At 59.0% G+C, this 57671-nt stretch carries 50 protein-coding genes (1 of these 50 running past the window's edge); 28 read left to right on the top strand and 22 right to left on the bottom strand.

What is annotated here, in order from left to right:
• The 5 genes from EKD03_RS08665 to EKD03_RS08645 form a co-directional block, all read left to right on the top strand.
• A protein-coding gene (locus tag EKD03_RS08665; protein ID WP_129629624.1) for a nucleotide sugar dehydrogenase crosses the window boundary here: on the top strand, positions 1–718 show its 3' portion. It extends 611 nt beyond the left edge of the window; only the last 718 of its 1329 coding nucleotides appear in the window; the start codon falls outside the window, past its left edge; it ends in the stop codon at positions 716–718.
• 225 nt (positions 719–943) lie between these two features.
• Positions 944–2020, top strand: a complete 1077-nt coding sequence (locus EKD03_RS08660; protein ID WP_129629622.1) for a type 2 periplasmic-binding domain-containing protein — start codon at positions 944–946, stop codon at positions 2018–2020.
• Positions 2021–2031: 11 nt separating this feature from the next.
• Positions 2032–3660: a VWA domain-containing protein gene (locus EKD03_RS08655; RefSeq protein ID WP_129629620.1), complete on the top strand. Its 1629-nt coding sequence runs from the start codon at positions 2032–2034 to the stop codon at positions 3658–3660.
• Positions 3661–3696: 36 nt separating this feature from the next.
• Positions 3697–4440, top strand: coding sequence for a hypothetical protein (locus EKD03_RS08650; protein ID WP_129629618.1), 744 nt, complete (start codon positions 3697–3699; stop codon positions 4438–4440).
• Positions 4441–4925: 485 nt separating this feature from the next.
• Positions 4926–5186: a type II toxin-antitoxin system Phd/YefM family antitoxin gene (locus EKD03_RS08645; protein WP_129629616.1), complete on the top strand. Its 261-nt coding sequence runs from the start codon at positions 4926–4928 to the stop codon at positions 5184–5186.
• A gap of 137 nt (positions 5187–5323) precedes the next feature.
• Here EKD03_RS08645 and EKD03_RS08640 read toward each other — a convergent pair whose 3' ends face one another.
• The 4 genes from EKD03_RS08640 to EKD03_RS08625 are packed head-to-tail and all read right to left on the bottom strand — an operon-like array spanning position 5324 to position 11450.
• On the bottom strand, positions 5324–8047 hold the full coding sequence (locus EKD03_RS08640) for a winged helix-turn-helix domain-containing protein (RefSeq protein WP_129629614.1): 2724 nt from the start codon (positions 8045–8047) through the stop codon (positions 5324–5326).
• Between the two features lie 21 nt (positions 8048–8068).
• Complete coding sequence (sfsA, locus tag EKD03_RS08635; protein WP_420808794.1) at positions 8069–8803, bottom strand: DNA/RNA nuclease SfsA; 735 nt, start codon at positions 8801–8803, stop codon at positions 8069–8071.
• 59 nt (positions 8804–8862) lie between these two features.
• Entirely contained in the window at positions 8863–9588 is a 726-nt protein-coding gene (locus EKD03_RS08630) for a PhnD/SsuA/transferrin family substrate-binding protein (RefSeq protein ID WP_129629610.1), read from the bottom strand.
• A gap of 41 nt (positions 9589–9629) precedes the next feature.
• Positions 9630–11450 (bottom strand): bifunctional metallophosphatase/5'-nucleotidase, encoded by a 1821-nt coding sequence (locus EKD03_RS08625; RefSeq protein WP_129629608.1) that lies wholly within the window; start codon positions 11448–11450, stop codon positions 9630–9632.
• Positions 11451–11681: 231 nt separating this feature from the next.
• Between EKD03_RS08625 and EKD03_RS08620 the strand changes: the two genes are divergently transcribed.
• Both EKD03_RS08620 and EKD03_RS08615 read left to right on the top strand, forming a co-directional pair.
• Positions 11682–12740, top strand: coding sequence for an L-threonylcarbamoyladenylate synthase (locus tag EKD03_RS08620; protein WP_129629606.1), 1059 nt, complete (start codon positions 11682–11684; stop codon positions 12738–12740).
• 247 nt (positions 12741–12987) lie between these two features.
• Positions 12988–14007, top strand: a complete 1020-nt coding sequence (locus EKD03_RS08615; RefSeq protein ID WP_238613447.1) for a class I SAM-dependent methyltransferase — start codon at positions 12988–12990, stop codon at positions 14005–14007.
• A gap of 191 nt (positions 14008–14198) precedes the next feature.
• Here EKD03_RS08615 and EKD03_RS08610 read toward each other — a convergent pair whose 3' ends face one another.
• From EKD03_RS08610 to EKD03_RS08585, 6 genes are all read right to left on the bottom strand, one after another.
• Positions 14199–14426, bottom strand: a complete 228-nt coding sequence (locus EKD03_RS08610; RefSeq protein WP_129629604.1) for a type II toxin-antitoxin system prevent-host-death family antitoxin — start codon at positions 14424–14426, stop codon at positions 14199–14201.
• 248 nt (positions 14427–14674) lie between these two features.
• On the bottom strand, positions 14675–16420 hold the full coding sequence (locus tag EKD03_RS08605; RefSeq protein ID WP_129629602.1) for a DUF3352 domain-containing protein: 1746 nt from the start codon (positions 16418–16420) through the stop codon (positions 14675–14677).
• 102 nt (positions 16421–16522) lie between these two features.
• Positions 16523–17788: an ABC transporter permease gene (locus EKD03_RS08600; RefSeq protein ID WP_129629600.1), complete on the bottom strand. Its 1266-nt coding sequence runs from the start codon at positions 17786–17788 to the stop codon at positions 16523–16525.
• 233 nt (positions 17789–18021) lie between these two features.
• The gene (locus EKD03_RS08595) at positions 18022–19275 is read right to left on the bottom strand and encodes an ABC transporter permease (RefSeq protein WP_129629598.1); all 1254 of its coding nucleotides are present in this window, start codon (positions 19273–19275) and stop codon (positions 18022–18024) included.
• 124 nt (positions 19276–19399) lie between these two features.
• On the bottom strand, positions 19400–20146 hold the full coding sequence (locus EKD03_RS08590; protein WP_129629596.1) for an ABC transporter ATP-binding protein: 747 nt from the start codon (positions 20144–20146) through the stop codon (positions 19400–19402).
• Positions 20143–21954, bottom strand: a complete 1812-nt coding sequence (locus tag EKD03_RS08585) for an efflux RND transporter periplasmic adaptor subunit (protein WP_129629594.1) — start codon at positions 21952–21954, stop codon at positions 20143–20145. The genes EKD03_RS08590 and EKD03_RS08585 overlap by 4 nt, the downstream gene beginning before the upstream one ends.
• Positions 21955–22296: 342 nt before the next feature.
• Here EKD03_RS08585 and EKD03_RS08580 point away from each other — a divergent pair, with 342 nt between their 5' ends.
• Entirely contained in the window at positions 22297–22977 is a 681-nt protein-coding gene (locus EKD03_RS08580; RefSeq protein ID WP_129629592.1) for a Crp/Fnr family transcriptional regulator, read from the top strand.
• 136 nt (positions 22978–23113) lie between these two features.
• On the opposite strand, the gene EKD03_RS08575 is transcribed toward EKD03_RS08580, so the two are convergent.
• The 9 genes from EKD03_RS08575 to EKD03_RS08535 all read right to left on the bottom strand — a co-directional run bounded on the left by EKD03_RS08575 (position 23114) and on the right by EKD03_RS08535 (position 34823).
• The gene (locus EKD03_RS08575) at positions 23114–24301 is read right to left on the bottom strand and encodes a hypothetical protein (RefSeq protein WP_129629590.1); all 1188 of its coding nucleotides are present in this window, start codon (positions 24299–24301) and stop codon (positions 23114–23116) included.
• 361 nt (positions 24302–24662) lie between these two features.
• The gene (gene hcp / locus EKD03_RS08570; RefSeq protein ID WP_129629588.1) at positions 24663–26333 is read right to left on the bottom strand and encodes a hydroxylamine reductase; all 1671 of its coding nucleotides are present in this window, start codon (positions 26331–26333) and stop codon (positions 24663–24665) included.
• Between the two features lie 106 nt (positions 26334–26439).
• Positions 26440–27087 carry a DUF4388 domain-containing protein gene (locus tag EKD03_RS08565; protein WP_129629587.1) on the bottom strand — a complete coding sequence of 216 codons (648 nt, stop codon included), beginning with the start codon at positions 27085–27087 and terminating at the stop codon, positions 26440–26442.
• A 143-nt stretch (positions 27088–27230) separates the two neighbouring features.
• A complete protein-coding gene (locus tag EKD03_RS08560; RefSeq protein WP_161569218.1) occupies positions 27231–28487 on the bottom strand; it encodes a biliverdin-producing heme oxygenase in 1257 nt (418 codons plus the stop codon).
• Between the two features lie 70 nt (positions 28488–28557).
• The gene (locus tag EKD03_RS08555; RefSeq protein ID WP_129629584.1) at positions 28558–29142 is read right to left on the bottom strand and encodes a GTP-binding protein; all 585 of its coding nucleotides are present in this window, start codon (positions 29140–29142) and stop codon (positions 28558–28560) included.
• A gap of 15 nt (positions 29143–29157) precedes the next feature.
• Positions 29158–29637, bottom strand: a complete 480-nt coding sequence (locus EKD03_RS08550; RefSeq protein ID WP_129629582.1) for a roadblock/LC7 domain-containing protein — start codon at positions 29635–29637, stop codon at positions 29158–29160.
• Between the two features lie 24 nt (positions 29638–29661).
• Positions 29662–30552, bottom strand: a complete 891-nt coding sequence (locus EKD03_RS08545) for a roadblock/LC7 domain-containing protein (protein ID WP_129629580.1) — start codon at positions 30550–30552, stop codon at positions 29662–29664.
• A gap of 20 nt (positions 30553–30572) precedes the next feature.
• A complete protein-coding gene (locus EKD03_RS08540; protein ID WP_129629578.1) occupies positions 30573–32660 on the bottom strand; it encodes a sensor histidine kinase in 2088 nt (695 codons plus the stop codon).
• Between the two features lie 21 nt (positions 32661–32681).
• Positions 32682–34823 (bottom strand): B12-binding domain-containing protein, encoded by a 2142-nt coding sequence (locus tag EKD03_RS08535; protein WP_129629576.1) that lies wholly within the window; start codon positions 34821–34823, stop codon positions 32682–32684.
• 389 nt (positions 34824–35212) lie between these two features.
• On the opposite strand from EKD03_RS08535, the gene EKD03_RS08530 reads away from it, so the two are divergent.
• The 15 genes from EKD03_RS08530 to EKD03_RS08460 all read left to right on the top strand — a co-directional run bounded on the left by EKD03_RS08530 (position 35213) and on the right by EKD03_RS08460 (position 45318).
• Complete coding sequence (locus EKD03_RS08530; protein WP_129629574.1) at positions 35213–36460, top strand: ATP-binding protein; 1248 nt, start codon at positions 35213–35215, stop codon at positions 36458–36460.
• An 8-nt stretch (positions 36461–36468) separates the two neighbouring features.
• Positions 36469–36864, top strand: a complete 396-nt coding sequence (locus EKD03_RS08525; RefSeq protein ID WP_129629572.1) for a response regulator — start codon at positions 36469–36471, stop codon at positions 36862–36864.
• Positions 36846–37556 carry a response regulator transcription factor gene (locus EKD03_RS08520; RefSeq protein WP_129629569.1) on the top strand — a complete coding sequence of 237 codons (711 nt, stop codon included), beginning with the start codon at positions 36846–36848 and terminating at the stop codon, positions 37554–37556. The genes EKD03_RS08525 and EKD03_RS08520 overlap by 19 nt, the downstream gene beginning before the upstream one ends.
• A gap of 189 nt (positions 37557–37745) precedes the next feature.
• On the top strand, positions 37746–37961 hold the full coding sequence (gvpA, locus tag EKD03_RS08515) for a gas vesicle structural protein GvpA (RefSeq protein WP_129629567.1): 216 nt from the start codon (positions 37746–37748) through the stop codon (positions 37959–37961).
• Positions 37962–38086: 125 nt separating this feature from the next.
• Entirely contained in the window at positions 38087–40033 is a 1947-nt protein-coding gene (locus tag EKD03_RS08510; protein WP_129629565.1) for a hypothetical protein, read from the top strand.
• A 115-nt stretch (positions 40034–40148) separates the two neighbouring features.
• Entirely contained in the window at positions 40149–41087 is a 939-nt protein-coding gene (gene gvpN / locus EKD03_RS08505) for a gas vesicle protein GvpN (protein ID WP_238613446.1), read from the top strand.
• A 33-nt stretch (positions 41088–41120) separates the two neighbouring features.
• Entirely contained in the window at positions 41121–41426 is a 306-nt protein-coding gene (locus EKD03_RS08500) for a hypothetical protein (protein ID WP_129629563.1), read from the top strand.
• A gap of 115 nt (positions 41427–41541) precedes the next feature.
• Complete coding sequence (locus EKD03_RS08495) at positions 41542–42309, top strand: GvpL/GvpF family gas vesicle protein (RefSeq protein WP_129629561.1); 768 nt, start codon at positions 41542–41544, stop codon at positions 42307–42309.
• Positions 42310–42313: 4 nt separating this feature from the next.
• Positions 42314–42559: a gas vesicle protein GvpG gene (locus EKD03_RS08490; RefSeq protein ID WP_129629559.1), complete on the top strand. Its 246-nt coding sequence runs from the start codon at positions 42314–42316 to the stop codon at positions 42557–42559.
• A 31-nt stretch (positions 42560–42590) separates the two neighbouring features.
• Positions 42591–42842, top strand: a complete 252-nt coding sequence (gene gvpO, locus EKD03_RS08485; RefSeq protein WP_129629557.1) for a gas vesicle protein GvpO — start codon at positions 42591–42593, stop codon at positions 42840–42842.
• Between the two features lie 17 nt (positions 42843–42859).
• Complete coding sequence (locus EKD03_RS08480) at positions 42860–43186, top strand: gas vesicle protein (RefSeq protein ID WP_129629555.1); 327 nt, start codon at positions 42860–42862, stop codon at positions 43184–43186.
• Between the two features lie 10 nt (positions 43187–43196).
• Complete coding sequence (locus EKD03_RS08475) at positions 43197–44018, top strand: GvpL/GvpF family gas vesicle protein (RefSeq protein WP_129629553.1); 822 nt, start codon at positions 43197–43199, stop codon at positions 44016–44018.
• Positions 44011–44229: a gas vesicle protein gene (locus EKD03_RS08470; RefSeq protein ID WP_129629551.1), complete on the top strand. Its 219-nt coding sequence runs from the start codon at positions 44011–44013 to the stop codon at positions 44227–44229. The genes EKD03_RS08475 and EKD03_RS08470 overlap by 8 nt, the downstream gene beginning before the upstream one ends.
• A gap of 6 nt (positions 44230–44235) precedes the next feature.
• Positions 44236–44919, top strand: coding sequence for a GvpL/GvpF family gas vesicle protein (locus EKD03_RS08465; protein WP_129629549.1), 684 nt, complete (start codon positions 44236–44238; stop codon positions 44917–44919).
• Positions 44920–44931: 12 nt separating this feature from the next.
• Positions 44932–45318 (top strand): gas vesicle protein K, encoded by a 387-nt coding sequence (locus EKD03_RS08460; RefSeq protein ID WP_202976782.1) that lies wholly within the window; start codon positions 44932–44934, stop codon positions 45316–45318.
• Here EKD03_RS08460 and purN read toward each other — a convergent pair.
• Together purN and purD are read right to left on the bottom strand one after the other, a co-directional pair.
• The gene (gene purN, locus EKD03_RS08455; RefSeq protein WP_129629547.1) at positions 45287–45946 is read right to left on the bottom strand and encodes a phosphoribosylglycinamide formyltransferase; all 660 of its coding nucleotides are present in this window, start codon (positions 45944–45946) and stop codon (positions 45287–45289) included. The two genes, EKD03_RS08460 and purN, sit on opposite strands and share 32 nt — an antisense overlap.
• 10 nt (positions 45947–45956) lie before the next feature.
• Complete coding sequence (gene purD, locus EKD03_RS08450; protein ID WP_129629545.1) at positions 45957–47204, bottom strand: phosphoribosylamine--glycine ligase; 1248 nt, start codon at positions 47202–47204, stop codon at positions 45957–45959.
• 226 nt (positions 47205–47430) lie between these two features.
• Here purD and EKD03_RS08445 point away from each other — a divergent pair, with 226 nt between their 5' ends.
• Positions 47431–48456 (top strand): gluconeogenesis factor YvcK family protein, encoded by a 1026-nt coding sequence (locus EKD03_RS08445; RefSeq protein ID WP_129629543.1) that lies wholly within the window; start codon positions 47431–47433, stop codon positions 48454–48456.
• Positions 48457–48537: 81 nt separating this feature from the next.
• A complete protein-coding gene (gene lon, locus EKD03_RS08440) occupies positions 48538–50958 on the top strand; it encodes an endopeptidase La (protein ID WP_129629541.1) in 2421 nt (806 codons plus the stop codon).
• 59 nt (positions 50959–51017) lie between these two features.
• Here lon and EKD03_RS08435 read toward each other — a convergent pair whose 3' ends face one another.
• Complete coding sequence (locus EKD03_RS08435; RefSeq protein ID WP_129629539.1) at positions 51018–51683, bottom strand: SH3 domain-containing protein; 666 nt, start codon at positions 51681–51683, stop codon at positions 51018–51020.
• Positions 51684–51784: 101 nt separating this feature from the next.
• Here EKD03_RS08435 and pyrC point away from each other — a divergent pair, with 101 nt between their 5' ends.
• The 3 genes from pyrC to EKD03_RS08420 all read left to right on the top strand — a co-directional run bounded on the left by pyrC (position 51785) and on the right by EKD03_RS08420 (position 57474).
• Positions 51785–52816: a dihydroorotase gene (gene pyrC, locus EKD03_RS08430; protein WP_129629537.1), complete on the top strand. Its 1032-nt coding sequence runs from the start codon at positions 51785–51787 to the stop codon at positions 52814–52816.
• 245 nt (positions 52817–53061) lie between these two features.
• Positions 53062–55698, top strand: coding sequence for a DUF3160 domain-containing protein (locus EKD03_RS08425; RefSeq protein ID WP_161569217.1), 2637 nt, complete (start codon positions 53062–53064; stop codon positions 55696–55698).
• A 174-nt stretch (positions 55699–55872) separates the two neighbouring features.
• Positions 55873–57474, top strand: coding sequence for a CapA family protein (locus EKD03_RS08420; protein WP_129629534.1), 1602 nt, complete (start codon positions 55873–55875; stop codon positions 57472–57474).
• The last annotated feature ends 197 nt before the right edge of the window (positions 57475–57671 follow it).

Raw genomic sequence — 57671 nt, 5'->3', positions numbered from 1 at the left:
GATCACCAATCGGGTTGTACCGGTCTCCTCGCCCGCCGCCGCCGAACTGACCAAGCTCTTCGAGAATATCTTCCGCGCCGTCAATATCGCCCTCGTGAACGAGTTGGCCCTGCTCTGCGACCGTATGGGCCTGAACGTGTGGGAAGTGATCGAGGCCGCCGCCACCAAGCCCTACGGCTTTATGAAGTTCACCCCTGGCCCTGGTCTGGGGGGCCATTGTATCCCGATTGACCCCTTCTACCTGACGTGGAAGGCCCGCGAGTATGATCTGACCACCCGCTTTATCGAACTGGCCGGGGAGATCAACACCCAGATGCCGCGCCACGTCCATGATCTGGTGGTGCGGGCACTCAATCGCCAACGCAAGGCGCTCAACGGCTCGCGGATCATCCTGTTGGGCGTGGCCTACAAACCCGATGTGGACGACTATCGCGAATCGCCCGCGCTCAAGGTGTTGGAACTGCTGGCCCAGGATGGAGCCGAGGTCATCCCGTGTGACCCGCACGTCACAACCTTTACGTCGCACCATGGCCAGCGTTACACCACCACCCCGTTGAGTGCCGATCTGCTACGCGAATGTGATTGCGCGGTGATCATTACCAACCACAGCGCTTTTGCCTACGAGGAGATTGTGCGTTTAGCCCCCGCCGTGGTGGATACGCGCAACGCGACGGCGCATTTGGCACCCGAATTACGGGCTAAGGTAGATCTGCTCTAGCACAAGCCGAATGTAGATGCTAAGATAGGCTTGTTGGGTAAACAGGTTGAGTGTTCCTAAACCGAGCCTCTTGTTGACGCAAAGGTGCAAGGACGCAAAGGTTGTGATAGGGAGTTATCTTAAAGACTTTGCGCCTTGGCGTCTTTGCGTCAAGACCGGGATGCTAGGAGCAGCCTTAATCCTCACGGGTGTTGTAATCCATTGCGGAATACGGCGAGGTTTTCCATGTTGCGTCTCTCACAGATGCTCTCTGCCAGTTACCTCCTGCTGGTTCTTCTGATCACCGGGCTAACGCTCTGGTTTGGCCCGCTCGGTTGGGCACCCTTGCAGATCCCGACGATTGGGCCGGGTGGGACGCCGGTGGTGGTGCGGGTGGCCTATAGTAGCGAGAAGGATCGCTGGCTCCAGGCGGCAGTGCAGCGCTATGCGGCGACGAAACCGCGCCTCGGCGGGCATCCCATTCAGGTCGAGTTGGTCGCCAATGCAACTGTCGAGATGTTCGAGACGGCCAAGCCGACCGTCTATTGGCCCGCCAGCCGCTTACAGATCGAGCAGGCGCGTCGCCAGCGGATGGCCTATTTCATCCTAACGCCCCAGCCGATGTTGCTTAGCCCGTTGGTCTTGTTGACGTGGAATGATCCTGATCGCACCAACCTGTTGAATGAGGTATTACTCAGCGATGATTTCTGGAACCAGATCCAGCCTTTGCTTGATGATGGTACCCTGCGCTTGGGCATCACCGATCCCCTCCGCAACGATAGCGGCCAGCAAGTCTTGGTGTTGCGGGCGGTAGGTTGCACCGAGGATGTGCAGACGTGTTTTACCTCACTTGCTGCGTCTATCTCCAATCCAAGTTCTAATCCTAGCCAGTTACTGACCAATATGCTGCTCCTGAGCCAGTATAACGTGATCGCCACACCTGAACATCTGGCGATAGAGGCGCTGAATACTCAGACGACGGATAAGGATGGCAATCAACTCCAGGTACTCTACCTACCTGAAACGATCCTGAGTGATCATCCGTATGCTATTCTGAGTGCCCCGTGGATCACTCGTGATCAGCAGCGCGCCGCCGAGCAGGTACGCGAGTTTCTCTATGCACCCGAAATCCAACAACTCGCGGCGCAGGAGTATGGCTTTCGCCCGGCCAATCTTCAGGCCCGCATCAACCCGAACGATGTCGCGAGTCCCTTCTATCGGTATGCGGCCCAGGGGCTGAATCTGAACCTGCTGCCTCAGGTTGAAACGCCCACGGGAGAGACGATCCAATCCCTCATTGCAGCGTGGCGGAATGCTGAATAAAGGACTTCCCTATGCGCCGTATCTCATTTCTGCTCCTGATCGTGATCGTAACAAGCCTGCTGTCCGCATGTGGCGACACCAACACCAGTGGCCCCTCGGCCAACGCCCTGCGCATCAGCATCGCCTACAGCCCGGAGAAGGAACCCTGGCTGCTTGAGCGCATCGCTGTCTTTAACGCTCAGAACCAGCGCGTTGGCGACCGCCCGATCTTTGTCGAGGGGGTTAACAAATCTTCGGGCGCGGCACGCACCGAGATCAGGAACGGTACGCTCCAAGTCACCGTCTGGAGTCCCTCGGCGAGTACTTGGCTTGAGGTGTTGCGCCAGGAGACGGGTAACCAGGGAATTGCGGTCTCCAATGAGCCGATGGTGCTGACCCCGGTAGTGATCGGGATGTGGCAACCAATGGCCGAGGCACTTGGTTGGCCGAATACGCCAATTGGGTGGCGCGATATGCTCGATCTGATCAATAACCCTGAAGGCTGGGGTGCGTATGGGCATCCTGAGTGGGGCCGCTTCTCGTGGGGCCATACCGACCCGGAGATCAGTACGACGGCCCTCAGTACCCTGATCGCTGAGTTCTATGCCGCTACCAACAAGCAGCAGGGGCTTAGCGCCGCCGATGTGCAGAGCGAAAGCTCCGAGCAGTTCATCCGCGACTTGGGCCAGGGCATCAAGCACTACGGCTACAACACCCTTGTCTTCAGTCAGAACATGAAGAAGTTCGGCATGAGTTACATCTCCGCCTTCCCCATGGAGGAGATCACGCTGATTGACTTCAACAAGGTCAATCCACCGCCCACGCCACTGGTGGCGATCTATCCGGAGGAGGGCACCTTCTGGCACGATAACCCCTTCATCGTGATGGCGACGGCGACCCCGGAGGAGCAGCAGGCGGCCAAGCTCTTCTACGACTTCCTGCTGAACGAAGAGAGCCAGCGCCTCGCGATGAACTACGGCTTCCGCCCAGCCAATGTGAGTGTCCCGCTGGCCGATCCGATTAGCCTCGCCTATGGCGTACAGCCCCAGGGCGTGCAGACCATCCTGGAGGTGCCCAAGGCGGATGTGATCGTGGCGGTGAAGAACTCTTGGGCGATCAACCGCAAGCGCGCCGATATCATCCTGGTGGTAGATATCTCTGGCTCGATGGAGGGCGATAAACTAGAGATGACCCGCGCCGGTTTGGAGAGCTTCCTGATGCGGATTCTGCCCGATGATCGGGTCGGGCTGATCACCTTCTCTAGCACTGCCACTGAGGTGGTCGCCCCGGCGGCGCTGAGTGAGAACCGCATCCAGTTGCAGCTTGCGATCAGTGAGATGACCGCCACTGGTAAGACCGCCGTCTTTGATGCGGTTGATCTGGCGCGTCAATCACTCGAAGCGCTCCCGTCTACGGGCGAAGATCGTATGAAGGCGATTGTGCTGCTCTCGGACGGTGCGGATAACGCCAGCAAGATCACGATTGATGAACTCCAACGCCATTTTGATGAGACCGGGGTGAGCATCTTCCCGGTGGCTTACGGTGCAGACGCGGATCGCAGCATCCTCGACGCGATTGCCGAGTTCTCGCGCACGATTGTCGTGGTGGGGGACACCGGGGATATTGCCCAGATCTTTGAGAACCTGAGTCGCTACTTCTGAGAACCCCTAGCTTCCCGGAAGCTCAATAACACGCCTATGAACAACCTCACCCTGGCCGCAACCCGGCCACTCAATCTCACGGTGTTGGTCGTGGCGCTGATCAGTGGCCTGAGCGTCAGCCTGTGGCTCTTGCCGGTCGGGTTGGTGATGTATGCCACGGCGGTTGTACTGGCTGCCCGCGACCCCAACCTGAGTGCGCGGGCGCAGCGGCCACCGCCACGGGCGGTGGCGCTCCCCAAGCTCACCAGCCCCACCTTTCGCACCATCGTCAATGAAATTGATCGCTCCCAGCGCGAGGTTGAGCGTACTCTCGAACGCGCTCCAGCACCGCTTGGCAAAGCGCTGCAACCAATGATCCTCCAAAGCCGTGAGTTGGTGCTCGAAGCCCACAACTTGGCCAGTAAGGGTCAGATCATCGAGCAGTACCTCGCTAGTTCCAACCCACGCCAACTCCAGGATCAGGTCAGCAACCTCGACATCCAGATCGCCAATACCAAAGACGCCTATACCATCCAGCAACTTCAGGAGGTGCGCACGTCGCTGCTCAAACGCCAACAGCATGCCGCCGACCTCCAAACCTATATTGGGCGAATCAATGCCCAATTAGCCAATATTGATGCCAGCCTCGATACCGTACTGGCCGAGATGGTACGCATCCTTACCGCCGATGCGGTCTCCGCAAGCTCAATGAGCGGCCAGGTGGCCGAGCGTCTCAGTGATATGCGCGCCGATATGAGTGCCTTCCAGCGTATGCTGGATAGTGCGATGACGGGGATCTAGGGGCGCGTCGCGACGCGCCCCTAAATTGCGCACCGCCAAACAATAGCTGAATCTTGATCACAATAGGCCAAAAATGGCCACCCCACTGTATCGCGTATGCAAACGATTACCTCGTTTGCATATGCTTTTTTGGTTGCTGGCTGGGTTTGAAAGGAGGAATGGTGCGACTCGCCAAATTAGTAAAAAAATGGTAATATAGGTCAGCTACAAGTATAGTCAATAGGTGAAAGTGAGTAGCCTCTTACTATAGAGACAAACCCACTCAGTTCCTACAAAATCCGTACATTCTACATCCCTTTTTGGACTATCGGAAAATGGGTGCCTGTGCTATACTTGACTCCCTGCTCTTTATTTTTTGTTACGTACATCACATAAAATAGAGGAAGGGTTTCTACAGGGCGACGCAGCAGCGTAGTCTGAGGCGCCTCCCACATCACGTTACCGTTGTTGGCGCAATTGGGCGCACAAATTAAAGGAGGCCGCACGTGGCTGAACAGAAGAAGTACACGTTGGATGTCGATCTGAAGCAGGGCGTTGTTCCGATCTCTAAAGCCGCATCATCCCTCGCCGCACTGATCAAGCGCTCGCGGGCGCAGCACCAGCCAATCATTGTCACCCAGAAGGGCTACCCGACAGGTGTCATTCTTGACGTAGAGCTTTTTAGTGCACTACGCAAGTTGGCGGATCAGATCGAGGGTTTTGATGATGATGAGGTTGAGGTTCTCGAAGAGGTTGTTGAGAACTAACGTCGATCTGCTCCTGAACCTTTTGTTGAGGGGGTGTTGGCGACAAAATCGCCAACACCCCCTCTCCCGTAGGGGCGAAGCATCGCCCTCCAAACTCGTTCGAGTTCCCCTGCTCTATGGAGGGCGATGCTTCGCCCCTACTCTAGCAACCCTAACTCGCGCGCCTTTTTGAGTGCCTGGGTTCGGCTGAGGACATCGAGTTTGCCGTAGATATTGTTGATGTGTTTCTTAACTGTACTGACCCCCACGACCATCCGCTCGGCAATCTCCTGGTTGGAGAGGCCCGCCGCCACGAGGTTGAGTACTTCTAGCTCGCGGGGGGTGAGCGCCTCGATGAGCTGAACGGGGTTGCTTGCCACCGGCGGGGCGGGCGGGCATGCGGCGAGGATACGGTCAAGATACGCAATCAGTGGGCGTTCTGGGGGCAGGTTGACTAGACTGAGGCGGAGGTCGTCGAGCAACGCCCGCATCGGCTGGCCCAGATCAGCAAAGGTGCGGAGGTAGCCTTCGGCTGCGCTGGCGCGTAATGTGCGCAGGAGGTGGGTGCGCGCAGCGGCTTGCTCGCCACTTGCCGCACTGACGAGGCTCTCTAGGGCACCGATCTCGATCAGCGAACTGTGGCGTCCCTGGATCTCGGCGAGGCTGCGTAGCCGCCCCAGTAGGTGGCGGGCTGGCTCTGGGTAGCCCTGCGCCAGCCGGAGGTGCGCGAGGGCTAGGTAATCAAGCTCCTCCAAATAACTGAGTGGATCATCAACCGCGAGCCGTCGGGCGTGATCCCAGGCACTCGCCTCGGCCAGATCACCCCGCATGAGTGCCAGACGTGCCTGTTCGGCCCCTAGCCAGTTGGCGAGGCGCGGCACGCCGGTGGTGCGGGCGAAGGCCAGCGCCTCGGCCATGGTGCTGCGGGCGGCTTCGGGGGTGCCGCGTGCCATCTGCACCCGCGCCAGACAGATCGGCCCCATCAGCAGGATCTCAACATTCGCCCCTTGCCGCCCTAGCCGTAACCCATCGGCCAAGAGCCGTTCGGCAGCGTCCAGGTCGTTCCACTCATAGTGGAGTTGGGCTAGGCCAATATAGGCGGTGCCTGCTACCGGCACCGGGCGCTCAGTTTGCTGCTCACTAGCCGGGTAGAGCCGCGCTCCATGTTCCAACGCCTCCTGGTAGGTGCGTGCAGCGCGGTGGAGTTGGCCGATCCGCGCCGCTAGTTCCCCCAGTTGGCGCAACGCGAAGATCGTGATGATCAGCAGGTTGGCCGCTTGTCCTGTCCGCGCCGCTTCGTTCAATGCCGCCTCCGCCGCCGCCATGTCGCCGCGCAGGTAGGCGGCACTCCCCAACATCAGCGCCACCACGCTGCGTACAATCACGCTATCGTCGGGGATTTCGGCCAGTGCGGCTTGCGCCAGCGCCACCGTCTGGGCGGTGTCGCGGCGCAACCCGGCCACCGTGGCACGTACCGCTAACACCTCGCTGCGCAGGTTGCGCGGGGTGAAGGGGGCGCTCAGGTGGGTGGGCGTGTCGGGATCGGCGGCCTCTACCATCTGGTTGACGCGGGCCAGTGGGATGTCAACCGCATCAAACTGTCCAGAGACCGCTAGTGCCCAGGCTTCGATCAGACAGAGACCGGGGCGGGAATGGGCGAGATCGCTGGGCAGTGCGCGGAGCCAACCGAGGACAGTCGCGACTTCACTGCGGAGCAGTAGCAGACGCCCTTCTTGCTCAATCAGGCGTGCCGCCTGCGCATACGCTTTGGCGGCCAGTAGGTGGCTGACCGCCTCGACCGGCATGGCGGCCCGTGCATACCAATCGGCGGCGCACTGGTGCAAGTGTTGGGCATACGCGGGATCATCGTGCAGGAGCCGTTCACGCAGGAACTCGGCAAACAGGGCGTGGTAGCGGTACCAACGCCGCTCCTGATCGAGAGGTTGGAGGAAGAGGCCGGCACGTTCAATGGCTTGGAGAATGTCGGCTGCCGGACGTTGCAGATCGGGCAGCAACGCCGCACATAGGTCGCTACACAGTGCATCAACCAAGCATGTTGCGAGGAGGAAGTGGCGATATTCGGCAGATTGACGCGCCAGCACCTCTTCGGCGAGGTAATCAACCAGATGGCGATGGCTGCCCCCAAAGGCGCGCATCAGGTGGTGGGCCGCTTCACCGGAGCGCAGCGAGAGCACCGCGAGTTGCAGCGCACCCGGCCAGCCCTCACTGCGTTCGCTGAGTGCGGCGACATCCTCGGCGGGCAGATTTAGGCCATGCGATTGCAGAAAGGCGTGAACCTCAGCGGCGGAGAAGCGCAGGTCGTTGGCATGCAACTCGGTCAGGTGGCCGTGGAGCCGCAGGCGTGCGAGGGGCAACGGCGGTTCACTGCGGCTCAGAATGAGCAGCCGGATGCTGGGTGGCAGATGTTCAATGAGGGTCGCTAGATGGGCGTGGATCGCGGGAGTCTCGATGACGTGATAGTCGTCGAGCACCAGCAGACATGGGTTGGCGAGATCGGCCAGTTCTTCTACCAGCGCCGCGATCACCACATCAAGCGCAGCCGGTTGGGGCGAGGCGAGCATCGAGCGGGCATGATCGGCGAAGCCAGGGAAGGTACGGGCAAGGGCGGCGAGCAGTGCGCCCCAGAAGCGTGTCGGATCATTATCGCGGGGATCGAGCGAGAGCCACGCGAAGGTAGAACCAGGGGGATGATCGCGCAGCCAACTGGTAGCGAGCGTCGTCTTACCGAAGCCGGGTGGAGCCACAATGAGGATGATGCGGGTCTTGGTGTTAGCAAGGCGGGCAAGCAGATTCGGGCGCTCAATGCAACTCGCAAAGAGGGGCGGCGGGTGCAGTTTAGTGGCAATGAGCGGAATCGTCATATGGCATTGGGAGCCGATACGCTACAAATCGCGGGGTACCGATTCGATAGTCGAAAAGACCGGGACGGCTGGACCCAATTCCATCCCTTCAGTAGTTAATGGGCAGAGATAGGCATAGATCTCGACCCCATTCGCCAGTGCGAAGCGTAGGGCGCGGCCAAAGGCGGGATCAACCTCATCATTGGGAACGAGGCTCCGCGCACGTTGGCGTTGAATGATAAAGACCATCGCGCAGCGCTGCCCATTACGGGCGATCATCGCAAACTGTTCGAGTTGCCGTCGTCCAACCTCGGTGGGTGCATCGGGGTAGCGCGCAACGCGCTGGCTCACCAGATTCACTGCCTTCACCTCTAGGTAACAGGTGCTCAGCCCTTCACCGAGGCGGAAATCAAAGCGATGCTCACCTACCATTACCTCACGCTGCACCTTGGTATAGCGTGCAAATTGTGGCAACGCCCCACTTGCCAAGGCGCGTGCGATCAGCCGGTGTGGCATGTGGGTATCCAACGAGACGAGATCATCCCCTTCGTAAATCCCAACGACCTGGAAGACCGTCTTGCGTCCGATCTCATCACGGGGAGCAAGTAACAGGCGTGCTTGGGGCACGAGCAGGTCATTGATCCGCCCCCGATCAGCCATATGTGCCCGCACATATTTGCCATTGATCTGTGCTTCGATCACCTGCTGGCTGGTACGGGCAACAAAGGTTGCCTCGACCAGCGAACCAGAGGCGATCAGTGGAACTCGAATCGACATAGCATTATTTGGTGGTTTTGGTGGTATTGCCATCAAAACCACCAACACATCATGAGGCATCAACCATTGACCAACGCTCGCATCTTTGCCAGTGCATCATCAGAGACTATCGCCCATGCGGGGATGCTGATCTCCTTCAGGATTGAAGCACCATCAGGATCGTTGTGCATCTCGGTGAGCGAGGGTAGGAGTGTCGCTAGATCCTGGTGCAGCACCGGGCGGGCGACGAACATATGGAACGCCGAACGCTCTTCGGTCTCGCCCAAGATTCGTACCATATCGCGGCCTTGTTGCGAAAGCTCTTCGTAGGCATCGCGGTAGACGATCCCAAACGGAGCCTCGCCATTCCACACGCTGCGCACCACACTCAGCCACGAGTCGCGGTGGAGGATGCCGGCGGGCTTAATGCCTTTCCCCTCCATACACTTCAGCCCTATTCGGGTGGGCAGTAGATTCTCCACACTGGCAACCATCGCCCCATTGATCGCACTGACGTCGGGTAGGTCGCCATCTGGCCCGGTGACAATCAACGCCTCATCGTAGGTATCAGCCGGACGCATCAACGGCTTCATGCCATGCTGATCGATCAAGTTGATCGCATCAGTTGGGTTGGCATAGACGAGGTCGGCATTCATCATCGCCTCGCGGAACTCGCTAAAATCGAGGCTCATCTCGAAGTGCAGACTCAGTTCATAGTGCGAGGTGAGGAACTGGACGAGCCGATACCAACCATCAGGATTACGAACGGTGTCGTGGGGGCAAACCATGAACTTGATGTTGGCCATGTCAGACTCCTTTGCTAGACATGAGATGCAGGGTTAGAATGTTATTCGACCTCAACAGCCGCATCATTCGGTTGCTCAATTCGGGTTCGGCGGCGCAATGCCCATCCACCTGCCAACGCACTCGCCCCCAGGCTTGCCAGTAGGCCAAGCGGCTGCACCATACCCGCGCTGGTGTTGGGGAGGGTCGCCGGGATGGGTAGTGGTGTCCCACTGGCCGGTGGTGGTGTGGGGGTTACGTTAGGTGCGGGGCTGCCAACGGCAAGCCCAACACTGATCCGGCCCTCAGCGATGGCATTAATCGGCGAGTTCGTGCTGATATACTCTTGGACCACATCGGCCAGGATCAGCCCGGTGTTGAGTTGGTTACTGCCCTGAGCGAAGGTGGTATAGCCGTCACCTCCTCCAAGCATAAAGTCATTCGTAACTACACGGAAGTAGGCGTTGCTATCCATGGGTGCCCCGGCATACGTAACACTGGTGACCCGGCTCCCAACAGGTAGCGCTGGGTTATAGGTGAAACTGAACCCGGCAATCTGCGGGAAGCGTCCGGCACCACTTTCGACTTGACTCACCCCGTTCTCCAGCGCGGCCCACACGTGCGCCCCGCTCAGATCAACCGTGGCCAGGGTATTGCCGAAGGGCAACACCTCAAGAACCTGCCCCATGCTGATCGCACCCGCCGGAATCGAGGCTCGAATGCCACCGCCATTGGTGATGGCGAGTTGTCCTCCTCGGTTGCGGGTCTTGATCAGCATCGCATCGGCGATCAGATTGCCCAGATTGGTCTCACGGGTACGCACATTGGTGCGCGCCCCATCGAGATCAACGCTACTCGATCCAATAACCGTAGCTCGCAACTGATTTAGCGGTTCGGCCAGCACCTGAATGCGCTCTTCAAAGCTGGGATCGGCCTCAATCGAAGGTACTACCTCGGTTGGATGGCCCTGCACATCTACAATCGTGCCGTCTTGGTTGAAGGCCAGCGTCAGATCACCGAGCCAACGCCCCCACTCCCAATCGGTGACGATCACCACTGGCTTACCGTCGGGTGCGGCGATCAGTTCGGGGTAGGGCGGGTTGCCACTGCTGCTCATCGGCCCCATCGGGGTGTGCGAGTGCCCGCCGATAATCAGGCTGATCCCTGTGACTTCACGCGCAATCTGGCGATCCACGTCAATCCCAACGTGAGTCAGCGCAATAATCGTAAAGACCCCCGCAGCCTGGAGGGCGGCTACCTGCTCCTTGGCGGCTACAATCGCCGAGGTAAACTGCACTTCAGATCCCGTGTTCGCAAGTTCGCCGGTATCTTCTGGGGTGAGTCCGAAGATGCCGATCTTCTTACCGCCCTTTTCCAGAATGATATGTGGCTTATAGAGCCCATCGAGGACTGAACCTGCGGGGACACGGATATTCGCACTCAGGACGGGGAAGGTTGCACGCTTGATAAAGTCGGCCAGAAGCGTCGTACCACGGTCAAACTCATGGTTGCCGATCGTCATGGCCTCGTAGCCCATGGCGTTATAGAACTCCAGATCGGCCATTCCATTGTACTGGTTGAAGAAGAGCGTCCCCTGGAAGACATCACCGGCGTCCACCAGAAGCATGGGCAAAGCCTCACTCGAACGCACCTGGTCTATCAGGGTCTTTCGGCGCGCCACGCCACCATGCTGTGGGGTACTCCCATTCATCACCGGCTCAATCCGGGCATGGTGATCATTGGTGTGCAGCACACGCATGCGCAGGGCTGCTGGCGCTTGGGCCAACGCAACACGATAGCTACCGTCGCTGTAGATCATCAGAAGCGCACCGGCACCAAGGCTCAGGCTCCGTTTCAAGAACTGCCGCCGTGAGATCTTCTCCATCGGGCTCTCTCCTCTGCTCTGTCTTCTCTTCAATGAGCATCCGTCTGAACCGTGTGAGATCGTGATATCAGGTACGAGGTATGGTATATCAGCCGCGATAAAAGCGCAAGAAACCTAGTAGGGGCGAAGCAGCGCCCTCCGTGTAGTCTGGAGAACACAAACTGAGTTGGAGGGCGCTGCTTCGCCCCTACCAGGTTCATTATAGACGACAATAGTGCACAATGGGCTATAATGCGCCCCATGATACCGACTCGTACTCTCCCGGCTGATGCCGCCAGTATTCAGGAGGCCGCGACCATCCTCGCCGCTGGTGGCCTCGTGGCCTTTCCAACCGAGACGGTCTATGGCGTAGGGGCCGACGCGCTCAACCCTGATGCGGTGGCGCGCATCTTTACCGCCAAGGGCCGCCCCGCCGAAGATCCGCTGATTGTTCACTTGGCCCAACTCTCCGATCTGCCACGGGTTACTAAGGGCTACCCCGCAGTTGTTGATCACCTCGCAGCCCACTGTTGGCCTGGCCCGCTCACGCTGGTGCTCCCGCGTGGCCCCGCTGTGCCCTACGGTGTTACTGCGGGGCGTGAGACGGTGGCGGTGCGTATCCCGGCGCACCCGGTGGCGCGGGCGTTGATCGCGGCGGCTGGCACGCCCGTGGCTGCGCCGAGTGCGAACCGTTTTGGCCATACCAGCCCCACCAGCGCTGCGCACGTCCTGGCCGATCTGCACGGGCGGATCGCGATGGTCTTGGATGGTGGCCCGGCCACACTGGGGGTCGAGTCGACCGTTCTCGATTTAAGCGGGCCAATCCCGACACTGCTACGCCCAGGCGGGGTGAGTCTGGAGACCTTGCGTGATCTGTTGGGTGAGGTCGCGGTGGGCGGTCGGGCGGCCCCCACTGGCGGCCAAGTTGCGCCTGGCTTACTGGATCGCCACTATGCCCCCGACAACGCCCTCCACCTCTGTATCGGCCCGGACACCGCGTGCCAGGCGTGGCTCCAGCAGGCTGCGCGCACCCAGATGGCTGCGGGTCGCCGGGTGGGGTTGCTCATCCCCGATGAGGACGTGGCGCTGTTTGCGGATCTGGCGGTAGATATTGAACCGCTCGGCCCCGCGAGTGATCCACTGGCGATTGCGGCACGCCTCTATGCCGCTCTGCGTGCCCTCGATGCGCGCCAACCCGATCTGATTCTCGCCCGTGATGTGGGAGAGGCTGGAATCGCCCGCGCCATCCGGGATCGCCTCACGCGCGCGGCTGCAACGGTTCACGATGGGAGTGAAGGGGTTGTCTTCTGACCAGTGTAGCGTAAGAGTTCACACTTCTCCTAGCATTCCGGTTTTGACGCAAAGACGCCAAGGCGCAAAGCCTGCAACAAAACCTTTGCGTCCTTGCGCCTTTGCGTCAATACGAGATTTCTTTTACCCCAAGTGTGAACAGTTACAGTGTAGCCTTTTTTTGACGCAAAGGTTGTGCTTGATTATGCTATTGAAGGCTTTGCGTCTTGGCGTCAAGACATGAATACTAGGAGCAGTGCGAAGCGGTATGTGCGACGGACAGAAATATACTATAGCGTTGCTCGCTGAACGTCTCGATCTGGCGCTGGCTGCGCGGGCCGATCTGATAGACGCCCCGCATCAGACCGCGTGGCGGCTCTTTGCCGGGTTTGTCGAGGGCTGCCCGGAACTGGTGCTCGATATCTACGCTACCACGGCGGTGATTCATAACTATGCCGATCCGCCTGCGACGGGTGAGCCGCTTGTTGCTACGGCGATTGCATGGCTCCGGGCGCGTTTGCCTTGGGTGACGGCGGTTGTGGTGAAGATTCGCCATGCCGCGACCCCAGAAGGACAGGCCGGGCGGTTGGTGTGGGGTGAACGGGCTACTCGGCGCATCCGCGAGTATGGTATCTGGTACGCGGTCGATCTGACGATGAACCGTGATGCCAGCTTCTACCTGGACACCCGTGGTTTACGTGGGTTGCTTCAGCGGGAAGCATGCGGCCAGACTCTGCTCAACACCTTCGCCTACACCGGCAGTTTGGGGGTGGCCGCACTCGCTGGTGGGGCGCGGCGAGTGGTGCAACTCGATCTCAACCGCCGCTTCCTCAATCTAGCCAAGGATTCCTACAGCCTCAATGGCTTGCCAGTGCAGCGTGCAGATTTTCTCAGCGGTGATTTCTGGGTCGTCGTGAATCGTCTGAAACGGGCGGATGAGCGCTTTGATTGGGTTATCCTCGATCCGCCGATTTTTTCGGCAACTGGCCGTGGGGTGGTCGATCTGGCCGGGAACTATACGCGCCTGATCAACAAACTCCGCCCGCTGTTACGTAGTGGTGGGCGGCTTGTGGCGATCAATAACGCGATCTTTCTGAGTGGTGAGGAGTACCTTGCCATGCTCGATACACTTTGCCAGGATGGCCATGTGCGTCTGCTCGAACGTATTGATGTCCCCGCTGATTGTACTGGCTACCCCACTACGCGCATGAACCCACCACTTCGCGACCCCACGCCCTTTAATCATGCCACGAAGATCGCGGTTTTAGAGGTTACGCACAAGGTATAGGGGCGCATCGTGATGCGCCCTATAGAACTCAAGCTACGCCTGTAGCGGGGATCCACGAAAAAGAGTGTTTTGATGGTGCGGTTGGCCGCAAAGCGGCCAACCGCACCATCAAAACTATGGATTTGGGGCGTAGCCCCAAGCAGAAATCCCCTTAGCTTGAGGGGTATGGGGCGCATCCCGATGCGCCACTACTACTCATCCGTTGATTCTTCAATCATGCTGAGATCCAGTGACTCCTTCGTTACATACTGGATCAGCTCGGTGTAGATTTCAATTCCCAACAGCACCCCACTCGGATAGCCCTTTTGAGTGATGACGATCGGCTGCTGATTGGAACGGGAGCGCTTGATCAGCGCGGCAAGAGCGGAGGCAGCACGGGAGATCGGCACCACACCATGCTCCAGATCGACGGGCTTCATAGAAGAACCTCGCTCCGACTAGGCAATGTGTAACACCGACTTAATGATAGCACAAATTATAGGGATGAAACATCATCTTTTAATCTGTAGTCAGGGCATGTGCAAAGTCACCTCCGGTGGGGGTTCGGGGGCGGCGAAGCCGCCCCCGAAGAACTTTTTTGGTGTGTTTTGGCAGCGAAGCCGCCAAAACACACCAAAAATTGAGGTTTGGGGCACAGCCCCAAGGACTTTGCACATGCCCTGATCAACTAGGGCGCCGAGATGGCCAAGAAGAGCCGCCCGAAGGCGACACCCTTATCGTTCATTCCCGGTACACCACCGGCGGTAATTGCCTTGAACGGCGCGAGACGATCCGTTGTCTCAGGATCACTGATCCCGCCGAACTCTTCGGCTACTGCGATGACCTCAGGCAGATTGACGAAGATCATTCCGCCATGCGGGTTGGGCAGCGCCTTTGCACTGGTCTGATAGGCCGTATTGCTACTCAGCGTGCTTGTCGGGGCAGCGGCAGATTCCAGTGCCCGCTCGCCAAACGCGATCACCAGATCATCGCCGACAAAACCGTAGCCGCCGATGGTCTCACCCTGCGGGCTGAAGGCGCTCCAACTAACCCCGCCAATCTCCGCATCGGTCAGGCCCAGCTCGCCGCCACTCATCGTATCAACCGCCTCGATGATGCGGTTCATGCCTTCCTCAGCCGCCGCACGATCACTCGGCTTGATCGCGAAGTAGCCGGTCACCGGCGAGGGCATCCCCATCAGATCTTCGCCTGGGAGCAGCACAATCGAACCTTCACCCTGGAACCAGTCGAGCAGATCGCGGTTGAGATCGAGGCCCAACTCTTCCTCGTACATTGCCACCTGATCGGCAATATCGGGGTCACCCTCAATGGCCTGACGGATCTGTTCCGCGTAGGTGGGCGGGATGCGGAAGCTGATGGCGACGAGGGCGTCACCACTCACGTTCGCAACACGGTCGGCGCTGACGGGCGTGGTGGCATCTTTGAGTTGATCGCGGGTGGCCTGGCTCAGTCCGTTGGGGTCAAAGACGCTCAACGCATCAAAGGCGACACCATCGGCCAAGACGCTGATCGAGAACCCAACCCCTTGCAGCGCCTTCATACTCTCAAGCTGATCGAGGAGTTGATTGGCACTTGCCTCCGGCATGTCAGCGACCAGTTGCTCGCTATTGGCCATGATACCATCGGCTATTGGCTGGCCATTCACGAAGATGAAGCCGATGCGATCCGGTGAGAGCGCGGCCAGCACCTGCTGGAAGCGCGGGTTGGCGGCGAGGGTCTCTTTGCCACTTGGATCACGGCTGATGACCGCGCTGATCAGATCGGTATTACTGGCAAAGATCACATGACCGCGCACGAGGGCGAACGCGGCACCAGGGGTGTCATCGCTCGCTTGGGTATAGATGGTGATGCCACCGACCTCAGTACTGGTGAACTGCTCACCCTTGCCCTCGCGAAACTGGCGCAGCTTGTCGAGGAATGCCTGGGCGGCCTTCTCATCGCGGGCTGCTATCAGGATGACCGCCTTGATATCCTGTTGCACATCGGGTGTCTCACCCATGCTCAGGGCTTCAAAGTTGAGGATTTGGTCAATCGGTATACCACTAATCGCGATGCCAACCTCGGTCCCAATCCAGGGCGCAATGTCATCCTTGAAGGTGACGCCCCACTCCTCCTTCATATTTTCGTTGAAGGCTGCTTCATTCTGGTAGTCCATCAACTCCGGGAAGGCTTGGCGCAGGCGATCAATGTTGGGCAGATCGTTCAAATTAGGAGTAATTGCAGCGTAGACCTGGGTGTCGCCAGCGACCAGTTGCGGGATACTGTTCGAGCGATTTCCGGTGAGTTGCAAGACCAGCGCGGTGGCTCCGACGGCGATCAGGAGGAGGGCGAGCAACCCACCTCCGATCAGGAATAGCATATTTTTCGGTTTGGGCGTGTCGGATGGAAGCGGGCTTACTGGTGGGAGATCCATCTCATGCTCCTCCTAGCATAGATTTGGCATCAGGTATGCCTCCTTATTGTACGTGTTTCTGGCCAAAAAGGTGGCAGAGTAGCGGTGCAATATCTTGCGCCGCTACTCGTTACGCAATGCCTTGATCGGATCGAGCCGGGCTGCCCGCATCGCCGGGAAGAGGCCAAAGAAGATCCCGATCCCCGCCGAAATGGATGTGGCCAGGATGATCGAACTGAGCGAGACGCTCGCCTTGACCGTCGGATCGTCGGAGAGGGTGTAGAGGATGTAGCTGCCGCCGAAGGAGAAGAGGTAGCCCAAACCTATGCCGAGAACCCCACCCGCAAGGCAGAGCACGACCGCCTCGATCAAGAATTGCCACATGATGTCGCGTCGCTTGGCCCCCACCGCCTTGCGTAGCCCGATCTCCTTGGTGCGTTGTGCCACACTCACCAGCATGATGTTCATGATCCCGATTCCGCCCACCAACAACGAGATCCCGCCGATGGTACCCAGGAATGCGCTGAAGCCTGCCGTGATCTGCTTGAACTGCTCCGAGGCTTGCTGCGGGTTGTTCACCCGGAAGTCGTTGGCTTGGTAGGTGAGCCGATGCTCCTGGCGCAAGATCTCGGTGACTTGCCGGATGGCTTCGTCTATCTCTGGGACGCTGCGCGCTTTGACGGTCATGCTCGATACATCCACCCGTGTGGTGACGTTGTTGCGGAAGAGCCGGTCGCGGGCGGTAAGGTAGGGGACATAGACCTGTTCGCTGGGGCTAGAGAAGCGTCCGAGTGCGCCGGCGAGGCCGCTCTGTTTGGTCGTACTCACTCCGATGATCTCGAACTGCACCCCGTTCAGGCTGATGCGCTCGCCCACCGCTTGGTAGATGTCGCCAAACAGGGTTGTGGCCACGCCATCGCCAATCACCGCCACGCGGGCATTCGCCAGATCTTCGGCATCGGTGAAGTAGCGCCCATCGCCCAACGCGGTGTCGCCGATCTGGAAGAAGTTGGGAGTCACGCCTTTAATGCCGAAGAGGTAGCGCGGCCCGCCTGCACTCACCGTGCCGCTGCGGTTCAGTTCGAGCGCCACGAACTCCACCGCCGGGGCTGCCCCCGGTCGCATGATCGCGGCCACATCATCAGAGCGTAGCTGCGGGCGCAGGGTTTCGTCCGTGTTGCGGCTGTCTACAGTCGGGTTGACATAAAAGACACCAACCCCGATCTTATTAAACTCGCGTTCAATAAAGAGTTGGTAGCCGTCGCCAATGGCGAGCATCCCCACTACCGCGCCCACCCCGATGATGATGCCGAGCATAGTGAGGAATGCGCGCAGTTTGTGGGTGAGCATGGCTTGCCAAGCCACCCGAAAGGCTTCGAGGAAGGACATAAGCGTACCTCAGCTTTATGTTGACGCAAAGGCGCAAAGGTTTTGATTGGGGGCTATCTTGAATGCTTTGCGCCTTGGCGTCTTTGCGTCAAAACCGGGATGCACAGTTGTTAGCTTTATGTTGACGCAAAGGCGCAAAGACGCAAAGGTTTTGATTGGGGGCTATCTTGAATGCTTTGCGCCTTGGCGTCTTTGCGTCAAAACCGGGAGGCGAGGAGAACGGTGAACAGTTGCTACTCAGTGCGCAGCGCCTCAATTGGGTTGAGCCGCGCCGCCGTCAGGGCCGGGAAGAAGCCGAAGGCGATGCCGATGCCAGCCGCGATGCCGCTGGCCAGCAGGACGTTACTCAGTTGTACGGTGGCCTGCGCCCCTTCGGCCTGGAAGAGATTGACCAGCACCCAGGTGCCGATCAGTGAGAAGCCATAGCCAAGTAAAATTCCGATCACGCTGCCGATTAGGCAGAGCACGACCGCCTCGATCAAGAATTGCATCAGGATGTCGCTGCGGCGCGCCCCGACCGCCTTGCGCAGCCCGATCTCCTTGGTGCGCTCGGTGACACTCACCAGCATGATGTTCATAATCCCGATGCCGCCCACCAGGAGCGAGATCCCGGCCACGATGCCCAGAAAGGCATTGAAGGCTCCGATCACCGCGCTGGCCTGTTGCGCAAACTGCTCCGGGTTGATGATCGTGAAGTCGTTCTCCTGGTAGGTGAGGCGGTGCTGTTCGCGAAGCACGTCGGTAATTTCGCGCACCGCCGCGTCAATCTGGTCGCGATCCACCGCCTTGACCGTCATGAACGAGACATTGATTAGATCGCTGGTCTGGTTGCGGAAGAGTCGCGTGATCCCGGTCTCGTAGGGGATAAAGATCGCTTCGGCGGGATCGCTGCCAACACTGACCTGGCCGGGTGGGTTGGCGAGCACCCCGACGATCTCAAACTGTACGCCATTGAGGCCGATGCGTTGGCCAAAGGCGACCTCCAACCCTCCGTACATGGTCTCGGCCACACTGCGCCCGATCACCGCCACCCGTGCGCGGGCCTCCTCGTCGGCAGCGTTGAGTATTCGTCCAGTGGCGAGATCCTGCGGGCTAATCGCAAAGAAGGAGGGACTCAGGGCGCGTACCGAGTAGGTGCCGCGCTGTCCGTTGGCCAACACCTGTACATTGTCGCTCCACTCAATTGAAACCGCCTGCACCGAGGGCGAGCGCCCCGGTTGCATGATCGCCCGCGCATCAGCACTGGTCAGGCTGGCCGTCTGGAGGACATCAATCCGGTTGGTGTCAATAAACGGAGCCACATAGACCGTCCCGATGCCGAGTTGGTCAAACTGGCTGTTCAAAAAGCCCTGGAACCCATTCCCAAGCGCCAGCATCCCGATCACCGCGCCGACCCCGATGACGATGCCGAGCATGGTCAGCGCCGCCCGCAGTTTGTTGGTCAACAGGGCTTGGAAGGAGATACGGAAAGATTCGATGATGTTCATGGCTCGTCTACTGTACCTGTTCACACTTGGGGTAAAAGACTTTAGGCTCACGCGAAGGCGCGAAGGTTTTGGTATAGGCTTTGCGCCTTCGCGTCTTTGCGTCAAATCCTTGATGCTAGGAGAACTACGAACCGTTAGCGTCGGCTAGAGTTGTGGCAGCCTCACTGCCCACCACAATGGTACGATCTACCACCGGATCATCTGCGGCCACCACCCCGTCACGCACGCTGATGATGCGCTGGGCATGCTGGGCCACGTCATGCTCGTGGGTGACGAGGATGACGGTGATGCCCTGTTCGCTATTCAGGCGTTGGAAGATACTCATGATCTCCTCGCCGGTGCGCGTGTCGAGCGCCCCAGTCGGTTCGTCGGCCATGATGATGCGCGGGTTGTTCACCAGTGCACGCGCAATCGCGACGCGCTGCTGCTGGCCGCCCGAAAGCTCGTTGGGTTTGTGGTGCATCCGCGAACCCATTCCCACGGCTTCGAGCGCCGCTTTGGCCCGTTCGTGGCGGCTGCCGCGATTGCCTCCATAGAGCATGGGCAGTTCTACATTGCGCAGCGCACTGGTGCGCTGGAGCAACATGTATTGTTGAAAGACGAAACCGATCTTCTCGTTGCGGATGGCGGCCAACTCGTTGTCATCGAGATCACCGACATCCACACCATCGAGCAGGTAGCTGCCGTTACTCGGCTGATCGAGGCAGCCGATGATATTCATCAGCGTACTCTTGCCACTGCCCGATGGCCCCATAATCGCTACCATCTCACCCTCGTGGATGGTGAGTGAGACCCCGCGTAGGGCGTGAACCTCGACATCGCCCATACGGTAGACCTTGGCCAGATCGCGGACTACAATCAGATCGCTCATCGCCCTTGCCCCATCGGGTTAAAGGTGCTGACTACATCCTGGAGCAGCACGGCTTCACCCGCACTCAGGCCACTCAGAATCTCGACGACCTCGCTATTGCTCAGGCCCAGCGTCACATCACGGCGAATGCTGGCTGGCTCGAAGCTGGCCGTGCCGCCACTCACCACCGCCTTGGGCTGCCCCGTCGGATCGAAGACCAGCACATAGCTCTGACCGTTCTCGCTACGCACGGCGCGCCGGGGCACCAGCAGCGCATCGTTCTTCTCGCTGGTGACAATCGCCACCACAGCGGTCATGCCGGGGCGTACCCCCGTGCTGTCGGCATCCAGATCAACCGTGACGGCATACGTGGTGGTGCCCTGGTCACTGCGGGTGGCTTGGGGGGCAATCGCACTGATGGTGCCGCCAATTTCGCTGCCGGGTAGCGCATCGAGGGTGATCCGCACGCGCTGACCGATCTGAATCTCGGCGATGTCGAGTTCATCAATCGGCACATCAATATGGAAGCTGCGCAGATCAACAATCGCAATCGTTGAAGAGGCATCAGCCGTCTCACCGATATTCATATCCACACTCGCCACCGTCGCCGCAAAGGGCGCACTCAGCGTTGCCAGATCGAGATTGCGTTGCGCCTGCTTAACGGCAATCTCGGCTCGCAGCACCGCCGTCTCACGAGTTGTCAGGTTCGCCTGGCTCGGATCGGCGGTCAGTTTCTCCAGGCTGGCCTGCGCAATGCTGATGCTCGACTGACTGGCGGCCAGCGTACTATTGCGGTTGGCCCCGATCAGTTGATCGAGTTGGGCCTGGGCGCGCTGCACTGCCGCCCGCGCATCGGCCAGTTCTTCCGTCTTGGCCCCGGCCAAGAGCTTATCGCGGCTACTGATCGCACTCTGAAGGCTGGCCTCATTGGTGCGGTTAGTGTTAATCTCATCGCGCACCGCCTGATCGTAGGCTACCTGCGCCGACTGCAAGGCCGCCTCAGCATCCTTGACGCTGCGCATGGCCTGGGTCTCCAGATCCTTACGATCCTGGGCCAGTTCACGCGGCTGTTGTTCGAGTTCGCGGTTCTCCCAATAGATCCGGCTATACTCGTCCTGTGCGTTACGCAGTGCATTAGCGCGGGTCTCCAGATCAATACGGGCACGCTCTTTGGTGGCAGCCAGGTTCACCCGCCCCTGATCGAGCGCACTCTGGGCACGCTGCACCTGCTCATTCGCGGCGTCCAGTTCATCACTGGCTGGCCCGGCCATCAGCCGGTCGAGGCGCGCCTGGGCACTGGCCAGATCGGCGCGGGCGGCGGCAATATCGGCACTACTCACACTACTCACCGTTTGCTGATACTGGCTGCGGGCCTGCGCCAGACGGGCGCGGGCTTCAGCCAGATCCGACTCGTTGGCTCCGGCGAGCAGATCCTCATACTCGGCCTGAGCTTGGCGCAGATCGGCATGCGCCTGATCGAGGCTCAGTTGCAGGCTGACACTATCTACCCGTGCCAATGGCGCATCCTTCGCCACCACATCGCCCGGCTTGACCAAAATCTCACTAATTGTCCCATTCTGACTAAAGCGCAGTTGGGCCTCGGCTGCCGGCTCAATATTCCCCGTTGCACTTACCGTCGAGGCAATCGTCCCACTCGCCACCTCCACCGTCTGCCAGCCTTCTGGCAGCGTCCCCGCCACTGGCGGTTTGGGACTCAACAAGAAGAACCCAGCCGCACACGCCCCCACTACCAGCAGAACCCCGCCAATAATGAAGATCAGGCGGCGTCCATTGCGTCTCTGTTTACGCTTCGTTTCGGCGCTTGCCATCGCCAATACTCCGTTCTATACCATCATCCCGTATGAGGATGCACGACTCGCCCTATGCGACGAATCAGGGCCGATTTGGGTTGCATCAACATACTGTATATCATAGAAGATCCGCCTTAAGGAGGATGTTACCGGGGTATGACCGGGCGGTAAGCATGTGTGACTCGTAACTATTCACACTTCCCCTCGCATTCCGGTTTTGACGCAAAGGCGCAAAGCCTTCAACAAAACCTTTGCGTCAACAAAAGGTTTCTTTTACCCCAAGTGTGAACAGTTACGTGACTCGTTCTTTGTGCGATTTCGCGCTATAATACCGAACACCTACCTATATGGATCATACACATGCATACCGACCTCTTGCGGCGCTGTCAATACTTCGCCGATCTCCCCGATCAGACGCTCACGGCTGCTTCGGCAGCGGCCCAACTACGGCGCGTACCCACTGGGGACTTCATCTTCCGCCAGGGTGAACCAGCCAGCCACTTCTACGTGCTTGCAGCGGGTAATGCGCGGCTCAGCCAGATCAGCCCAGAGGGGCGGCAGATCATTATGGGCCTGATCGGGCCACCGATTGAGATCGGCATCATCTCCGCCATCCAGGGCGCAGTCTATCCGCTCGATCTGCAAGCCACCCAGGATTGTCAGGCGTTGGCGTGGGAACACCACACGCTCCTACGCCTCTTTGAAGCCCACCCGATGCTGGCGCTACGCGCCTTGCGCATGGTCTCTGGGCGCTTTGTCGAGTTACAGGATCGTTACCGCGAACTCGCCACCGAGCGGGTGGAGCGCCGCCTTGCGCGAGCGCTGCTGCGTCTCGTCACCCAATCGGGTCGCCCCGATGGGGATGATGTGACGATTGCGCTGCCGCTGGCGCGCCAGGATCTGGCCGAGCTGACTGGCACGACGCTCTACACCGTTAGCCGCACCCTGAGCGTCTGGGAGAGCAGCGGGATCATCCGCAGTGGCCGCGAGCGGGTGACGCTCTGCGATCTGCCCCGGTTGAGTGAGATTGCTGAGGGGTGAGCGTGTCCGGTTTAGTGTCCGCAGATTACGCACCCGATGATATGTCCGCAGATTACGCAGATTACGCAGATTTTTTAGGGTAAAATAAAAAACAATCTGCGCAATCTGCGTCATCTGCGGATAACACGATGCGCCCCTACACCAACCGATTCTCCATGAGGCGGCGCTGAAAGGCGGCTGAACCCGCGTAGGGTGTTGTCACTCTGCGCAGCCGCGCAGTGAAGGCTGCCTGCTGCCCCTGATGCACGGCGAGTTCGCGCAGTTCGATCAGCAGCGCCACACCCTGATCGTAGCCACTCGCGGTACGTTTCGCCAACAATGCGACGATATTTGCCCAGATCGCCTCCTCGCGCTGGGCGAGATCGGCAAGCCGCGCCAGTCGCGCCTTCTCGATAGCCTCCTGCTGAAGTTTGATACGCAGTTGCTGCTGCTGTTGCGCAGCCGCCTGGAGTTCCCGAAACATACGGCGCGGCGCAGTCGAGACTGTGGGCTTGTTGACCCCACCAACCTCGCGCAGTCGGCGCAGTAGCTCAATGCCAACGCGGCTCTCACCGCGAGCCACGCGCAGCAGCAAGGCGTTACGCTCGGCTTCGGGGAGCAGACCTACCCAATCTTCGAGCGGCTCATTGTCGTTGGTTGTAGCGAGATTGGGACTAGCTTCAGCCGCTGCGGCGATTAGATCGCGGTCTATCGCAAAGAACTCAACAAACGCATTGAGTGCCGCGTCAAGCTGCTTCAACCCCGCTGGCACAGGTGGTTCAAGCAGGGAATCAGCATCTGCATTCTCATCTTCATATGTAGCAGCACCCTCATCCTCTTCATATTCATCATCATCCTGGTATCCTGCCTGATTTGCTGCACAGCACAACCAGAAGAGGTAGAGCATACGCATATCACCCCGCAGCATGGCATCACGCAGGGGTATGAGCGGATCGAGCAACCCTTCGCCTTCGATCCAGCCATAGCCCCCCTCCTCGCGGATTTCCAGATTGAGGATCAGATGATCGGATGTGGTCAGGAGATCGCCGACATAGCTCTCTTCGTCGCCGAGCAGGTACGGTTGAATCTGCGCGGCTTCGATGGCCGCCTTGGGGAAGCGCATAGCCAGTTGCTTTGAACCCCAATTGGCGATATAGAGTAGGATATCGAAATACTCATCAAGTACATCCATGGGATCGCTACGAAAACTACCATAGGAGTAGTTGAAGGCTGCCCGACTCGAACTGAGTACCACGCGGCTAGAGAGTTTACGGATCTCTGCCATCTGCGTGCTACTGAGAAGGCGATCTACCGTCTGGAATTCGTAGTATTGATACTCACTCATTGTGGGTGATCCTTTGTTGGGGTCGCTACGCCGCTACTAAGGATTTTACCCGATGATATGTCCACAGATGACGCAGATGACGCAGATGACGCAGATTTCTTAGGATAAAACAAAAAAATAATCTGCGCAATCTGCGCAATCTGCGGATAAACAACCCGCTACACCCCGGTAGAGTGTCCGCAGATGACGCAGATGACGCAGATTTCTTAGGATAAAACAAAAAATAATCTGCGCAATCTGCGCAATCTGCGGATAAACAACCCGCTACACCCCGGTAGAGTGTCCGCAGATGACGCAGATGACGCAGATTTCTTAGGATAAAACAAAAAATAATCTGCGCAATCTGCGGATAAACAACCCGCTACGCCCCCGCCATCATCGCGGCGACATCCTCTTCCGCGCTGCCGATGCCCTTGATCGCGAAGTTCTCGACCAGGAACGCCGCGACGTTCGGCGAGAGAAATGCGGGTAGGGTTGGGCCGAGCCGAATGCCCTTCACACCGAGGTGCAGCAGTGAGAGCAGCACGAGCACGGCCTTCTGCTCGTACCAGGCGATGTCATACGAGATCGGCAGTTCGTTGATGTGCTTGGCACCCACCGCGTTAGCCAACGCCTGGGCGACCACCACGAGTGAGTAGGAGTCGTTGCACTGGCCAGCGTCGAGAACACGCGGGAAGCCCCCGATGCTGCCGAGGTTGAGCTTGTTGTAGCGATACTTAGCACAGCCAGCGGTCAGAATAATCGTATCGTTGGGCAACTGCTCGGCAACTTCGGTGTAGTACTCGCGCTCCTTCTGCCGCCCGTCACACCCGGCCATCACCACGAAGCGCTTGATCGCCCCGCTCTGCACCGCTTCCAGTACCGCGCCTGCGTTGTCGAGCACCGCCTTGCGCGCAAAACCGACCATAATGCTGCCGGTCTCCAACTCCAACGGGGGCTGCGATTCGAGCGCCATCTCGATTAGCGGGCTGAAGTCCTTCTGGCCACCCGGCGCACGCTCCGCAATGTGCGCGAGACCACTAAAACCGACCATCCCGGTGGTGAAGATGCGCTCACGATAGCTGTCGCGGGGTGTCTGGATACAGTTGGTGGTCATCAGAATTGGCCCATTGAAGGCGGCGAAATCGCGCTGCTGATCCCACCAAGCACCGCCATAGTTTCCAGCCAAGTGTGGGAACGCCTTGAGTACCGGGTAGGCGTGGGCCGGCAACATCTCACCGTGGGTATAGACCAGCACGCCGCTGCCCTCGGTCTGGCGCAGCAGATCGTGGAGGTCGAGCAGATCGTGGCCACTGACGAGGATGCCCGGCGCACCCGCACGCACTCCGAGGTTCACACTGGTTGGTTCGGGGTCGCCAAAACGCCCGGTGTTGGCCGCATCGAGCAGCGCCATCGCTTGCACGCCCAATTCACCACAGCGCATGGAGAGCTGAATGAGATCATTCAACCCCAAATCATCATTGAGCGTAGCGGCCAAACCCTGGTGTACGAAGGCGAGCAGGTTAGGATCGCCATGATCGAGCACATAGGCATGATCGCAGTAGGCGGCCAAGCCCTTCAGCCCATAGGTGAGCAGCTCGCGCATAGACTGAATATCGGGGTCGGAGTGCTGATTGAGCGTGGAGGAGACTTGCGCACCGAGCGCCACATAGGCTTCGATGTCGCCATCGGCGGGCTGGGCGGCGGCGGCGGGCAGCGGATTCTTACACTCAAGGCCAGCGGCGTGGCGAGCGGTATGAACCCAGCTACGCAGCGCCTCGCGGCGGACAAAAGTCTCTCTGGTCAGTTGGTAGATGCGCTCAGCATCAAAATTGACATTGGTGAGCGTGGCGAAGAGCGCCTGGGCCATAAAGAGGTCGGTTGCGGGATCGGTAACACCACTCGCTTGGCCGTGCACCGCAACGGCGGCAAGCCCCTTGAGGGCATAGAGCAGGTAATCTTGCAGATGAGCGACTCGCTCATCCTTCCCGCAGGTTCCGCGCACGAGGCATCCGGTATTCTTCGTCGTCTCTTGGCACTGGTAACAAAACATGATCGCGCTACTCCCCTTCAGAATATGGTCTACTCTGAATTCAGGATAGCGCGATCAAAAGGAGAGATCGTTGCGCTAGAGCAAAGAGGAAGGGCGCACTGCGCCCCTATACCGGCAACGCTGTCCCAATAATCCGCTCAAGCTGCGCACCCGCCTCGCCCAGCCCCTCGCCGGGGCGCACCGCCGCCAACAGGATGTGGCCCGCTGCACTCCGGGTGAGCAACAACCGTTGACCCGGCCCGATATAGGCTGCCATCCCCGACGTATTCCCCAACGCGACCCCAATCACCGCGAGGCTTGTCGCAACTAACGGTGCCGAGACCGGCATCCCCGACATAATCGAAGCCCCATCCGAACGTACCAGCGCCCCCCCGGAGAGTGCTGGACAATCGGCGAGAATCTGGTCGAGCCGCAGATCAGCGGGAGCATGCGGCGGCGGTGCCAACTCCCCCTCGTCGCGGCGGCGTGCTGCTTCGAGCAAGAGAGTCTCGGCTTCGGCCTCCATCGTCATTGGTGCCTCCTCGGCGCCCCCAGAGACGGTGAACATGCCGTCGGCCCATTGGGCCACCCGGAAGATCGCCTCCTCGTCGGTATGCTCGTTACAGCGGGCACCCACCACCAGACCTTCAATGATCCAGATCCGGGCGGTACCATTGCCACGGCTCGCCGTAATGGTCACCGTCCGCTGCTCCTGACAAAGCGTCTGGATCAGCGCGGCTGGGCTGATAAGTGCAAAGCTGCCTTGGAGAAACATCCTGCTCCCCTTCTACTGCTACATGGGTCTGGCAATCTGGATCTCGTTATGTGTCTACGTAGTAGGGTGTGCAGGTGACACGATGATCTGCGCAGATCCAGATTGAGTGCCCTGCCCCTGCTCCCTAATACGTGCTCTCGCTTCTACAGCCGTCGCGCCATCTCAATCGTCTCGTGGGCGGCATTGATCCAGACCTCAGGGAAACGTGTGGAGTCAGTCATCCAACTCATAAATGCCTCAAGCGCATGTGGGACACCGTTCCGGTCATCGGCGACGGCTGAAGCGATCAGCCCACCACAGTTGGGCATGACGGTGCGCCACTCCTGGCCCACACGGGCATAGAAGGCATTATCGAGCGCAACCAGATTGGCATCGTTAATACTCGCCCGCCGCTCTTCGGCTAAGACCCGCGCTGTCTCGGAGAGTTTCAGGTAGCGCTCCTGATTGTATGGCCGGGCCTGGGTCAGATCTTCGGTCATAAGGATCAAGTGGCATTCCATGAACCACTGTGGCATCCCACGCCGTGCCATCAGCCGCGTCAGCCAGCGTACCTGTTGGTTGATACTCTCCTGCCCCTCATCAAGCAACGACGCAATCCAGCAGCCATCACTCCACGAGAAACGCCGCCCCTTGAGTCCGTAACGCAACTCCATAAATGGGAAGAGCTTATCAATCCGCCGATGCGAGCGGAAGACCGCCTTGATCTCTTCCATATCGTTGGTGATTGGGTGATTCCCGCCCAACGGATTGATCAGCATGACCAACTCACTGATCGGGTTGTCATTGATCGGGTAGATCTGGCCGATCATCTGCTCAATGCCATCGAGCGTCTCGTAGGCCGCTTCAAGCACCTGCTGACGTACCTCAGGCGTAAACTGGAGCGCATCCATCTGAGCGGCGAACTGTGGCCAACGGGTCTGCCCCCACGCATTAAAACTGTTGAAAAAACTCAGCCCAGCGCCTTCGCGTAGTTGCACCGACCAACCCACCTTTGTCGCAAAGGCGTCGCCACCCATGTACCATGTGGCCAGCGCATAGGCGGTTCCGAGCAGCGAGCGCGGCATCTGGAGCGAACGCATCCGAATATGCTCGGCCAGTACCTCCGCACTCAACTCAAGTGCCGGAATCTCACGCGCATGCATGGCCACAAACGACATGTCATGGCGGATCATCGCCTGCTTGCGCAGATCGGCTGCCCACAGCGCTTGTACCACCGGATCGCCCGATTGGGCAATCGCATACTCGAAGCTATCGTAGACAACCGTCAGACCACGCAGTAGGGCGGCGTAGCTTACTGGGTCAACCTTCTCAGTTGTAAAGAAGGTCAACTCACCAATCCGCACATTCTGGTCGTAACTAGAGGCTTGAAGGCTCTCGATGATCGGGGTCGCCTGTTGCATAGGGCACCTCTCCCGGTATCTCTCTAGGGGCATGTGGCCCCAAGACTATCGTATAGATAACCCATCGGATCTAGATCGTGCGTCGTACCTGGGCTACCACCGCGTTCATGGCTGCTTTGAGCGTATCGAATACCCCACTCCCCCGCAGTGCCGATGCCTCAAAACAAGGCCGATTCAGCACGTCAAGTTGGCGTCGCAACTCCGCTGCCGACATCACATGCGGCATGTCGCGCTTGTTGAGCTGCACAATGATCGGGAAGGTGTTAATATCGTACCCCAGTTCAATCAGGTGCTGCTCCATGGTGAACCAAGACTCCTGGTTTTCGGCCAAGCGCCCGGCCTGCGAGTCAACCACAAAGACGATCCCATCAGTCCCTTGCAGAATCAGCCGACGACTGGCTGCATAATAGACCTGACCCGGTACGGTGTAGAGCTTAAATTTGGGTTTGAGGTTATTCACCTTCCCCATCTCAAGTTGAAGAAAATCGAAGAGCAGCGTGCGCTCCTGTTGAGTCTTGAGTGAGATCAGCCGCCCCCGCAAATTGGCTGGGGTTCGTGCGTGAATATACTGAAGATTGGTCGTCTTGCCACTCAACGCGGCACCGTAGTAGACGATCTTGAGATTGAGTTCGCCAATAGCCCAGTTGATAAACATGGCAGCCTCGCAGTTTTACCAGATGTTGTCGAGCTGCGCGGCAAACGAGCGCTCGAAATCTTCGGAGATCGCGTCGGGAGGTGGTACCATTGCCGCACTCCCCACGATTGCGAGGATGCGATCATTGGCCCGTTTAATCGCTAAGCGCGACCAGCCTAGCGGTACATCCCGCGAGGTCGAGACAAGTAGAATGAGGGCCTCACCAACCCGCGAGATCAGAATAGTCTGGTCTTCATGCTCCTGTACGATCAGGTTGCAGGCCCGCTTGCCTCCCAGCAAACGTCCTACCTCTAGGGTTGCCATCATATCACCGGCGGCGAGTGCTGCGACACTCCCCACATCGGTCTCATTCTCGGCATCCCAACTCACAATATCCAGACCGCTCAGATCGCCCAGGAAGGCGAAGCGCACATCAGCCTGCTGTCCAAATTGCGCCAAGAGCTGACGTAGCTCCTGGAGTTGTGCGGCGGAGAGAACAAGCTGCGAACGTGCCATTACGTCCTCCTAGAGAGACTCTCGTTAGGACTTACGAGTGTCAATGAGATCACTACCGAATATGCGATCAAACTCATTGTTGAGTGACTCCGTCAATTCAGCCGCGATCACGTCACCGACATTACCTTCAACGATGCGCATATGACTAAGCTGATCAGCACTGCGCTTCAATTGTAACCAAACATAGCCAAGTTTTGGGCTGACAAACTCTTTGTCAAAGATGAGTGCCAGTAGGCGATAATTTCCGGCATTGGTGGCATAGAGATCAAAATGCTCACCCTCAAGCACACTCAGATGGCGTGTATTCGGATCATGCAGCGCCCGTCCGAGTTCAAATGAATTTCCAAAACTGCCTGCGATCAACGACGATACCGCATCTAACTCCAACTTCGACGGGTCGCCGCGTTGGGTGATCAGGTTGCCGATATAGTCGGTATACAGCACCAACTGGGCTTTGGTCTGCCAGCGCAAGACATCCAACAAGACCTGGACATCGCTTATCGTGGCGGCGGGTCGGCCCTGGTGCTCAGGGTCATCAATCAAGTGCAAGCCGAGTGCCTTGCTGACTGCGAACACGAACGCATCAGAACTCTCTGGGACGACCGCCAGGGTGTAGCCGCGCCACCGGACATCCTGAAGCAATTGCTCCGGGGTCTCGGCTGGGTGGAAGAAGAGCGCCCGCAGATGCGTACTCCGCGTGCGCAACCGTGTCACCAAGTTGAGTGATTCATCTGAGAGCGGGGCAACCAGTAAATGGAACTGGCGTCGCCCAGCATGGAACTGGGCCACAGGTACCGTCCGCGCCACGGTCACCGTGATCGTGACTCCCTGTTGGCTGGCAATACGCAGCAGCGCCTCAGACCAGGCGCTGCTATGGGCAGTATCGGTTTCAAACATCAGAATGCTGTAGCGCATAACGCTCAACCTTACGGCGCTCAGCCCGTGCTGCTCTCGATAGTTGGTAACTGGAAGGTGAAGGTACAGCCCTGTTCGGGTTCACCCTCGGCCCAGATGCTTCCATCGTGTTGCTCAATAACCGCCTTGGCGATCGTGAGTCCGAGGCCACGGCCTGAAACTCCCATATGCTCGGTGGTTGCAGCCCGGTAAAATGGATCAAAGATTTGGGCCAGCTCGTCGGGCCGCAAACCGGGGCCGCTGTCTTTAATTTGAACGATAACCATCTTGCCCTCTTGCTTCGCTGAAACACGAATATGAGCACCTGATGGGCTATATTTGATCGCATTGTCAATCAGTGCTGAGATGGCCCGGCCCAGACCCTCCTCCGAACCATACACTCTGGGGAGCTTGGCTTGAATATCGGTCTCAACCTCTTGGCCGCGCCGTCCAAACTCGGCATATTGGGTGCCTACCGCAGCCTCAATCAGTAAATCGAGCCGCAACATCACCCGGTTATCGCCGGTCTGGAGCCGAATTTGCCCAAGTGAGAGCAGATCGTTGACCAACATGGTCAGTTCACTGTTCAGGCGTACCACTTGGCCAATCAGCCGCGATTGTTGTTCGTTTAGTTCACCGGCTGCGGGTACTCGCGTGATCAATTCGCGTAACTCGCGCAACGGTACCCGAATAATATTTGAGAAGTTTGCCAAAAAGCTCTCGTTACGCTCACTCTCTGGAACGATAGCTGCTGCTGGTGCTGCCACCACCACAGGCTCTGGTCGCTCCGCTTTGCTCTGTGGGCGTAACACAAACGCCCATAACCCTTGCGAAAAGCCAATCACCGAAGCGCTGGCTTGTCTCCCATTCGGTAGTTCGATCTCCTGTGCCTCGACCGCATCCTCCATCAACGCTTCGGCTAAGAGCGATGAGAGACACGCGGCGCCACTAGCGATCAGCGGCTGCCCTTTGGTGTTGTGATCAATCCCTAACAGTTCCGCCATCGCCGGGGTATAGTCGGTCACTTGACCACGCCCATCCACCAGCATGATCGCGTCATCAAGGTGGGTAAGTAACGAACCCAGTTCACGGACAATATGGCTGCCATCACGGGTGCTTGTCGAACGGTTGGCGGTTGCCGTTGCCAGTGTTCGTGCCGTCTTACTCCCGTTCTCATTGCTGCGGCTGGCTGTGCTGCTGGCTATCTCGCTCATATTGAGCGCGATGAGGCTTGCGATCCCACTCAGGAGCGCCTGACCTGGTGTCGGTATCGGGCGCGGGCTGGCAACCAGCAACAATCCCCCTACGCGCTCATTGCGCAGCAACGGGACTGCCGTCAGAACGTTGTTGCCCATCCAACTGGCGATCCCCTGCAACCCACTGTGGGGTGCTGAGGTCGCGGTTCCTACGCGCCCCCGATGAATGACATTGGCGATCATACCGGGGGTTTGAACCGTGCATGGAGCCGGAATCGGCCCTCCTTCGCTCGCTAACGGTATGAACTGATGCTGATCTCCGTCAAGATGCCCCAGTATTGCGCGTTGGATTCCCATCTCCTGAAAGAGTTGGCGCACCTCTTGGATACTCAGCAGTGCCTCTGCCCCACTGCGATTAGCCATTGCCACGGCCAAATGGAGCCAGCGACTCTCATTCGGCATGAGCGCATGGCGATCCGTTTCAGTGAGTTGGAGTTCTCCGATCAATGTCGCGGCGAGGCGTGCGACATAGGCTCGCTGTACCTCGGCTTCGACCAGATCACGCATCGAATATTCGTGGTCACTGAGCTGTGCCAGCACCAGCGCCGCACGATCAACATACTCCGGGTCGGTGATGATCTGGGTGCGGTAGTGCCCCGATTCAGCCCAGGTCAGCAGGGCACTGGCACCCTGCTGACCTGCAATCACCAGAAATGGCGCACTCCCGAAACCTTCCGCTAGTACGATGGCGTCGGTAGGTGTATGCTTCCCAACCGATAGTCTTCCGCCAATGAAGCAGCCCGCCCGCATATCTGGCGGGCGGCTGCGCATGAGCATCACGGCAAGATCACGCACCTGATCCAATTCGAGCAGACAGCCTTTTGGACCCAATCCCAGCAGCGCAGGCAGGGAGAAGTTTTCAGCGCTGGACATGAGTTACTCCATCGGCTGCGATCAGGCGTTCTGGTTCATCTGTTCAGCGACAATGCGGGCGATTTGGCGTATATCGCCCTGGAAGTAGAAGCCATTCTGTACCCGATTGCGCAGATCGTCACGATCCCAGAAGGCGAAGCCGCCATACATGAAGAACGGTCGCGGGGCTGGCAGTTGGGCGATGATCTGGCTGGCGGCGATCAGGCCATTGGCGGCGGCAACTGTGGCTGCCGAGAGCGCCAAGACCTGTGGGTTGAGTTGGGCGACCATCTCTTCGATGGTCGAGTTGGGCACATTCTGCCCCAGGTAGATCACATGGAATCCGCCCCAACGCAGGAAGAGGCTGATCATGATCGCCCCGATCTCGTGCAACTCTCCCTGGGCACATGCCACAATTGCGGTTGGCCCATTGATGTGATCGGTTGATGTGTTGAAGAGACTGAGCAACTTGCTCTGCACGAAGCGGCTACTAAAGTGCTCGGAGGCTACACTGACTTCGCCACGGTGCCAGCCGTTCCCGATCTCAACCTGCACCGGTGTGAGCAACTCATTACAGATCTGCTCTGGTGAGTAGATCCCAACCGCCTCACTCCAGACCTGTTCGGCTGCCTGCTGGTCGTAGGCGACCAAGGCACTAAAGAGGCGCTGGCGCAATACTGGCCAACTGCGCACACTCGGCCCCTCGGCGGGTGGTGCGGCTGCCGGGCCTGTGCCCCCCGGCCCACTGCGGCCAGGTGCCTTCATCCATGTCGGTAGCCCGAAGGTTGTGGACTGGTTGTGCTGCGGTGCCAGAATTGATGGACGGGGCGGCAAGGTGGGTGCCGATGGCATAATCGGCATGGGCGGAGCCGCTGGGCTTCCTGGTGTCGCTGGGCTGGTCGGGAAGACCCCACTCGCCGGCTGGCTGGGGAAGCTCGGTTGGCTGGGCTGCGTGTAGGCCGGAGCCGCCGGTGGTGTGTAGGCCGGAGCCGCAGGCGGCGTGTAGGCTGGTGCCGCCGGTGGCGTATAGGCCGGTGCCGCCGGTGGCGTGTAGGCCGGTGCCGCAGGCGGCGTGTAGGCCGGTGCCGCCGCTGATGCTGGTGCTATCGCGGCTGATGGGTTTGCCTCGATCACCTGCTCCAGCATGGCCGCAATCCCTACCGTTGCGGTGGTGGTCAGCGACTTCTCTGGATCATATTCAGGCTGACCGACCAACAATACCCCCCACGGTGAACCACTCACAAAGAGCGGAATCGCCGACATGGAGTTGGCATTGTTGAAGAGCGCCTGCTCAGGATCACTTGGCTGGAGCCGATTCAGGATCAGGCTACCTTTGGTAAATGCTTGACCAGCGGCACCCGTATTGATCGGCTGGTTTGGGGGGCGCTGGGCATTCCCCCAGGCAACCGGAACCAGCGTGGTGCCCTCCGCACGGTAGAGAACCTCGCCCAAGGTTCCGCAGTAGCGTCGCAACACCTTCATCGCCTCTGGCCCCATCGTGTCGAGGCCAAACGAAGGAATCGAGAGCAGCGCGTGGATGTCGGGCATGTCAATCAGACAGCCCAGCAGCTCGAGCCGATGCGCCTCCGGGTGGGTCACGAGGCTGTAGGACAAGTGTCCCCAGCGCGCCTGGTTCGCCATCGCGTCACGCTCGGCGGTGACGGTGGCACCCTTCCCGCTCGCGAGGCTCAAGAGCAGGCTGGCCCGGCTTACCACGCGCTCATCAGTCGTTAGTACGCCATCGAACAGATACCGCCGCGCTCCTCCATCTGCCCGATCCTGGCTCGCATGCGCGATCAGCGCCCCCCAGAACCCTGGGCTATCTACGACCAAGAACCACTCCTGGCTCATTGGTGCGCCCGGTGGTACCGAAACGAATGTCACTCCAGGGATGTCCGGTGGTGCCACATCCGCCTCGCCATAGACCGTCACACTTTGGCAATACGGAGCTAACTGCGCGATCCGTCCCTGGTGCATCCGAAAGAGCGAGAAGCGCAGCGTCCCCAGCATGACCTGTGCACTGCGACCCTGCTCTTGTGCCATCAATTCCATCTGCCGACCAATGACGATCAGCTCATCAGCCTGACGACGCCAATGCTGTTCGGCGGGGATGTGGCTTACCAGCTTGGCGAGAGAAGGGCCTACGGCGCTTCGCGGTGTGACGGCGTTTGTCGGTTGGGTCATTGCCATCTCCTCAGGCACTCACTACCTGCACTTGACGCATTGTATGATGAAGCGGGGGATCGTACCATCCCTACTGGATGCCCCTACACCAGATCTATCGTGTGATTCGCTCTGGGCTGGGTTCCGTCAGGCACGAACTGTGGCGGCACTGATCGGGGACGTAGTCGTTGGGTTCGCTGATCACAGCGGACTCTTGGGAACGAGGTACTGATCCCAGAGGGTATTATTGCTGCTTTCTATTACACACGAAGATTGTCATTATCGGTGTTAGTGCTACGCAAGACTTCCGTTAGGGTTGCGTTAGGGCCGGTTATATGCTATGTTGATCGGTACTATTTGTGGCACCGAGACGCGCCAATCTCGCTGCCGCCTATCGTAGAGAGTCAGCGATGACAAGCCAGAATCTACCCATATCACCACCACTTGTCGAGCGCACATGGCACCCAACCTTGGAGTCGCTCTTCCATTGCTGGCAACATTTTTTCTTCTCCCACCGTAACCCCGCAACCTTGGATCTCGATCTTCTAAAGGTGCTCACTGAGGCGACTCAGGCTGATTATGCTGCGTTCATGCAGTATGATCCTGAACGCAGCATGCTGTCTGTGTCCGCAGAACTGGGCGTTCCTCCACCAACCCCACTGTCGCCGACAATCCATGTCGGGGCGGGTGTCGCTGGCTGGGTTGCCCAGCAGTGTCGTCCGATCCTATTCCCGCACAATCCCGACTTACCTGCGTCGCTTGTTGCCGAGATCGAACAACATGCGTTGCGTTCGGTGCTCTGTGTGCCGATGGTAATCGGTGATCAGGTGCATGGGGTGCTCTACCTCGCTCGTACCGCAGCTATCCAGCACGATTTTACCTGCGACGACCTCTGGTTTGTCTCACTGATCGCTGAGCGTCAGACGGCGGCACTCTTACTCATGGAGGATGATATCGAGCGCCGTCGCTTGGAGGCCCAACTAGCCCAGTCGGCGAAGATTGCCTCGTTGGGCGTGATGGCGGGTGGGATCGCCCACGAGATCCGTAATCCGTTGGCGATCATCGCCGCGAGTGCCCAGTTGCTCGAAGATCATCCTGATGACCCCGACCTACGCCAACAGTGTGTCCAAAAAATTGTCACGTCGGCCCAACGCGCCTCATTAATTATTGAACAATTGCTCAAATTTTCCCATCCACCCCAAGAACGATTCCGTCCACTCAATATCCATGCCACGCTCGAAGATACGTTTAATCTGTTGAGTCACCAAATGCTGGTCTCACAGGTGACTTTGAGACGTGACTTTTCACCGGATGTTCCACGTCTCTATGGCAATCCAGAACTGCTTCAGCAGGTCTTTACCAATCTCATCCTGAATGCTTGTAACGCGATGCCCCAAGGTGGGCAACTGACGGTTACTACGCGCTTGAGCGGAGATCATGTCGAACTGCGCTTTTGCGATACTGGCCATGGCATTACCAAAGAACATGCCGCTAAGATCTTTGACCCCTTCTTTACGACACGAACCGTTGGTAAGGGAACAGGGCTTGGTCTTTCGATCAGTTATAGCATTATTCAGCAGCATCAGGGCACACTTGAGGTTGTAAGCGAGCCAGACAAAGGTGCTACCTTTGTCATTCGACTACCGGTGAGCGATTAAGAGGGATTATGCATATTCTCATCATTGATGATGAACCAGATCTCTGTTGGGCGCTTGAGCGTATGTTGAAGGCCGATGGTGTGACTGTGACTGCGGTGGGTTCGGGGGCTGCCGCACTCGATTTTGTCGTGCAGTATGACGTTACCATAGCCTTCATTGATGCGATTTTGCCCGATAGTCATGGGATTCATCTTGCCCAGCAGATCCATGCGCTCAGCCCACAGACCCGCATGGTAATGATGTCGGGTTACTATTATGAAGAGGACTGGTGTCGTAGCCACGTGCCGCTTGTTGGGTTTTTAGCCAAACCCTTCTTGCGTACCGATGTTCAAGCGATGCTCCAGCACGTGTTTGCCGATGAGACTCAACAGCAGGAGGCTTGGGTATGGCATACATCCTGCTAGTTGATGATGAGGATGATCTGCTTTGGGTGGTTGGGCGATCACTCTATGATGATGGGCATACGGTGCGTATGGCCCATGATGGCGATGAGGCACTGGACATGGCCCAGCGCCAACGCCCCGATCTGATCGTTCTTGATGTGGCGATGCCTAAAATGGATGGCTTTGCGTTGTGCCATACCTTGCATACCCGCAGTAATCTGGCCGATGTGCCGATCCTCTTTCTTACCGGACGTAATACGATTGAAGATCGTCTGCGTGGCTTTGAAGAGGGTGCCGATGACTATCTGACCAAGCCATTCGATCTGCGTGAATTGAAGGCTCGGATTAAGGTGTTGTTGCGCCGTAGCCCCAATAATCCCCACCTCAGTTCTCGTACTGCGGTGCTACGGGCAGGCAATCTGACTCTCGATCTGCACACATGCCAAGCTGAAGTCGCTGGCGCTCCGGTCCAACTTACGCCTGCCGAGTTTGATCTGCTTGGCTACCTCATGCGCCACCCCAACGAGGTCTGCTCAAGTGAACGTCTGCTGCGTGAAGTCTGGAATTATACCCCTGAGACAGCCGAGCCAGGTTTGGTTCGCTGGCATGTGATGAATCTGCGTGCGAAGATCGAACCCGATCCGCGCCACCCGGTTCATATCTGTACCGTTCCGCGCCATGGCTATATCCTGCGTACCGAACAGGTGGCCTAAATCTTGGCACTACAGACAGGATTTGGGCCATTGGAATGCCCTCGCCCTGTCTTCATTTTTATCTTTTCCTAACGTAAACCTAACAGAACGCTTGCACAGCCCTAACAGCTAGGGTGCCTATTTTGCGGTCTAATAACCTTGGGTAGCGCACCCAACAGTTCCCGCTATACGTTTACGAGGAGGTTTGGTATGGCAGTCGAGAAGGTCAACGCATCTAGCAGCCTGGCCGAAGTCGTGGATCGCATCCTAGACAAAGGTATCGTTATTGACGCTTGGGTCCGCGTGTCCTTGGTGGGCATCGAGCTGCTCGCGGTTGAGGCCCGCATCGTCATCGCCGGTGTAGATACGTATCTCAAGTATGCTGAGGCCGTCGGTCTAACCGCATCGTCCTCTGCCGCCGCTTAGTGCGCTCGGTGGTGTGCCAATTGAAGTTGCGCGCTCACTTCCATTGGCACATCGCCACTTGAGACCATCAAGATGTTCGTGTGTAGTCTCTGGATCATCTGCTATCTCGTCAAAGGAGACGTGCGGTGAGAGCTTCTCGTTCCCGTTCCGCCGAAGTGCGTAAGGCTGCCGAGCAACAACTCGAAGCCTACCGATCCTCCCGGCAGCAGGCTGTCGCTGAACAGCGGCAACTTCTTGAGCGCCAGGCCGCTGAGTTGCAGGCGACGGTGGCGGATACCCTCGCCGACGTCAGTGCCGATTTGGCTGCCCAGGCCCAGGCCCAACGTGATCAGCTTCAGGCTGGCCGTACCGCGTTGCGTGATGATGTGGCGACAATGCTCCGTACCAATACCGAGACACTGGTTGCGCAGGCTCAGTCCAAGCGTGAAGAACTTCATGCCAATATGGCTGCGCTGCGTGCCGATGTGATGGGGATGCGGGCTGATGTGGCGGCCCTCCGCCAGAGCAATAGCGCTGAGTTGGCTACCCAAGCCCAAGCCCAGCGTGAATCTTTGTATGCCGATTGTATGGCCTTGCGCGATGGGGTGACAACCTTGCGCCGAGCTAATAGTGATGATGTGGCGGCGATGGCGCGTGCGCAGCGTGAGGCGCTTGATGCGCGTATGGCTGCGTTGCGTGCCGATGTGGCGGCGATGCGCCGTAGCAATAGTGATGATCTTTCTGCCCAGGCTCAGTCCAAGCGTGCAGAACTTCATGCCAATATGGCTGCGCTACGTGCCGATGTGCGCATGATGCTGCAAACTGAACGGGCGACCTTAAACGCCCAGACGCAAGCTAAACGTGAAGAACTTCAGGCTACGATGATTGCCCTGCGTGCCGATGTGGCCCAGTTACGTGCCGATGTAGCCCAGTTGCGCCGTACCAATAGCGCGGATCTGGACGCTCAGGCGCAGGCTCAGCGTACTCAGCTTGAGGCTGAGATGGCTGCGTTGCATGATGATGTCTCCTCAATGATCACGACGATCAGTCGTGAACGTCACGCAAGTGCCACCGCCGCCCAGTCCCAGCGGGTGACTGAGTTGCACGCTCGGCGTCAGGATGTGATGGGCTACCTGGCAACCTTGCAAGCCCAGCGCGCTGAAATGGCGGCGGCTCAGGCGGCTGAGTTGTATCGCCAACGCCAGGAGCGTATTCGTGGTATGGCCGCGATCCTCTCCTACCCACCCACGCCCCAGCCAACGGCACCGGCGGTTGCATCCAATTCGCTGGCACCAGATCCAACCCCAGCCGAATCCGCCCCTGCGGAGCCTGATTCAGTTGCACTACCTGCGTCCGCTCTGGTTGTTTCTGAGGTAGCTGAGCCGCTCCCTGAGGTTGAACCTATCGTCGTCGAGACGGTTCAGGCTACACCAGCCGAGGCTCAACCTGATCTCGACGAGGATATTGTTGCTGATGTGCAGGCCAAACGTGCCGCGATCTTGAAGGTGCTTGAACAGGGGATGCATGATGATGCCCAGCAGCAGCAACTGCATGGCTTAGTCTCCGCCTTGGTGACCCAGGTTCAGCCCTTTTTGGCGAAGGCAACCGCGCATCTTGACCAGATCACTATTGATGAGCGCACACACTATGGTGAGGTGGTGAGCGAACTTCAACATGATGTCGAGATGCTGACGCATGAGTTGGAGGCGGTGCCCTGGCCTTCCGTCCCGGCGCAGCGCGAGATCTTCTTGCTGATGATCGAGGATGTTCGGCGTCAGATGCTGCCACTCTATCAGGCAATGAGTGCGGCGGTGCTCACCCTGCATGGCGATACCGTCCCCAAGTCGCCGCGTGCGGCTGAGGAATCCGCTGATCTGCCACTCACCCGTACCTACCGTGATAATCTGACCACGATCCACGGTATTGGCCCGGCACTCCAACAGCGCTTAGAACGCGCCGGGATCTCGACCTACATCCAACTTGCGCTGAGTACCCCTGAGGATCTGCGTAAGGCGCTTGGTGATGCCGGACGGCTGGCCAATGTTGAAGATTGGATCGTTCAGGCGCGTAGCCTTGCCGGTATGTCCGATTAAATCGCATCTCTACATCGGGTAACTACCAGGAGGCAGGGATGGTGGAGTTCATCATCCTTGCCTCCTTCCGAGAATTGGAATGGTTGTTTGCCTGTCGTGATCAGTGAGGAACCCCATGACCGCCCCAGCACGTACTATGACTGAGCAGAGCCGCGCTACGATTGCTCTGCGCCCCAGTGCCGGTTTTGTTGCCACCCAAGCGACCCAGGATCTGACAGAGCGTGCGGTCATCTACCTGCAAGCCGGTTATCCGATCCACTTTCGTGGCCCGGCTGGGACTGGCAAGACAACCCTGGCGCTCCATGTTGCTGCCCAGATCGGCCGCCCGGTCATGCTGATTGTCGGTGATGAGGAGTTTTCGGCCTCAGACCTGATCGGTGGCCAGCATGGCTATCGCTACCGACGGGTGGTGGATCGCTTCATCCACTCGGTGGTGAAGTACGAGGAGAATGCGGTTCAGCAGTGGGTAGATAATCGCCTCACAACCGCCTGTCGTGAGGGGTATACCCTGATCTATGATGAGTTTACCCGCTCACGCCCAGAGGCGAATAATGTGTTGCTCACGGTGCTTGAGGAGCGTATGCTGGTTCTGCCTACCGCGAGCCGCGATGAATCCTATATTCGGGTACATCCAGAGTTCCGTGCGATCTTCACGAGTAACCCCCAGGAGTATGCTGGGGTGCATGAGACTCAGGACGCCCTGAATGATCGCCTGATCACGATAGATCTCGATTTTTATGATCTCGAAACTGAGGCGATGATCGTTGCCACCGCCTCCGGTATTGATCCCGACGACTCGCTCCGGGTTGTGAGCCTGATTCATGCCTACCGGGAGACGGGCGCCTTCACTCAGATGCCGACGATGCGGGCTGGTATGATGATTGCGCGTATTATGGCGCTTCAAGGAATGCGCCCGACGACCCAAGATCCGCGCTTTGTCGCGGTCTGCCTCGATATTCTCGAATCGAAGCGCACCTTTGCCAGCCGTGATCAGGATCTGCGCCTACAGCATCGGCGTCTCTTGATGGAACTGATCACGACCCATTGTGTGTGATTTCTATTTGCCTACTTCGCCAAAGGAATACAGATGGCTCGTAAATCATCAATGCGTTCGATCCCTGAGGGGGCGGCTCTGCGCAACCGCCCACCGGGGCACACCAAGGCTTCACCGACCGGTGAGCGCACCCGCCTAGAGGGTGAACGCGCCCGCCTCCAGCAGGAAGTGACCGCTTGGCAGCGCAATTTGGATCGTGCTCAGTCTCGTCTTCATCTTGTCGAAGAGCAGTTGGCTGCATTGAATGGTGAGCTACGCCCTGCTGCGCCCAAGGAAAAGGACGCCGATGCCGGAACCGGCACAACTGCTGGCTTCTCTACATTTACTTTTGAGTATTAGTCTGGTATTTGTGATGGGGTTTGGGGCGGCTTCGCCGCCCCAAGATATTTTTTTGTCGTACTGTTGGCGGAGAAGCTGCCAACAGTACGACAAAACAGCTTGATGGAGCAATGGTATGATTGATAGTGATCAGCCTACTGGAAAATATCTCTATGCGATCATTCGCTGCTCCGAGACGCAGGTGATTGCAGCACGTGGTATCCACGAGGATGGCCCACAAGTCTATACCATCCCCTACCGCGATTTGGCGGCGGTGGTGAGCGACTCGCCCTGTGAGGAGTATGAGAGTTCGCGCCGCAATATGCTTACCCATACGCGGGTGCTTGAAGCGGTGATGCAGCACTATACGGTGCTGCCGATCAGCTTCGGGATTGTGGCCCCCGATGTCGAGACGATCCGCGATCAACTCCTGGTGCGTGGCTATGACGATTTCACCACCCAGATCAATGATCTCGATGGCCGGATCGAGTTGGGCCTCAAGGTCTTCTGGACCGATGAGCAGTTCTTCCGCGAGATTGCCGATCAAGAACCGGCGATCCGCGCTCTGCGTGATAGTATCGTTGGCAAACCTGCCGAACGTACCTACTACGAGCGGATTCGCTTGGGTGAGATGGTTGAAGCCGCGATTGCGCAACGCCGTGATGCGGATAGCGAACAGATTCTCGCGGCGTTGCGCCCTCTGGCCCACGCGCTACTTACGCAGCCTATCCTCACAGATCGCATGGTGGTCAATGCGGCCTTTCTGCTCAATCGCGAGGATGAGGCCCGCTTTGATGCCGCCATCCACGACCTTGATGCCCAATTTGGCTCGCGGATGCTCTTTAAGTCGGTTGGCCCGGTGCCACCCTATAATTTCGTTAATCTGACGGTTAGTTGGAGCTAATTCTATGGGCCTTCTTAGTATCTTGACCTTTCCGATCACTGCCCCGCTAGAGGGGGTGCTCTGGGTGGCTGAACAGATCACCGAGCAGGCCGAGGATGAACTCTATAATCCGCAGCGTATCCGCCAGAAGCTCGCCGACTTTGAGTTACGTCTGGATATGGGTGAGATTACCGAGGAGCAGTATCTTGCGGTCGAAGAGGAACTGCTGGCGCGCTTGCGTGTCGCCCGTGAGCGCCAACGCCAGAGCTAATTACTTCCGGTAGTGATAGGAATATGTCCCTATGAATGCAGTAGAAGTTATCAAGATCGCCCGTGATACCCTCGCAGCGATGACGGGCTTGCCGGTTGATACGGTGTCGCAGTGTAAACGCGATGGTGACGGTTGGATGATCGAGGTGGAGATGGTTGAGATGCGGCGCATTCCCAATAGTAGCGATGTGCTGGCAACCTATCAGATCCGTTTTGACTCGAATGGTGATATGCTGGGTTATGAGCGTACCCATCGCTACTATCGTGCCCAGGTCAAAGATTAGTTAGGAAGTACGAACCCATGGGATCATATGGTCTTCAGCATTCAACCCAATCAACCAACCTTGCCGACATCCTCGAACGGGTGCTCGACAAGGGGATTGTGATTGCCGGTGATATTTCTATTTCGCTGGTGGGGGTTGAGTTACTGAGTATCAAGGTGCGTTTGTTGATTGCCTCGGTGGATAAGGCTGCCGAGATGGGTATCAATTGGTGGCAGAATGATCCGCAGCTCACGACTCGCGCTCAGAACCTTGAGCAGGAGAATAAGCTGTTGAGTGAACGTCTGGCGCGGCTAGAGCAGCGTTTGGCCCCACCGATTGAGGTTGATGCAGATACAGGGAGTTAGGTGATAGGTTATGGAGACACTCGTCCAAGAGTCTACGGCGCTCGTCTATTATGTTTATGGCGTGATTGCCGAGCAGGAGTTGACGCTTCCTGATCTCCCGGCGGTTGAGCCAGGAGCGCCGGTACTCTGTGTGCGCGAGGGGGATCTGGGGGCGGTGGTGACGCCATTGCCCGTGGATCGCTTTGACCCAGAATTGTTGGAGGAACGCCTGGCTGATCTGACGTGGCTCGAACCCCGCGTCCGCGCTCACCAAGAGGTGCTCGCTGCTATCGCTGGCCCGGTTGCTCCTTTGCGCTTCGGTACGATCTTCCGTGATGAGGCCGGTGTCCGCACGATGTTGCGCACCAATGCCCCGATGTTACGGGCTGCCCTGGAACGCTTACGCGGTCGGCGTGAGTGGGGGGTCAAGATCTATGCCGAACCCAAGCAGGTGGCCGAATATGTGCGTACCAACAACGATCAGGTTGCCAACCTGATTATGCAACGCAACCGGATGTCGAGCGGTGCCGCCTATATGCTCCAGAAGAAGCTCGATGCGCTGATTCTTCAGGAGTCGCGTCAGTTGGCGAATATCTGTGTCTGTGAGAGTCAGGCCCGCCTCGCGGGGCAAGCGTCCGCTACCGCCGGTGGCCCGGTCTCACAAAGTGCTGGTGATGGCATGGAACTGATCTTTAGTGGTGCCTATCTGGTGGATGAGGCGACGTTTGATCAGTTCTTAGCCGAAGTTGAGGCTCTGGTGGCGCACTATAGCAGCTTCCGCTTTGAATTGACTGGCCCCTGGCCAGCCTACAGCTTTGCTGCTGCGCCCCAACAGGAGTCGGATCATGTCTGATTTTCTTTCCCCGGATCGGGAGTTGACTCTGCTGGATCTCCTAGATCGTATTCTCGATAAGGGTGTGGTGATCCAAGGAGATATTATGCTCTCGGTGGCCGATGTGGATCTGGTCTATCTGGGGTTGCGCGTGATCCTCACTTCGGTAGATAATATCGAGCTTATGCGTGGCGCTCATCTCAATCCTCCCACTACGCCGCGTCTGGAGTGACGCACGATGCTCTATCTCTACGCGATTGTTGATCGCCCCGGCGAGATGCCATTGCCGAGGGTTGGCTTGGCCGATCAGCCGATCTTCTTCTACCAGGATGGCGAGATTGGTGCGGTGGTGAGTCGGGTTGATCCCCAACAGGTGACGACCGAGGCGTCCCATATCTGGCGCCACGAGTCGGTGGTTGAGGCGCTCGCTGAGGCGGGTGGGACGCTCCCAGTGCGCTTTGGGACGTTCCTGGCCGATGAGGCTGCGGTATTGGCGATGCTGGCTGAACGGCGTGCCTCGTTCGTGGCCGGCCTAGCGCAGGTGCGGGGCCGGGTTGAACTTAGTCTGCGCGCGATCTGGACTGATCTGCCGCCGCCACCTGCCGTGGTTGAGGAGCGCCCGCGCAGTGGCCGCGACTATATCGAGCGGCGGATGGTGGAGGAACGGGCCGCCGCGCTGCGCCGCTTACGTGCCGAGCAGATCGCCGATGATCTCTATGCGCACCTTGACCAGTATGCGGTGGCGAGTGTCCGCAAGGTGCTACCCACCGAGCGCATGGTGCTGAGCGCGGCCTATCTGGTGGCGCGTGAGGATGTGCCCCGCTTCCAGGCTGGAGTGGCCGAGATTGGCCGTGATCGCCCCGATATTCGCCTGCTCTGTACTGGCCCCTGGCCTGCCTACAACTTTGTGTCACCAGCCTGATCCCTGGGAGTAATGATGATTACTGATGCCCCCGATGCTCTTGATGACCTGGCACGCATCCAGAATAAGATGCTCAACCGCCCTGAAGATATTGAAGTCTTTGCGGCTGAGTTGGAACGTACCTGCGCAGGCTTGCCCAAACGGATCAACGCCAACCCTGAAGAGGTCGAGCAGGGTCTGGCCAAACTGGTTCTGACCCTGATCGAACTGCTGCGGCGCTTGATGGAGCGTCAGGCACTCCACCGCATCGAGCGTGGTACGGTGAGCGATGCCGAGATCGAGCGCCTCGGCGAGACCTTTATGCGCCTTGAGGAGCGCATCCTGGAGTTGAAGGTGGTCTTCGGCCTAGAAAACGAAGATCTGAACCTCAACCTTGGGCCGCTGGGGAACTTGATGTAGCCAACTCGCGCACCACCTGAACGATGAGTTGCCGCTCGGCGATCTTGATGCGCTCGTGCAGGCTGCTCTCGTCATCATCGGGCAGGATGGGCACCTCGGCTTGGGCTAGGATCGGCCCATCATCCACGCGGGGCGTGACGCGATGCACCGTACAGCCGGTGATGCTCAACCCCAAGCGGAGTGCGTCGGGAACCACATGCGCCCCGCGCAGCGCCGGGATGTGTAACCCCGTGCTGGTCAGCACCGTCTCGCCGCCATCAGCCGGTAGCAGCGCCGGATGCTGATTGATCACCTGATCGGGGAAGTGCTGCAAGAAGATCGGCGAGAGAATCCGCATAAACCCGGCCAGCACCACCAAATCGGGCTGAAAGGCGGTGACTACCGTCGCCAGGCGTTCCTCCCAGGCGGCGCGAACCGCTCGGCGGGCGGTTCCGGCGGGTGCCGAGGGCAGTGGGACGTGGGCAGCCGCCACACCGCGCTTGAGGGCGCGCTGAAGCCCATAGGCATCAGCGCGGTCACTCACCACGAGGTTGACATGGACACTGCCTAGTTCACCAGCATCTTGGGCATCAAAGAGGGCTTGCAGGTTACTGCCTGACCCGCTAATCAAAACGGCAATACTATCCATGGGCGACGGTTCAGCCTTCCTTGCCAATATCGCTACGGTAGTGCTTACCGTCGAATCGAATGTCTGCGGCACATTCGTAGGCCCGTTCGCGGGCTTGGCGCAGGGTACTACCTATCCCGGTGACGCCGATCACTCGCCCACCTGCGGTGCAGAGGCCATTGGGGCCAAGTGCAGTTCCGGCGTGGAAGACGATCACTGTATCATCATCCACCGCCTCGACACCCCGGATGACATCGCCCTTACGCGGGCGCTCCGGGTAGCCAGCGGCGCAGAGCACCACACACACCGCGTAACCCTTATGGCAGCGCAACTTCTCAATCTGAAGGTTGCCGGTTGCACAGCCATAGAGTGCTTCGAGCAGATCGCCCTCGATGAGTGGCAAAAGTGCCTGGGTTTCGGGGTCGCCAAAACGGGCGTTATACTCCAGCACCCGTGGCCCCGTTTCGGTGAGCATTAATCCGGCATAGAGCACCCCACGGAAGGGGGTGCCGCGTGCTGCCAAGGTGTTGATCGTTGGCTGAAGACAGGTTTTGATGATCATATCAAGCTGATCGGGGCTGACATCATCAACTGGGGCTATCACACCCATCCCGCCCGTATTCGGGCCGGTATCACCATCCCCGACGCGCTTATGATCGCGGGCGGGCGGCAACACCATCAGGCGGCTCCCGTCACACAGCGCCAGCAATGAGATCTCGCGCCCAACCAGGCGCTCCTCAAGCAACAACGCCTGTTCCGGTATGTCGTGGTGGAGTTGCTCAATTGCGGCAAGTGTCGCCTCAACCGTATCGGGCACGACCACACCCTTACCTTGAGCCAAGCCATCCACCTTGACTACCCAAGCTGATCCGCTCGTGCGCACAAACTCGGCAGCTTCACTCGGCGTGTTGAAGACATGGGTTGCTGCGGTGGGGACACCGGCCTCCGCCATGATCTCCTTCGCAAACGCCTTGCTGCTCTCGATCCGGGTGGCGGCGGCGGTTGGCCCAAAGACGGGGATGCCTGCCGCAATGAAGCGATCCGCGATACCCTCAGAGAGCGGGTTTTCCGGGCCAACCACGACCAGATCGATCCTCTCGCGTTGGGCAACATCAATCAGGATGTCAAAATCGTGCAGTGGGAAGGGGACATTATGCCCGTGGCGGGCGGTGCCGGTATTGCCAGGGACACACAACAACTTGCCGAGTTGCGGTGATTGGGCGATCTTCCAGGCCAGCGCATGCTCACGACCACCAGAACCGATTAGCAGAACATTCATCGTTACTTTGTTCTATTTGCGGATGCTCGTTGCCAGAAGTATAGCATATCTTGCTGATTGCTCATGGTATCATAGCGCCCACATACCAGGGCATGGGCAAAGTCACCTCCGGTGGAGGCTCGGAGGCGGCGAAGCCGCCAAAACACACCAAAAATTGAGGTTTGGGGCACAGCCCCAAGGACTTTGCACATGCCCTGTGCCACATACGCGATATATTGAGTAATCTATGGCTGCTCTACCAACTGCGCTAACCCTTACCGCCATCGGTGGTGGTGGTGGGACTGCTCAAATCCTGCTGGGGGCTGCGCCCTTCTTTCCGCAACGGCGGGCGATTGTGGCGGTTACCGACACCGGGCGCAGTACCGGTGTGGCGCGTTCGCTAGGGAAGATCCCGGCTCCCGGCGATCTACGGGCTACGATCTCCGCACTCGCCACTGATCCAGCGGCGCTCTGGCCGCGCTTACTCGAACTGCGCTTCCATTCTGCCGAGCATCCCGCCCTCAACGGCATGGCCTTTGGCAACCTCTTCATCACTGCCCTCACCCAACTCCACGGTGACTTTGCCCAGGCAGTACAGCAGGTCGCCGATCTGGTGCAGCCCAGCGCTACCGTCCTGCCCGTCGCGGTGGCCGATGTGCAACTGTGTGCCGAACTTGCCGATGGCACTCTCCGCCATGGCGAACTGGATGTGCGTGGCCTGCATAAACCCTCCATTACGCGCCTCTTCCTCGATCCACCCGCACCGGCCTCGGCGGTGGCGCTGGAGGCCATTCAGCATGCCGATCTGGTCACGATTGGGCCGGGGAGTTTCTTTACCTCCATTCTGGCCACGCTGCAATTTGAGGGCATGATCGCGGCGTTGCGCACCACACCAGCGCGTGTCGTGTATATCTGTAATTCCACTACCCAATCGGGCCAAACCGAAGGGATGTCTGCCTATGACCATGTGGCGCGTCTGCATGAGATCCTCGGTGTGGGGCATCTGGATGCGGCGCTGATCAATCATAGCCCGCAGCCCCCCACCGATTTGGTGGCGCGCTTGGCTGCTGATGGGCTTCAGATCCTTAGCCCCACAACTGCCGAAATAGCTGCGATAGCTGCTCTGGGTGTCACCCCACTGGTGGACGATTTTAGCGAACCGCCCGGTGCGGTGCGCCAACTCTGGAATAAACAGGACACTCTGCGCTACAATGCGGCTCACGTAGGCGCAACGCTCTTTGAATATGTACGCACCAGCACGACCACTATCTAACTAATCAATGTGCTATAATTCCAGCAGATAGTGGTTACAGCCATAGTCTTGTCTATGGCATTCAACCTGGGGAGATCGCACGTGCTCGAAGAGACATCCGCGCTCTTTCATTTTCCTCCGATCAACGCGCATGAAATTCCCGATAGCGATGTCGCTGATCGGGTGCTGATCGTTTTGCCCCTCACTGACACCGTGCTCTTTCCGCATATGTTCGTTTCGGTCTTTCTGACCGATCCGGTGGCGAGTCGGGCGGTGGAGCAGGCTATGGCTGATGATCGTACCGTGTTAGCGATCTTACAGCGCGATCTCGATTTTGATGGACCCCGCCTGCGCGATCTGTATAGCATTGGCGTTGAAGCGACCATCCAACGTTCGCGCAAGATGCCCGATGGTAGTACCTCGGTGGTGATTGCCGGTCGGCGACGCATGCGGATTGTCGATCCGCTGGATGAGTCGCCTCTGCTGCGTGTGCGCGCCGAGCCATTGCTGATTGATGAACAGCGTACCCTGTCGGTTGAGGCGATGATGCGTGCGGCTCTCTCCCTCTACGAGAAGGTGACCAAACTTTCGCGTACCCTCCCCGATGATGCCTATGTGACGGCGATGAATGTGGATACGCCGGGTGGTTTGGCCGATCTGATTGCCACGACGTTGCCGATCAATAGCACCAACCGTCAGCAGATTTTAGAGACGATAGATCCCGAAGAGCGTCTGCATCGGGTGGTGAAGTTGCTCACGCAGGAACTTGACCTCTTGGAACTGGAGAATCGCATCCAGAGCCAGGTGCAGAAGGAGGTTGATCGCAGCCAGCGCGAGATCTTCTTACGTGAGCAGTTGAAGATCATCCAACGTGAGTTGGGCCAGGATGATCCGGCTCACCGCGAGATCCATGCCTTGCGTAGCCGATTGACTGCCGCAGGCATCCCTGAATATGCTCGCAATCGGGTTGATGATGAATTGGCACGCCTCGAAGCGATGCCGACTATGTCCCCGGAATATTCGATCCTGCGTACCTACCTGGATTGGATGGCGAGTCTGCCGTGGGCCAATTTGAGCGACGATAATACCGATCTGCGTGAGGCGGCCAAGATTCTCGACCGTAACCACTTTGGCTTGGAGAAGGTCAAGGAGCGGATTATCGAGTTTATTGCCGTGCGCCAACTGGTTGGTGTGGAGCAGAAGGCACCGATCCTCTGTTTTGTTGGCCCACCGGGGGTGGGGAAGACGAGCCTGGGGCAGAGTATTGCGGAAGTGTTGGGGCGGCGCTTTGTGCGTTTGGCGCTCGGTGGTGTCCACGATGAGGCCGAGATCCGTGGACATCGGCGTACCTATATTGGTGCTATGCCGGGGCGGATTCTTCAGCGCATCAAAGATGCGGGAACGCTCAACCCGGTCTTTATGCTTGATGAGGTGGATAAGTTGGGGGCTGATTTCCGTGGTGATCCCTCCTCCGCGCTGCTGGAGGTGCTCGATCCCGAACAGAATCATGCCTTTAGCGATCACTATCTCGATCTCTCGTTTGATTTGAGCCGCACGCTCTTCATTGCGACGGCTAATGTGGCCCACGACATCCCCGATCCGCTGTTGGATCGTATGGAGGTGATCGATCTCCCCGGCTATACCGAGGAGGAGAAACTCCAGATCGCCTACCGCTTCCTGATTCCTAAGCAGATGCAGGCGAATGGCTTGGCGGGGCGTACCATCCGCTTCTCCGATTCGGCCTTGCGTGCGATCATCCGGGGCTATACCTATGAGGCCGGGGTGCGCAATCTTGAGCGTGAGATTGGCGCGATCTGCCGTAAGATTGCGCGCCAAGTGGCTGAAAAGCGTCCACCGCTCCAGTTGGTGACGACCCGTGTTGCCGAACGGATGCTTGGGCCACCGCGCTTCGAGATTAGTGTGGCCGAAGAACAGGATCAGGTGGGTGTGGCGACGGGGATGGTCTATACCGGCAATGGTGGCGATACCATGCCTATCGAGTGCTCCTTGATGGAGGGGAAGGGCGCACTGATGCTCACCGGCCAACTCGGTGACATTATGCAAGAATCGGCCCAGGCGGCGCTCTCCTACATCCGCGCTCACGCCACCGAGTTGGGGATTGATGGCAAGCGCTTCGAGAAGGTGGATATCCACATCCACGTCCCCGAAGGGGCCACGCCGAAAGACGGGCCATCGGCGGGGATCACGATTGCGACCGCGCTCGTCTCGGCGCTGACCGGGCGCGCCGTGCGGCGTGATATGGCCATGACGGGTGAGATGACACTGCGGGGGCGCGTGTTGCCCATTGGTGGGGTCAAGGAGAAGGTGTTGGGAGCCTATCGCTCTGGAGTGCGGCAGGTCATTTTGCCGCGCAAAAACCAGCGCGATCTGGTTGAAATTCCTAATGCCGTGCGCCAGAAATTAACCTTCACCTTTGTGGGCCAGATCGAGGAGGTGCTCGATCTGGTCTTAGGGCCACCACCACCCAAGCTAACCCCTAAACGGCGGGTGGTGAAGTCCTAAAGATGGTATGTTGGTGTTGTTTGGCGGCGAAGCCGCCAAACAACACCAACATACCATCTCTACGGGGCGGGTGTTAAGAACTCTGCCGCTACCCAGCCCGTATTCCCATCCGGGGCGCGCACATTACGCCAGACTCGGTTGGGTTCATTGAAGTCTTCACCGATCTGCTCCAGACGGGTGCCATCGGGGTAGGAGATGATCGGCGTGTTGTTTGCGTTATGATCGGGGCGCAGAAATAACCCCCAATCTCCCGTTCCCGTGACGACAAAGACCCTCGGTGCAGCGGGCACGGTTGGTTCGGGTACCAATGTGGCTTGGACGATGGGATCGTTCACTGCACCCATCACACTGGTTGGCGCACGCCGATCTTCAACCCCCAGCCCGGCGGTGCGCTGATCGTTGCGGCCAAAGGCCAGAAGCGCGATGAGAAGCACAACCAGCAGACCGGCGATGGCTGCGATGTACCGCCACCCTCCCGCCTGGAGCCAGATCTGGAACTCCTGGGGTGAACGGGGCAAACCACCACTCGCCCGGCGGGCGGTTTGGGCGGTGCGTGCCCCTGCAACCCGCTCGCTACGCCAACCGGGGTTGACTGGTTCGCGCTGGTTCCATTCCTCGTTGCCTGGGTTCAGCCGCTCGGTGCGCCGCGTTCCACTCCGCCCACCCTCCTCCGCTGCCTGCCGCGATGTTCCGTTGCGCTGTGGTCGCTCGCTCCCCTCGCTCATCGGCGCTCCCCCTTCTTCTTTGCGCATACTCGTGCGCATGATAGCATAGGAGCCGCTGTGCTACAATGGGTGTCGTTGATCATCCTACCCATGGAGTTCCCATGCAACTTCAGCTTACCTCGCCCCTCGATATGCACCTCCACCTACGTGAAGGGGCGATGCTCGATCTGGTCGCCCCGCTCAGTGCCCGCGATTTTGCCGGGGCGGTGGTGATGCCGAATCTTGTGCCACCAGTGGATAGCCTGGAGCGTCTGGCGGCCTATACCGAGGCGGTGCGCCAAGCGACCCAGCCCTATCCCTTTGCTCCCTATATGACGCTCTTCTTCCGTGAGTATGATCAGGCCACGCTGGAGGCGGCACGCCCGCATATTATCGGGGTGAAGCTCTACCCCGAAGGGGTGACGACCAATAGTGCCGGGGGGGTGCGCGACCTCGCCGCAATTGCGCCGACCCTCGAATTGATGCAGGATCTGGGTATTCCGCTGCTTGTCCACGGCGAGAGCCACGGTTTTGTGCTGGATCGCGAGGCTGAGTTTCTGCCCGTCTATGACCGGCTGGCCCAGCAGTTCCCGCGCCTCACGATTGTGATGGAGCATATTACTACCGCCGCTGCGCTCGATCTGCTCGACCGGCATCCCAATCTGTATGCGACGGTCACGCTGCATCATCTCCTGATCACCCTGGATGATGTGGCGGGTGGGTTGCTCCAGCCGCATCTCTTCTGCAAGCCGATTGCCAAGCGCCCCGCAGATCGCGCCGCACTCCAGGCCGCTGCGCTGCGTGCCCACCCCAAACTCATGTTTGGCAGCGACTCAGCGCCCCACCCGCTCAACCGCAAAGAGGCCGCCGGGTGTGCGGCGGGCGTCTTTAGTGCGCCGGTCATTCTGCCGCTGCTGGCCGAGTTCTTCGCCGACAATAACGCGCTGCCCCACTTGCAGACCTTCGTCTCCGATACGGCACGCTCCGTCTATGGCGTGAATCCGCCACCAACCACGATCACCCTAGCACGTGAGCCGTGGACGGTACCCGAAGCCTATGGCAATGTGGTGCCCTTCTATGCCGGGCGCACCCTGCCCTGGCAGGTGGTGGAGCGGTATTCGGTGGCTGAGCCTGTCGAAGCCATAAGGTGTTAAAGGGGGCATATCTTGCAGGCTTTGCGCCTTGGCGTCTTTGCGTCAAAATCTTGATTTTCGGTAACTATTCACACTTGGGGTAAAAGAAACCTCGTTTTGACGCAAAGGCGCGAAGACGCAAAGGGTTGTTGCAGGCTTTGCGCCTTGGCGTCTTTGCGTCAAAATCTTGATTTTCGGGGCAGTGTGAATAGTTACGCATGCTACAATGCACCTTGCAGCTTACGCATTGCATAAGGATGTCTTTGATGATACCTCTTCCTCGGTTTCTTCCTCTCCTGAGCCTGCTTCTGGTGCTGGTGGCGTGTACCAATCCACCACCTGCGCCTACTCCTGCCCCGGCCACCACTGTTCCGACGCCCGTCTCTGATGCCATCCCACCCCATGTGGATGTTGGCCCAGTAGCGGCGTTGGAAGTGGCCATGCCGGTGGCCTTCAAACCCGCTACTGGCCCCGGTTTTGCCTCGTTTAAGCCCGATGCCATGCCGGTGACGGCCAGCCTCCAGGCTGATCCGATTGCCGCTGATCTGAGTAATGTGCGCCTGACCGTCATGCTCTCGCCGGAACAGCGGGCACGCTTGGCCGAGAATGGCTTTGTGATCAGCCCAGGGGCTACGCGGGAGTTCTACGAGATCTATGAGCGCACGCGCTACGAGAATGTGCCAGTCTTTGTGAGTAGCGACTCGCTGCTGCATACCTACCACCTGCTCTTCGATAAGGTGTTGCGGCGTGCCGAGTCTAACGCCTTCATCCCCCTGCTGACTCGCCTCGACGCCGCGCTCCTTCAAACCTCGCTCGATCAGTATGCGGCGCTTGAAGGCACCGCCTGGGCCGAACCGGCGCGGCGGAATGCGGCCTATTTCGCCCTGGCAGTCAAGTTGCTCAACCCGGATTGGCCCGTCCCGCCCGGCCTCACCGATCTGGTGGAACCCGATCTGGCGCGGATTGCGGCCCACGCCGGGATGGAGCCGTCGGCGATCTTCCCTGGCTACTCGCTGGGTGAGGATTGGAGCCAGTATGTGCCGCGTGGCCACTACACCACCAGCGAGGCGCTTCAGCGCTACTTCACCGCGATGATGTGGCACGGGCGCATGACCTTCCGCGTGGCCGATGCGACCGAGACGCGCCAGGCGGCGCTGCTTACCCTGGCCTACCAGCAGACCCAGGTGGAAGATCTGAGCGCGGCGCAGGTCTGGGCGGGGATCTACGAGCCGACGGTCTTTTTCGTGGGCCGTAGCGATGACCTAACCCCCACCGAGTATGAGCAGGCGCTGGCGTCGGCCTATGGCCAGGTGCAAGATCCGGCGGATCTGCTCGATGAGGCCAGTTTTGCCGCCTTTACCCAGGCGGTGAACGAGCTACGCGCCCCCGAAATTCTGGGCATGTTGGTGAGTGACGATCAGGATCTGGGCGCTACCAAGGGGCTGCGCTTCATGGGGCAGCGCTTCGTACCCGATGCCTTCATCTTCCAGCAACTCGTCGCTCCCGCCGTACCAGAGCGCGGCTTGCCCAGTTCACTCGATGTCATGGCTGCGCTCGGTTCGGAGCGGGCGCTGGGCCACCTCACCAGTTGGGGTGATGCCGATCTGCCCAACTACCGCTCGCAACTCGATGATCTGCGCACGACATTTGCGGCCTATGGTGAAGAGGTCTGGACGCAGAACCTCTACTGGACGTGGGTCTACAGCCTGCGCCCGCTGCTAGAGCCGGTTGGGGATGGCTACCCGCAGTTTATGCGCTCTGAGGCGTGGCTGGATAAACAGCTCACCACGGCGCTCGCGTCCTACACCGAACTCAAGCGCGACACCATCCTCTATGCCAAGCAGGTCTATGTCGAGATGGGCTACGACTCGCTCAAGCCGCCCGACCCGGAGCGCCCCAAGGGCTATGTGGAGCCAGTGCCGGTCTTCTATGACCGCATTGCTGCACTGACCCGCATGACAATAGATGGTTTGTCTACCCGTGGTTTGTTGGAGGATGGCGATCTCGCGGCGCTCACCAAGATGGAGGAGATTGCGACCAAGTTGGCGACGATTGCCCGCCAGCAACTGCGCGGTGAGGCACTGAGCACGGAGGACTACGAGTACCTGCGCTTCTATGGCGGGCAGATCGAGGCGCTCGCCTTCGCCGCCTCGGACGAGGGCAGTTACCAGGGAGCCGGAGGCTTCCCCGAAGGCGGCGATCCGCTCCAGGCGGCGGTGGTCGCCGATCTGGCCACCAACCCCAACCAGGGCGTGGTACTCGAAAACGGGGTCGGGCGCGTCTTCGAGATCTATGTCGTCGCCCCAATCGAGGGCAACCTGGTGCTCACCAAGGGCGCGGTCTTCTCGCACTACGAGTTTGCGCAGCCCCTAAACGACCGGCTCACCGATGAGACATGGCGCGAACTGCTCGATAGTGAGCAGGTACCGTCGTTAGCCGATTGGACAGCCAGTTATCTGGTTAAGCAGCATGAATCTGGCGTACTAGAAGAGACCATCCGCACCTTCAATAACCTCTTGGTACAGGCGATCTGGTACTCGCAGCCCGAACAAGTCGAGGGGCTGCTCGGCCCGCAGGAGTATGCCGACACCAAGCAGTATATCGAGGGCCTAAAAGCCGACGGTACCTTTGTGGGGTCTAAGTTGATCAGCCTGGAGTTCCGCTCCTTTGATCTTCAGGAGAACGGCCAAGCGATTGTCACCACCCGCGAGACCTGGAGTGACGAGCTCTACCGGGGTTCGCCCTACTTCGAGGAGCAGGTTGATGGCCAGCCCCCCGCGCTGATCGGTATCCGCCCGACCTATACGATCAATGCCACCTACACGCTGCGTAGCACCGGCGATGGCTGGGTGATTGATACGATAGTGATGACGCCCGAACCGCCGGTGTGGATTGAGCCATAATCCTGCAACGTATCCCGGTTTTGACGCAAAGACGCCAAGGCGCAGAGGTTTGTTAGTGCGCCGCATGGCTTCGACAAGCTCAGCCACCGCCAGCGGCGCGGTGGCTGAGCCTGCCGAAGCCACCGCGCCGCCTTTGCGTCTTTGCGTCAACACGAGAATTCTGTTTACTCTAAAGTGAAACACCTCCTCCTCCTCACTCTCCTCTGCCTCCTCGTGGCATGCACGCCCAGCCCCCCACCCGCCCCCGATCTCTCCGGCTGGGACGAGGTCTATCGCCGCCCTGGCTGGGAGTCTACGCTGCAACTCGATCTGCGGGCGGTGGGTGATCTGATGTTGGCGCGCCACGTCGCCACACGGATCGAGCGCAGCGGCATAGAGGCACTTTTGGCCCCGTGGCGCGAGATACTGGCGGGCGATCTCACCCTGGCCAACCTCGAAAGCCCGCTCACCCAGCAGCGCGAGCAGATCCGCCCTGGCCCCTACCGCCTCGTGGGCGATCCCGATCACATTCCCGCGTTGGCGGCGGCGGGCATTGACGCCCTCAGCCTCGCCAACAACCACGCCCTCGATGCTGGCCCGGCGGGCCTTGCGGATACATATACACTGCTCCAGGCATCCGGCATCACCGCGCTGGGGGCTGGGGCGAGCGAGGCCGCCGCACTAACACCGCACATCCAGCAGGTCAACGGGCTGCGTGTGGCACTACTCGCCCTTAACGATGTCGCCGACCCCGCCGATGGCCCCGGCGGCTTGGCGCGTGCCGACGATCCGGCGTGGCACAGCCCCGATACCTACCCGTGGGGGCGGGCGTGGCTCAGTGCTGCGGCGCTCGATTCGCTGCGTGCCACCCGCGAGCAGGCTGATCTCGTGGTTGTCTTGGTTCACTGGGGGGTGGAGTATAGCCCAGAGCCAGCAGCGCGCCAACGTGCCTGGGCCGAGCGCCTGGTGGCGGCAGGGGCCGATCTGGTGATTGGCTCGCATCCGCATGTGGTTCAGCCGGTGGAAGTCGTGCAGGCAGGTGAACGGATGGGCATCGTAGCCTATTCGTTGGGCAACTTCATCTTTGACGGCCCGGCTGATCCATCCCAGAATAGCGGCATGGTGCTGCGGGTGCTCTGCGACCAGCAGGGCATCGCGCTGGTGGCCACCGCGCCACTTGATCTGGGCACTATCGCCCCCACCAGCCTGTGGCGCTGGGATGGCACCACCGCCCAGATCGATCCGACCCAACGTGACATAACAATACCAGCCCACCCAACCGAAATGCTGGCCGATCTGCGCGGCAACGGCGTGCCACTCACCGCCACGCTCAGTGTGGAGGGCCAGATCCACCTATATGACGCAGGCCAGATCGTCTGGCAGAACGAGTCCCCGGCGTGGCGCTTCACGCGCATGGTGGTGGGCGACCCCAACGACGATGGGCGGGTGGAGGTATTGATGTTGCTCTGGCAGCCCGATGCCAACGGGCAACTGCGTTCACAGCCCTACATCCTCGGCTGGCGCGGCGGGCGCTACCAGATCATCTGGGGTGGTTCACCGACTCCGGTACCAATCCAGGACATGGTGCTGGGCGACCTCGAAGGGGACGGGCGCAGCGAACTGATCGTTCTGGAGGGTGGCAACCAACCGGGCGACCCCGGCGAGTCGGTGTCGGTGTGGCGCTGGCACGGCTGGGGCTTCCAGCGCGAGTGGCGCAGCGCCGCTGGTACGTGGACGCGGCTGGGGCTGGTGGATGTCGAGGGTGATGGGCATTGGGAGATCGTGGCGCAGCCATAAGCTCCGGTAGAGTTTCCGCAGATGACCAGTAGAGTTTCCGCAGATGACGCAGATGACGTAGATGACGCAGATGACGCAGATGACGCAGATGACGCAGATGACGCAGATGACGCAGATGACGCAGATTATGCAGATTATGCAGATTATGCAGATTATGCAGATTATGCAGATTATGCAGATTATGCAGATTATGCAGA

The organism is Candidatus Oscillochloris fontis (assembly GCF_004138135.1).
Lineage (GTDB): Bacteria > Chloroflexota > Chloroflexia > Chloroflexales > Chloroflexaceae > Oscillochloris > Oscillochloris fontis.
This window is presented reverse-complemented; position numbering and strand designations above follow the sequence as displayed.

What these genes read in the sequence shown, in the direction of transcription:
- EKD03_RS08555 (WP_129629584.1), bottom strand. Translation starts at nt 29,142, where the DNA reads ATGTTTATCAACTGGGCTATTGGCGAACTCAATCTCAAGATCGTCTAC.
- EKD03_RS08650 (WP_129629618.1), top strand. Translation starts at nt 3,697, where the DNA reads ATGAACAACCTCACCCTGGCCGCAACCCGGCCACTCAATCTCACGGTG.
- EKD03_RS08565 (WP_129629587.1), bottom strand. Translation starts at nt 27,087, where the DNA reads ATGTTTCTCCAAGGCAGCTTTGCACTTATCAGCCCAGCCGCGCTGATC.
- EKD03_RS08610 (WP_129629604.1), bottom strand. Translation starts at nt 14,426, where the DNA reads ATGAAGCCCGTCGATCTGGAGCATGGTGTGGTGCCGATCTCCCGTGCT.
- EKD03_RS08575 (WP_129629590.1), bottom strand. Translation starts at nt 24,301, where the DNA reads ATGAGTGAGTATCAATACTACGAATTCCAGACGGTAGATCGCCTTCTC.
- EKD03_RS08520 (WP_129629569.1), top strand. Translation starts at nt 36,846, where the DNA reads ATGGCATACATCCTGCTAGTTGATGATGAGGATGATCTGCTTTGGGTG.
- EKD03_RS08480 (WP_129629555.1), top strand. Translation starts at nt 42,860, where the DNA reads ATGGGATCATATGGTCTTCAGCATTCAACCCAATCAACCAACCTTGCC.
- EKD03_RS08585 (WP_129629594.1), bottom strand. Translation starts at nt 21,954, where the DNA reads ATGGCAAGCGCCGAAACGAAGCGTAAACAGAGACGCAATGGACGCCGC.
- EKD03_RS08590 (WP_129629596.1), bottom strand. Translation starts at nt 20,146, where the DNA reads ATGAGCGATCTGATTGTAGTCCGCGATCTGGCCAAGGTCTACCGTATG.
- gvpN (WP_238613446.1), top strand. Translation starts at nt 40,149, where the DNA reads ATGACCGCCCCAGCACGTACTATGACTGAGCAGAGCCGCGCTACGATT.
- EKD03_RS08470 (WP_129629551.1), top strand. Translation starts at nt 44,011, where the DNA reads ATGTCTGATTTTCTTTCCCCGGATCGGGAGTTGACTCTGCTGGATCTC.
- gvpO (WP_129629557.1), top strand. Translation starts at nt 42,591, where the DNA reads ATGAATGCAGTAGAAGTTATCAAGATCGCCCGTGATACCCTCGCAGCG.
- EKD03_RS08605 (WP_129629602.1), bottom strand. Translation starts at nt 16,420, where the DNA reads ATGGATCTCCCACCAGTAAGCCCGCTTCCATCCGACACGCCCAAACCG.
- pyrC (WP_129629537.1), top strand. Translation starts at nt 51,785, where the DNA reads ATGCAACTTCAGCTTACCTCGCCCCTCGATATGCACCTCCACCTACGT.
- EKD03_RS08595 (WP_129629598.1), bottom strand. Translation starts at nt 19,275, where the DNA reads ATGAACATCATCGAATCTTTCCGTATCTCCTTCCAAGCCCTGTTGACC.
- EKD03_RS08525 (WP_129629572.1), top strand. Translation starts at nt 36,469, where the DNA reads ATGCATATTCTCATCATTGATGATGAACCAGATCTCTGTTGGGCGCTT.
- EKD03_RS08475 (WP_129629553.1), top strand. Translation starts at nt 43,197, where the DNA reads ATGGAGACACTCGTCCAAGAGTCTACGGCGCTCGTCTATTATGTTTAT.
- purD (WP_129629545.1), bottom strand. Translation starts at nt 47,204, where the DNA reads ATGAATGTTCTGCTAATCGGTTCTGGTGGTCGTGAGCATGCGCTGGCC.
- EKD03_RS08640 (WP_129629614.1), bottom strand. Translation starts at nt 8,047, where the DNA reads ATGACGATTCCGCTCATTGCCACTAAACTGCACCCGCCGCCCCTCTTT.
- EKD03_RS08495 (WP_129629561.1), top strand. Translation starts at nt 41,542, where the DNA reads ATGATTGATAGTGATCAGCCTACTGGAAAATATCTCTATGCGATCATT.
- EKD03_RS08490 (WP_129629559.1), top strand. Translation starts at nt 42,314, where the DNA reads ATGGGCCTTCTTAGTATCTTGACCTTTCCGATCACTGCCCCGCTAGAG.
- sfsA (WP_420808794.1), bottom strand. Translation starts at nt 8,803, where the DNA reads ATGTCGATTCGAGTTCCACTGATCGCCTCTGGTTCGCTGGTCGAGGCA.
- EKD03_RS08500 (WP_129629563.1), top strand. Translation starts at nt 41,121, where the DNA reads ATGGCTCGTAAATCATCAATGCGTTCGATCCCTGAGGGGGCGGCTCTG.
- EKD03_RS08545 (WP_129629580.1), bottom strand. Translation starts at nt 30,552, where the DNA reads ATGCGCTACAGCATTCTGATGTTTGAAACCGATACTGCCCATAGCAGC.
- hcp (WP_129629588.1), bottom strand. Translation starts at nt 26,333, where the DNA reads ATGTTTTGTTACCAGTGCCAAGAGACGACGAAGAATACCGGATGCCTC.
- EKD03_RS08550 (WP_129629582.1), bottom strand. Translation starts at nt 29,637, where the DNA reads ATGGCACGTTCGCAGCTTGTTCTCTCCGCCGCACAACTCCAGGAGCTA.
- EKD03_RS08530 (WP_129629574.1), top strand. Translation starts at nt 35,213, where the DNA reads ATGACAAGCCAGAATCTACCCATATCACCACCACTTGTCGAGCGCACA.
- EKD03_RS08600 (WP_129629600.1), bottom strand. Translation starts at nt 17,788, where the DNA reads ATGTCCTTCCTCGAAGCCTTTCGGGTGGCTTGGCAAGCCATGCTCACC.
- EKD03_RS08435 (WP_129629539.1), bottom strand. Translation starts at nt 51,683, where the DNA reads ATGAGCGAGGGGAGCGAGCGACCACAGCGCAACGGAACATCGCGGCAG.
- EKD03_RS08540 (WP_129629578.1), bottom strand. Translation starts at nt 32,660, where the DNA reads ATGTCCAGCGCTGAAAACTTCTCCCTGCCTGCGCTGCTGGGATTGGGT.
- gvpA (WP_129629567.1), top strand. Translation starts at nt 37,746, where the DNA reads ATGGCAGTCGAGAAGGTCAACGCATCTAGCAGCCTGGCCGAAGTCGTG.
- EKD03_RS08615 (WP_238613447.1), top strand. Translation starts at nt 12,988, where the DNA reads ATGTGCGACGGACAGAAATATACTATAGCGTTGCTCGCTGAACGTCTC.
- EKD03_RS08460 (WP_202976782.1), top strand. Translation starts at nt 44,932, where the DNA reads ATGATGATTACTGATGCCCCCGATGCTCTTGATGACCTGGCACGCATC.
- EKD03_RS08465 (WP_129629549.1), top strand. Translation starts at nt 44,236, where the DNA reads ATGCTCTATCTCTACGCGATTGTTGATCGCCCCGGCGAGATGCCATTG.
- EKD03_RS08445 (WP_129629543.1), top strand. Translation starts at nt 47,431, where the DNA reads ATGGCTGCTCTACCAACTGCGCTAACCCTTACCGCCATCGGTGGTGGT.
- EKD03_RS08655 (WP_129629620.1), top strand. Translation starts at nt 2,032, where the DNA reads ATGCGCCGTATCTCATTTCTGCTCCTGATCGTGATCGTAACAAGCCTG.
- EKD03_RS08625 (WP_129629608.1), bottom strand. Translation starts at nt 11,450, where the DNA reads ATGGAGAAGATCTCACGGCGGCAGTTCTTGAAACGGAGCCTGAGCCTT.
- EKD03_RS08425 (WP_161569217.1), top strand. Translation starts at nt 53,062, where the DNA reads ATGATACCTCTTCCTCGGTTTCTTCCTCTCCTGAGCCTGCTTCTGGTG.
- EKD03_RS08630 (WP_129629610.1), bottom strand. Translation starts at nt 9,588, where the DNA reads ATGGCCAACATCAAGTTCATGGTTTGCCCCCACGACACCGTTCGTAAT.
- EKD03_RS08580 (WP_129629592.1), top strand. Translation starts at nt 22,297, where the DNA reads ATGCATACCGACCTCTTGCGGCGCTGTCAATACTTCGCCGATCTCCCC.
- EKD03_RS08620 (WP_129629606.1), top strand. Translation starts at nt 11,682, where the DNA reads ATGCGCCCCATGATACCGACTCGTACTCTCCCGGCTGATGCCGCCAGT.
- EKD03_RS08560 (WP_161569218.1), bottom strand. Translation starts at nt 28,487, where the DNA reads ATGCAACAGGCGACCCCGATCATCGAGAGCCTTCAAGCCTCTAGTTAC.
- EKD03_RS08535 (WP_129629576.1), bottom strand. Translation starts at nt 34,823, where the DNA reads ATGACCCAACCGACAAACGCCGTCACACCGCGAAGCGCCGTAGGCCCT.
- EKD03_RS08660 (WP_129629622.1), top strand. Translation starts at nt 944, where the DNA reads ATGTTGCGTCTCTCACAGATGCTCTCTGCCAGTTACCTCCTGCTGGTT.
- purN (WP_129629547.1), bottom strand. Translation starts at nt 45,946, where the DNA reads ATGGATAGTATTGCCGTTTTGATTAGCGGGTCAGGCAGTAACCTGCAA.